This is a genomic window from Kocuria rhizophila DC2201 (genome assembly GCF_000010285.1).
Classification (GTDB): domain Bacteria; phylum Actinomycetota; class Actinomycetes; order Actinomycetales; family Micrococcaceae; genus Kocuria; species Kocuria rhizophila_A.
This window is the reverse complement of the sequence record NC_010617.1, coordinates 1,208,022-1,265,692: the sequence shown is the minus strand read 5'-3', so window position 1 is coordinate 1,265,692 and position 57,671 is coordinate 1,208,022. Positions and strand designations below refer to the sequence as shown.

General features: G+C 72.3%; 47 protein-coding genes, 3 tRNA genes and 1 riboswitch (2 of these 51 cut by a window edge). Of the genes, 11 read left to right on the top strand and 39 right to left on the bottom strand.

All coding sequences use genetic code 11. From position 1 onward, the window contains the following. Positions 1-236: the 3' end of a 4'-phosphopantetheinyl transferase family protein gene (locus KRH_RS05590; RefSeq protein WP_012398215.1), read on the top strand. It extends 541 nt beyond the left edge of the window; only the last 236 of its 777 coding nucleotides appear in the window; its start codon lies off the left edge, out of view; the stop codon is at positions 234-236. A gap of 175 nt (positions 237-411) precedes the next feature. Here KRH_RS05590 and KRH_RS05585 read toward each other — a convergent pair whose 3' ends face one another. From KRH_RS05585 to KRH_RS05575, 3 genes are all read right to left on the bottom strand, one after another. After that, entirely contained in the window at positions 412-1,836 is a 1,425-nt protein-coding gene (locus tag KRH_RS05585) for a DUF418 domain-containing protein (protein ID WP_081431590.1), read from the bottom strand. Then, on the bottom strand, positions 1,833-5,981 hold the full coding sequence (locus KRH_RS05580; protein ID WP_012398213.1) for a Pls/PosA family non-ribosomal peptide synthetase: 4,149 nt from the start codon (positions 5,979-5,981) through the stop codon (positions 1,833-1,835). The genes KRH_RS05585 and KRH_RS05580 overlap by 4 nt, the downstream gene beginning before the upstream one ends. Before the next feature lie 439 nt (positions 5,982-6,420). Then, entirely contained in the window at positions 6,421-7,371 is a 951-nt protein-coding gene (locus KRH_RS05575; RefSeq protein WP_226905886.1) for a hypothetical protein, read from the bottom strand. A gap of 309 nt (positions 7,372-7,680) precedes the next feature. Here KRH_RS05575 and KRH_RS05570 point away from each other — a divergent pair, with 309 nt between their 5' ends. After that, entirely contained in the window at positions 7,681-8,568 is an 888-nt protein-coding gene (locus tag KRH_RS05570) for an EamA family transporter (RefSeq protein WP_012398210.1), read from the top strand. A gap of 111 nt (positions 8,569-8,679) precedes the next feature. Here the strand turns inward: KRH_RS05570 and KRH_RS05565 are convergent, their stop codons facing one another. Beyond that, positions 8,680-8,892 carry a hypothetical protein gene (locus KRH_RS05565; protein ID WP_012398209.1) on the bottom strand — a complete coding sequence of 71 codons (213 nt, stop codon included), beginning with the start codon at positions 8,890-8,892 and terminating at the stop codon, positions 8,680-8,682. Positions 8,893-8,937: 45 nt separating this feature from the next. Further along, on the bottom strand, positions 8,938-9,120 hold the full coding sequence (locus tag KRH_RS05560; protein ID WP_012398208.1) for a hypothetical protein: 183 nt from the start codon (positions 9,118-9,120) through the stop codon (positions 8,938-8,940). Positions 9,121-9,210: 90 nt separating this feature from the next. Between KRH_RS05560 and KRH_RS05555 the strand changes: the two genes are divergently transcribed. Continuing rightward, complete coding sequence (locus tag KRH_RS05555) at positions 9,211-9,927, top strand: hypothetical protein (RefSeq protein WP_231844728.1); 717 nt, start codon at positions 9,211-9,213, stop codon at positions 9,925-9,927. 59 nt (positions 9,928-9,986) lie between these two features. Here KRH_RS05555 and KRH_RS05550 read toward each other — a convergent pair. From KRH_RS05550 to KRH_RS05495, 12 genes are all read right to left on the bottom strand, one after another. Continuing rightward, positions 9,987-10,062 (bottom strand) — tRNA-Ala (locus KRH_RS05550). Positions 10,063-10,224: 162 nt separating this feature from the next. Continuing rightward, on the bottom strand, positions 10,225-10,644 hold the full coding sequence (gene rsfS / locus KRH_RS05545; protein ID WP_012398206.1) for a ribosome silencing factor: 420 nt from the start codon (positions 10,642-10,644) through the stop codon (positions 10,225-10,227). 29 nt (positions 10,645-10,673) lie between these two features. Continuing rightward, positions 10,674-11,555 carry a hypothetical protein gene (locus tag KRH_RS05540; RefSeq protein WP_012398205.1) on the bottom strand — a complete coding sequence of 294 codons (882 nt, stop codon included), beginning with the start codon at positions 11,553-11,555 and terminating at the stop codon, positions 10,674-10,676. Further along, entirely contained in the window at positions 11,552-12,223 is a 672-nt protein-coding gene (gene nadD, locus KRH_RS05535; protein ID WP_041297572.1) for a nicotinate-nucleotide adenylyltransferase, read from the bottom strand. Before nadD ends, KRH_RS05540 begins: the two co-directional genes overlap by 4 nt. 104 nt (positions 12,224-12,327) lie before the next feature. Beyond that, on the bottom strand, positions 12,328-12,585 hold the full coding sequence (locus tag KRH_RS05530) for a hypothetical protein (protein ID WP_012398203.1): 258 nt from the start codon (positions 12,583-12,585) through the stop codon (positions 12,328-12,330). 81 nt (positions 12,586-12,666) lie between these two features. Next, on the bottom strand, positions 12,667-13,974 hold the full coding sequence (locus KRH_RS05525) for a glutamate-5-semialdehyde dehydrogenase (RefSeq protein ID WP_012398202.1): 1,308 nt from the start codon (positions 13,972-13,974) through the stop codon (positions 12,667-12,669). A gap of 95 nt (positions 13,975-14,069) precedes the next feature. Next, positions 14,070-15,332, bottom strand: a complete 1,263-nt coding sequence (gene proB / locus KRH_RS05520) for a glutamate 5-kinase (protein ID WP_172599354.1) — start codon at positions 15,330-15,332, stop codon at positions 14,070-14,072. Further along, positions 15,329-16,924 (bottom strand): GTPase ObgE, encoded by a 1,596-nt coding sequence (obgE, locus tag KRH_RS05515; RefSeq protein ID WP_012398200.1) that lies wholly within the window; start codon positions 16,922-16,924, stop codon positions 15,329-15,331. Before obgE ends, proB begins: the two co-directional genes overlap by 4 nt. A gap of 150 nt (positions 16,925-17,074) precedes the next feature. Beyond that, on the bottom strand, positions 17,075-17,329 hold the full coding sequence (rpmA, locus tag KRH_RS05510; RefSeq protein WP_012398199.1) for a 50S ribosomal protein L27: 255 nt from the start codon (positions 17,327-17,329) through the stop codon (positions 17,075-17,077). Positions 17,330-17,370: 41 nt separating this feature from the next. Next, a complete protein-coding gene (gene rplU, locus KRH_RS05505; protein ID WP_012398198.1) occupies positions 17,371-17,682 on the bottom strand; it encodes a 50S ribosomal protein L21 in 312 nt (103 codons plus the stop codon). Between the two features lie 246 nt (positions 17,683-17,928). Beyond that, positions 17,929-19,479 carry a bifunctional hydroxymethylpyrimidine kinase/phosphomethylpyrimidine kinase gene (locus tag KRH_RS05500; RefSeq protein ID WP_012398197.1) on the bottom strand — a complete coding sequence of 517 codons (1,551 nt, stop codon included), beginning with the start codon at positions 19,477-19,479 and terminating at the stop codon, positions 17,929-17,931. Further along, positions 19,467-19,560, bottom strand: a riboswitch (TPP riboswitch). It overlaps the preceding gene by 13 nt. 91 nt (positions 19,561-19,651) lie before the next feature. Continuing rightward, positions 19,652-23,089, bottom strand: coding sequence for an Rne/Rng family ribonuclease (locus tag KRH_RS05495; RefSeq protein WP_012398196.1), 3,438 nt, complete (start codon positions 23,087-23,089; stop codon positions 19,652-19,654). 440 nt (positions 23,090-23,529) lie between these two features. Between KRH_RS05495 and KRH_RS05490 the strand changes: the two genes are divergently transcribed. Beyond that, entirely contained in the window at positions 23,530-24,198 is a 669-nt protein-coding gene (locus KRH_RS05490) for a vitamin K epoxide reductase family protein (RefSeq protein WP_226905887.1), read from the top strand. Between the two features lie 76 nt (positions 24,199-24,274). Here the strand turns inward: KRH_RS05490 and ndk are convergent, their stop codons facing one another. The 11 genes from ndk to KRH_RS05435 all read right to left on the bottom strand — a co-directional run bounded on the left by ndk (position 24,275) and on the right by KRH_RS05435 (position 38,031). Next, the gene (ndk, locus tag KRH_RS05485; protein ID WP_012398194.1) at positions 24,275-24,688 is read right to left on the bottom strand and encodes a nucleoside-diphosphate kinase; all 414 of its coding nucleotides are present in this window, start codon (positions 24,686-24,688) and stop codon (positions 24,275-24,277) included. 115 nt (positions 24,689-24,803) lie between these two features. Beyond that, positions 24,804-25,247: a DUF4233 domain-containing protein gene (locus KRH_RS05480; protein WP_012398193.1), complete on the bottom strand. Its 444-nt coding sequence runs from the start codon at positions 25,245-25,247 to the stop codon at positions 24,804-24,806. A gap of 45 nt (positions 25,248-25,292) precedes the next feature. Continuing rightward, positions 25,293-26,663, bottom strand: coding sequence for a bifunctional folylpolyglutamate synthase/dihydrofolate synthase (locus KRH_RS05475; RefSeq protein WP_012398192.1), 1,371 nt, complete (start codon positions 26,661-26,663; stop codon positions 25,293-25,295). After that, complete coding sequence (gene ileS, locus KRH_RS05470) at positions 26,660-29,971, bottom strand: isoleucine--tRNA ligase (protein WP_012398191.1); 3,312 nt, start codon at positions 29,969-29,971, stop codon at positions 26,660-26,662. The genes KRH_RS05475 and ileS overlap by 4 nt, the downstream gene beginning before the upstream one ends. A 372-nt stretch (positions 29,972-30,343) precedes the next feature. Then, positions 30,344-31,720, bottom strand: a complete 1,377-nt coding sequence (gene cobA / locus KRH_RS05465; protein WP_012398189.1) for a uroporphyrinogen-III C-methyltransferase — start codon at positions 31,718-31,720, stop codon at positions 30,344-30,346. A gap of 108 nt (positions 31,721-31,828) precedes the next feature. Next, on the bottom strand, positions 31,829-32,863 hold the full coding sequence (locus KRH_RS05460; protein ID WP_012398188.1) for a siderophore-interacting protein: 1,035 nt from the start codon (positions 32,861-32,863) through the stop codon (positions 31,829-31,831). Further along, complete coding sequence (locus KRH_RS05455; protein WP_070105249.1) at positions 32,860-33,906, bottom strand: ABC transporter ATP-binding protein; 1,047 nt, start codon at positions 33,904-33,906, stop codon at positions 32,860-32,862. Before KRH_RS05455 ends, KRH_RS05460 begins: the two co-directional genes overlap by 4 nt. Further along, on the bottom strand, positions 33,903-34,952 hold the full coding sequence (locus KRH_RS05450) for a FecCD family ABC transporter permease (protein WP_012398186.1): 1,050 nt from the start codon (positions 34,950-34,952) through the stop codon (positions 33,903-33,905). Before KRH_RS05450 ends, KRH_RS05455 begins: the two co-directional genes overlap by 4 nt. Then, positions 34,949-35,935, bottom strand: a complete 987-nt coding sequence (locus tag KRH_RS05445; protein ID WP_226905888.1) for a FecCD family ABC transporter permease — start codon at positions 35,933-35,935, stop codon at positions 34,949-34,951. Before KRH_RS05445 ends, KRH_RS05450 begins: the two co-directional genes overlap by 4 nt. 113 nt (positions 35,936-36,048) lie before the next feature. Next, positions 36,049-37,110: an ABC transporter substrate-binding protein gene (locus KRH_RS05440; protein ID WP_012398184.1), complete on the bottom strand. Its 1,062-nt coding sequence runs from the start codon at positions 37,108-37,110 to the stop codon at positions 36,049-36,051. Positions 37,111-37,230: 120 nt separating this feature from the next. Further along, the gene (locus tag KRH_RS05435; protein WP_012398183.1) at positions 37,231-38,031 is read right to left on the bottom strand and encodes an SDR family oxidoreductase; all 801 of its coding nucleotides are present in this window, start codon (positions 38,029-38,031) and stop codon (positions 37,231-37,233) included. 343 nt (positions 38,032-38,374) lie between these two features. Between KRH_RS05435 and valS the strand changes: the two genes are divergently transcribed. The 3 genes from valS (at position 38,375) to KRH_RS05420 (ending at position 43,340) form a co-directional block, all read left to right on the top strand. Next, on the top strand, positions 38,375-41,026 hold the full coding sequence (valS, locus tag KRH_RS05430; RefSeq protein ID WP_041297347.1) for a valine--tRNA ligase: 2,652 nt from the start codon (positions 38,375-38,377) through the stop codon (positions 41,024-41,026). Between the two features lie 145 nt (positions 41,027-41,171). Beyond that, positions 41,172-42,209: a hypothetical protein gene (locus KRH_RS05425; RefSeq protein WP_041297346.1), complete on the top strand. Its 1,038-nt coding sequence runs from the start codon at positions 41,172-41,174 to the stop codon at positions 42,207-42,209. 99 nt (positions 42,210-42,308) lie between these two features. Next, the gene (locus KRH_RS05420; RefSeq protein ID WP_012398180.1) at positions 42,309-43,340 is read left to right on the top strand and encodes an alpha/beta fold hydrolase; all 1,032 of its coding nucleotides are present in this window, start codon (positions 42,309-42,311) and stop codon (positions 43,338-43,340) included. 173 nt (positions 43,341-43,513) lie between these two features. Here KRH_RS05420 and KRH_RS05415 read toward each other — a convergent pair whose 3' ends face one another. The 6 genes from KRH_RS05415 to KRH_RS05390 form a co-directional block, all read right to left on the bottom strand. Then, a complete protein-coding gene (locus KRH_RS05415; protein WP_012398179.1) occupies positions 43,514-44,116 on the bottom strand; it encodes a DsbA family protein in 603 nt (200 codons plus the stop codon). Between the two features lie 30 nt (positions 44,117-44,146). Next, on the bottom strand, positions 44,147-45,442 hold the full coding sequence (clpX, locus tag KRH_RS05410) for an ATP-dependent Clp protease ATP-binding subunit ClpX (RefSeq protein ID WP_012398178.1): 1,296 nt from the start codon (positions 45,440-45,442) through the stop codon (positions 44,147-44,149). 149 nt (positions 45,443-45,591) lie between these two features. After that, positions 45,592-46,254, bottom strand: coding sequence for an ATP-dependent Clp protease proteolytic subunit (locus tag KRH_RS05405; RefSeq protein ID WP_012398177.1), 663 nt, complete (start codon positions 46,252-46,254; stop codon positions 45,592-45,594). Between the two features lie 49 nt (positions 46,255-46,303). Next, positions 46,304-46,957, bottom strand: a complete 654-nt coding sequence (locus KRH_RS05400; RefSeq protein WP_012398176.1) for an ATP-dependent Clp protease proteolytic subunit — start codon at positions 46,955-46,957, stop codon at positions 46,304-46,306. Between the two features lie 227 nt (positions 46,958-47,184). Next, a complete protein-coding gene (gene tig / locus KRH_RS05395) occupies positions 47,185-48,531 on the bottom strand; it encodes a trigger factor (protein WP_012398175.1) in 1,347 nt (448 codons plus the stop codon). 102 nt (positions 48,532-48,633) lie between these two features. Then, positions 48,634-48,706, bottom strand: a tRNA-Pro gene (locus KRH_RS05390). A gap of 187 nt (positions 48,707-48,893) precedes the next feature. Here KRH_RS05390 and KRH_RS05385 point away from each other — a divergent pair. Continuing rightward, a tRNA-Gly gene (locus KRH_RS05385) sits at positions 48,894-48,964 on the top strand. Between the two features lie 282 nt (positions 48,965-49,246). Here the strand turns inward: KRH_RS05385 and KRH_RS05380 are convergent. Together KRH_RS05380 and KRH_RS05375 are read right to left on the bottom strand one after the other, a co-directional pair. Beyond that, positions 49,247-50,167: an Fpg/Nei family DNA glycosylase gene (locus tag KRH_RS05380; protein ID WP_012398174.1), complete on the bottom strand. Its 921-nt coding sequence runs from the start codon at positions 50,165-50,167 to the stop codon at positions 49,247-49,249. Between the two features lie 15 nt (positions 50,168-50,182). Then, positions 50,183-50,695: a ribose-5-phosphate isomerase gene (locus KRH_RS05375; protein WP_012398173.1), complete on the bottom strand. Its 513-nt coding sequence runs from the start codon at positions 50,693-50,695 to the stop codon at positions 50,183-50,185. Positions 50,696-50,952: 257 nt separating this feature from the next. On the opposite strand from KRH_RS05375, the gene pepN reads away from it, so the two are divergent. Both pepN and KRH_RS12625 read left to right on the top strand, forming a co-directional pair. Beyond that, positions 50,953-53,532 carry an aminopeptidase N gene (gene pepN, locus KRH_RS05370; RefSeq protein ID WP_012398172.1) on the top strand — a complete coding sequence of 860 codons (2,580 nt, stop codon included), beginning with the start codon at positions 50,953-50,955 and terminating at the stop codon, positions 53,530-53,532. A 287-nt stretch (positions 53,533-53,819) separates the two neighbouring features. Then, positions 53,820-54,230 (top strand): globin, encoded by a 411-nt coding sequence (locus KRH_RS12625; RefSeq protein ID WP_012398171.1) that lies wholly within the window; start codon positions 53,820-53,822, stop codon positions 54,228-54,230. Between the two features lie 89 nt (positions 54,231-54,319). Here KRH_RS12625 and KRH_RS05360 read toward each other — a convergent pair whose 3' ends face one another. Both KRH_RS05360 and KRH_RS05355 read right to left on the bottom strand, forming a co-directional pair. Further along, entirely contained in the window at positions 54,320-55,030 is a 711-nt protein-coding gene (locus tag KRH_RS05360) for a hypothetical protein (RefSeq protein ID WP_012398170.1), read from the bottom strand. After that, positions 55,027-55,494, bottom strand: a complete 468-nt coding sequence (locus tag KRH_RS05355) for an acyl-CoA thioesterase (protein WP_012398169.1) — start codon at positions 55,492-55,494, stop codon at positions 55,027-55,029. The genes KRH_RS05360 and KRH_RS05355 overlap by 4 nt, the downstream gene beginning before the upstream one ends. 43 nt (positions 55,495-55,537) lie before the next feature. Between KRH_RS05355 and KRH_RS05350 the strand changes: the two genes are divergently transcribed. Further along, complete coding sequence (locus tag KRH_RS05350; RefSeq protein WP_012398168.1) at positions 55,538-56,428, top strand: acyl-CoA thioesterase; 891 nt, start codon at positions 55,538-55,540, stop codon at positions 56,426-56,428. A gap of 262 nt (positions 56,429-56,690) precedes the next feature. Here KRH_RS05350 and KRH_RS05345 read toward each other — a convergent pair whose 3' ends face one another. After that, on the bottom strand, positions 56,691-57,671 hold the 3' portion of the coding sequence (locus KRH_RS05345; protein WP_012398167.1) for an MFS transporter. Its footprint extends 282 nt past the window's final position; 981 of the gene's 1,263 nt are visible here — the last part of the coding sequence; the start codon falls outside the window, past its right edge — the gene reads right to left on this strand; it ends in the stop codon at positions 56,691-56,693.

The window sequence follows — 57,671 nt, the reverse complement described above, 5'->3', positions numbered from 1 at the left end:
CCCGGCTGCGCGGGCGGCGTCGTGCCGTGGCCGTGACCCGGGCGTGGGTGCGCGTCGAGGCGCTCGTCAAGGCGTGGGAGACGGGGCTGGCCCGGGACCCCTCGGGAATCCACGTGGGCCCCCGGACCCGCGCCGAGTACGGGCGGGACTGGGTGGTGACGGACGCCCGCACCACCGCGCGCGAGAACACCCGCCTGGCCGTGGCGTGGCAGGCGGACTCCGACTCTCCACGCTGAGACCCGCCGGATAGCGCACCCCTGCCGGGCCGTGGTCCCGGACCCGCACGACTGAAGCGGGGCCGGGCATGCGCACCACCGGCGAGCCCGGCACTCGCCGGACCCTCGGCATACACCAGGCCCCGGCAGGCACCGAACCCCCGCCCCAGGCGTCCGGCGGGTGCCGGGATCGGGTCTACCGCGGCGGGGTCTCCGCCCGGCGCCGCCCCCGGCGGTCCGGGACCACCGCGGCCGCCGCGCCCTTGGACACCCGGGTGACCAGCCGCTCCAGCGGCCCGTTGCCCACGGCCTGCTGCCACGCGACCGCGAAGAGCGCCGCGACGGCCACCTGCACCAGGAACCAGAACCAGGGCGTGGTGTCCGTCCACACGAAGGCCAGCAGCACCAGGTGGGACACGTAGAGCGTGAGGGTCATGGAGCCCATGGCCCCGAGCCACGTGAGCCACTTGCCGATCACCCGGCACAGCAGCAGGAACGCCCCCAGGGCCACCATGGCCAGCCCGGCGCTCTCGAGCAGCGCGAACGGGGTGTTCGTGTGCGGCCCGCTCAGCAGCAGCCACAGGTAGGAGGTGTCCGGCAGCTGGGGATCCGGCCCGTAGATCTGGATGTTCCACACGTCGTCCGCCGTCATCCACGGGGTCGCGTCCACCAGAGCGTTCTCGAGGTCGAAGCGCAGGAGCATGAGCAGGGACAAGCCCCGGGCGGCCGCGGCCAGCACCGCGCCCACGATCACCAGCAGCACCTGCACCCGGTCCCGGGACAGCGGCAGCCGGCCCAGGGCCATGCCCAGGCAGATGAACGTCATCCACGGCAGCGCGGGGTAGGTGCCGGTGAGGAACAGTTCCGCGAACACCGCGGTGGGATCCGTGAACAGCTCCGCGAACCCCGGATTGCCGTACACGTGCGCGGGCAGCACGGACAGCGACCACTGCATCACGAAGGGCATCACCACGGCGAACAGCGCCGAGCACGTCAGCAGCCACCGCACGCTGAGCACCGTGAAGGGGATCGCCACCAGGAACATCAGACCGTAGTAGATGAGGATGTTGTAGACCGGCAGCTCCAACAGGTTGATGCTCAGTCCGATCACGAACAGCACGAGCGCACGCACGAGGATGGACACCCGCGCCCGGGTGCCGTCCCGGCCCCGGCGCGGGTGGCGCCCGCCGGTCATGAACGCGAGGCTCACCCCGGCCAGCGTGGCGAACAGCGCGGCCGAGTGGCCCGCGAACAGCCGCCACTCCAGGGACGCCTCCCCGGTGGCCTCGGACACCGCCGGGAGCACGTGCACCGCGATCATGCCCACGAGCGCGAACCCGCGGGCGACGTCCACACCCATGATCCGCCGCCGGGTGCGGCGCCCGTCCGCGCTGGTCACGTTGCGCGTCACCGCGCCCTGCCGGGGCGCGGTGGTGGAGCGCGGCGGTGCGGTGACCACGGGGGTGGCTGCGGTCCACAGCTCGCTCTCCGCGGCGGTGCGCCCCTCGTCGCCCCGGTCCCCGAGCCACACCTCGCGCGGTGGGCGGGGTCCTGGCTGGGGCCGCTGCCCCGGTGGCAGGTCCCCCTCGGGCACGGTCTCGTGCAGACTCTGCTGGGTCATTCGGTGACTCCCTCGTGCTGGGCGGGGCGCGCCCCCGTGGTCAGGACTTCCGTGGCCGGGCCCGCCGCGCTGGACCCGGCGGGCTGCACGGCGGCAGGCTCGGCCACGGGCCCGGTGGCGGGCTCGGCTGACGACGACGCCGCGTGGGCGCCCCGGCGCGTGGCCGGTGCCGCGGTGGGCACCAACTGCGCGCTGACCACCTGGTCCCCGGGGGCGAGGTGGCGGATGGGGTTGCCGCCCCAGTTGCCGTCCGAGGGCACGGTCTCCTGGCGCATCACCAGGGACCCCGGGGCCACCGTGGTGCGCTCCTCGATGGTGGCACCCGGCAGCACGAAGCTGTTGGGCCCCAGGGTGGAGCCCCGGCGCATGGTCACGGGCTCCATGCGCATGATGCGGTCGTGGAACAGGTGGGTCTGCAGCACGGTGCCGCGGTTCACGGACACGTTGTCCTCGAGGCGGACCAGGTCGAACTCGGGCAGCCACCAGGTCTCGCACCACACGCCGCGGCCGATGTGCGATCCCATCAGCCGCGCCCAGGCGTTGAACATGGGCGACCCCACGCTGAGCCGGATCATGGAGGGCACGGCCAGGGACTCGGCGAACACGTCCGTGAGCTCGTTGCGCCACACGAACGAGCTGAACAGCGGCCGTTCGCCGGCGCGGAAGCGGCCCATCAGGGCCCACTTCACCAGCACCGGCACGAGGCACGCGAGCGTGCTGGCCGCGGTGAGCACCACGCCGGACCACGCGAACGCGGCCAGCACACCGGACCACCCCATCCCGTGGGACATGTAGATGCCCGTAAGCACGTACACGATCACCAGGTCCAGCCACGCCGAGACCATGGCGGGCAGGAAGCGGAAGGCCTCCACGAACGCGCGCGCCGCCTTGAGCCGGCGCTGCGGCTGGAACGTGGACTCCGCGTCCGCGTCCGTCCTGGCACGGGCGATCGGCTCCGCGGTGCGTCCGAGCCACGAGGAGCCGGTGGGCGCCCGGTGCGGCGCGGAGCTGAGCACCGCCACGAGGGCGTCGGCCGGCAGGTCCCGGTCCGGGCCCACGATCCCGGAGTTGCCCACGAAGGTGCGCTCGCCGATCACGGAGGTGCCCACGTGCAGCCAGCCGAAGCCCGCACGGTGGGACGTCACGAGCGAGTGGTCCGCGAGGAACGAGCCGTCCTTGAGGGTCGTGAGGTGGGGAATGGTCTCGGCCGTGGAGATCTCCACGTTGCGCCCCACCTTGGCGCCGAGCAGCCGCATGAACCACGGGGTGATGCACGAGGCGTAGAGCGGGTAGGTGGAGATCAGGGTGCGCTGCATGAGGGCCTCGGTGAGCCACATGGCCCATCCCACGGGGCCGACCTGCGGGAAGTAGCCGGGCACGATCGCGCCGGCCACCAGCCGCACCAGCGCCACCACCAGCAGCAGCCACACCACCGCGGTGACCACGGTGAACACCGGCACCCAGACCGCCACGATCGGGAACACGATCTCGTACTCCTGGATGGTGACCACCCGGGTCAGCACGATCAGGGCCCCGGGGATCAGCGCCAGGAAGGGCAGCAGACCCACCAGCAGCACACCCGCCGAGTACGCGAGGTGGGACGTGAACCGGCCCCACGTGCGCAGACCCCCCACCTGCTCGGGGGTGTCCGCGGGCCACGTGCGCCCGGCGTGGCCGTGGTGGCGCAGCGGGGAACCGCCCCACAGCTCGCCGTCCGGGATGCTGCGGCTCACGTGCGAGCCCGGCAGCACCTCGGCGCCGCTGCCCACCCGCATGCCGGGGTCCACCAGGGTGCGGGTGCCCACGCGGGCGTGGTCCCCGATCTCGATGGCCCCCACGTGGAAGACGTCACCGTCGAGCCAGTACCCCGAGAGGTCCGCCTCGAACTCGACGGTGGCGTGCTCGCCCACGCTCACCAGCCCCGTGACCGGCGGGGTGTTGTACAGGTGGGCGTCCGCGCCGATCCTGTTGCCGAACAGCCGGTGCAGCCCGCGCGCCATGGGGGTGCCCGTGAGCAGGTCGTACTTGTTGTAGACCACCACGCGCTCGGCCGCCCACACGCGCAGGTGGTTCCAGCCGCCGCGCGGGTAGTGCCCGGGCCGCAGACCGGCCGTGAGCAGCCGCACCACGGCGGCACCCACGAGCACCCGCCCGGGCAGGGAGAACATCACGAGCCAGCCCAGCACGAGCGGCAGCAGCGGCGGCCGCGGCACCCATCCGGCATCGGCCAGCACCGCGAGCAGCCAGACCACGATCAGCGAGCCCAGCACGTAGCGGAACCCGTTGACCACGTTCAGCGCCAGCACGAACAGCCCCTGGAGCCAGCCCGCGGCCGCGGGGGTGGGGCGGGGGTCGCGCTTGACGTCGTGGGACTCCCCGAGGGTGGCCAGGTAGCCGGCCATCCCCTCCAGGGTGGGGTGGGCGTAGATCTTGGCGATCTCGGTGTCCGGGTGGGTCCGGCGCAGGGCCGAGACCAGCCGGGCGAGCGCCACGGAGCTGCCGCCCATGGCGAAGAAGTCGCTGTCCGCCGTGAACGGCAGCGGACCCAGCTGCTCTGCCCACAGTTCCGCGAGCCACGCGAGATCTCCCGCCAGCGGCGCGGAGCCGTCCTCGGTGGTGTTCGGGAGCGGCCACGGCAGGGCCTTGCGGTCCACCTTGCCGGAGGTCTTCATGGGCAGCTCGTCCATGATGCACAGCGCGGGCACCATCTGCCCCGGGAGCCGCTCCACGAGCCAGCGCCGGGCCTCGGAGAGCTCCACCGATCCCTCGAACTCGGGCACCAGGTAGCCGGCGATCACGCTGCCGCCGCCGGGGGTCGAGTGCACGGCGCACGCGCCGAGCTTCACGCCCGGCACCCGGGTCATCTGGGTGTCGATCTCGCCGAGCTCGATGCGTCGGCCAGAGACCTTGACCTGGTCGTCGGCGCGGCCCGCGAACACGATCCCCTCCGGGTCCGCGCGCACCACGTCGCCGGAGCGGTAGGCGCGCTCCCACCCGAGCGACTCCAGGGGCGCGTACTTCTCGGCGTCCTTGGCGGGGTCCAGGTAGCGGCCCAGACCCACGCCGCCGATGATCAGCTCGCCGGTCTCGCCCCAGGCCACGGGCTCACCCTGGGCGTCCACGACGGCGAGCTCCCACCCGGGCACGGCCAGCCCGATCCGCACGGGCGCCTCCCCCGTGAGCAGGGCGCCCGTGGCGATCACGGTGGCCTCGGTGGGGCCGTAGGTGTTCCACACCTCACGCCCGGGCCGCACCAGGTGCCGGGTCAGCTCGAGCGGGCACGCCTCCCCGCCGAAGATCAGCAGCCGCACGCGGTCCAGGGCCTCGCTCGGCCACAGGGACGCCAGCGTGGGCACGGTGGAGACCGCCGTGATCTGCCGGTCCACGATCCACTGGCCCAGGTCCGGCCCGGAGCGCACGATGCTGCGCGGTGCGGGCACCAGGGTGGCCCCGTGGCGCCACGCGAGCCACATCTCCTCGCACGAGGCGTCGAACGCGACCGACAGCCCGGCCATCACACGGTCCCCGGGGCCGAGCGGGCGGCGCTGGAGGTACATCATGGCCTCCGCGTCCACGAGGGCCGCCGCCGAGCGGTGGCTGATCGCCACGCCCTTGGGCTTGCCCGTGGACCCGGAGGTGAAGATGATCCAGGCGTCGTCGCGCGTGCGGGGGGTCTCCGTGCGCTCGCCGGTGCTCACGTCCGGACGTCGGGTCAGTTCGAGGCCCTGTCCGAAGACCGCGGCCACGCCGGCCTCCTCCCACACGGTGTGGGCGCGCTCGTCGGGGTCGTCCCAGTCCACGGGGACGTAGGCGGCGCCGGCGAACAGCGTGGCCAGGATGGCCACGTACAGGTCCACCCCGCCCGAGGGCACGCGCACGCCCACGCGGTCCCCGCGTCCGATGCCCAGGTCCCACAGCCGCTGCACGTGGGTCTCGATGCGGTCCTCGAGCTCCCCGTAGGGCACGGATTCGTGCTCGTCCTCCAGGGCGATCGCGTCCGGGAAGCGGGCCACCGTGTCCAGCACGATGTCCACGAGTGTGCGCGGTGGCGGCGGCTGCTGCACCGGGTACACCGCGCGGTCCGGGGCCGCGGCACCCGGGGCGGGCTCGGGTGCGGGCCCTGCGTTGAGATCATGACGGTCCACTGGTTCTTCGTTCCCCCTCGGCTGAGGACCTGACGCAGGGGGACGCGGACGCGGCCGGCGGAGTGCCCGCACGGCTGTGGCTGATCGGATCGTGTCTGCCGGGTCCCCCGACCCGGTGCGACGGCGCGTCACCCCCGTGCGCGCCCTGGTGCCCAGCGTTGCATCCCCCTGCCGGCCCAGTCTGTGCTCCACAGGATACGGCAGGGCGGAACGGGGGTGCAATGCTTCCCCAGATGCATGGAGATCACGGCGCTCGCGACCCGCGAGTGCGTCGGAACCTGCCCGCCCCGGCGCCGGCCCGTCCGCACCGCGACGTTCCCGTAACGAACGGCGTCAGCTCACCGGTGTCGCACCACCCCGGCGCCGATCGGCGTCGGCCCGTCAGCACCGCACCCCCCGTGCCGAACGTGTCGGCCCACTAGAGCCGCAGTGTCCCGGCTCAGCGCGTGGCCGTGGGAGAGGGCTCCTCCGCGCCGAGCAGCTCGTCGAGGATGGCGGCGTCGGGCATGTCGAAGTGGTCGCGCCCCTGCGCCACGTGCAGCCGGGTGCGCCGGAACCCGCGCTCCTCGTAGAACCGCTGCCCCTCGCGGGCGGCCCGCAGGGCGTCGAAGTCGGCGTTCGGGTCCGTGCCCACGTCGTTCGAGCCCGTGGCCCACCACAGGGGCAGGTCCTTCTTCTGTCGAGCCGTGGCGGGCTGCACCAGCGCGTCGGGCGCGCCGCCGCCACCGATCATCACAGCCCCACCGGTCACGAGGTCGCGGGCGCCACTGAGCACCCCGTAGGTCATCATCTCGGCACCACCGGAGTAGCCCATCCAGGTGACCCGGTCCCGGGCCACGGGAAGGTCGGTGAGCAGCTTCTCCTCCGTGAGCGCGCGCAGCCAGCGCAGGTTGGGCCCGATCTCCTGCCACCACGTGCGGTCCTCCGCGCCGTCCGGGGTCAGGGGCACCGCGAGCAGCGCGTTGTGCGACGCCGCGACCGCCGCGAGGCACGTGGTGCGGCCCCCGGGTTCGTAGAACTCGGCGCCGCCGTCCCCGTGCAGGTCCACCACGAGGCCCACGGGCCGGGAGGGGTCCACCCCGCCGTCCACCACGTGGAAGCTGCTGGTGGTGTCCCCGTGCGTGAAGCTCTGGTCCAGCCGGCCGAGGGCCCCGGCCTGGGTCTGGTCCCCGTCCGTCTCCTGCGTGGCGCGGGTGACGGTGTGGGGGCGGGCCCGGGGGTCGTCCGCGGCCAGTCCGTAGTGGGTGCAGTCGGTGGTGGGCACCGGGTCCGGGGCGCACGCGGTGAGCGCCGTGAGCACGGTGGTGGCCAGCAGCAGTGCCACCGCGACGACCGCCGCACTGCGACGCCTGAGCGGCGCCGCGGCGGACGGCGCGGGTCTTCTGGGCATGGCGGTCATGCTACTCCGCGCCCGGGCCCACCCCGACCGGCCGGCGAGCGTCCCGAGCAGCCCGGCGAGCGTCCCGAGCAGCCCGGCGAGCCCCGACCGTCCCCGCGCGTGCCATGACCGCCGTGCGGTACGCCGGGCGGGCGCGCCGAGGGTCGGCACCCCGGGGTGCCGAGGTCCCCGGACACGGTCGGGCAGCCGGAGCACGGGTGTTCCCCGGGCCGGGTGCTGAGGCGGCGTCGAGCGCGGCGGCGTCCGATACCGTGGCCCGGTGCCCCGTCCCAGTTCCCGCCCCGTCCCCGGAGGAGTCCCGTGACCTCACCGGTGCTCTCCCGCCGGGCGGTGCTCACCGCCACCGGTCTCGTGTTCGTGGGCTCGGCGGCCATCCAGCTGTCCTCGGCGATCTCCTCCACGCTGTTCGCGTCCTACGGCACCGTGGGCACCAGTGCGCTGCGCATGCTGATCGCCGCCGCCCTGCTGCTGGTGCTCGTGCGCCCCCGGGTGCGCCGCCGTTCGCGCTCGGAGTGGCTCGGGATCGTGGGCTACGGTGCCGCGATGGCGGCCATGAACGTGAGTCTCTACGCGGCCGTCGACCGGCTCCCCCTGGGAGTGGCCGTGACGCTCGAGTTCCTGGGCCCGTGCGCGGTGGCCCTCGTGGCGGCCCGCAGGGTCAGGGAGGGTGCGTGCGCGCTGCTGTCCCTGGGCGGCGTCGTGCTGATCTCGGCGGGGCCCTCCGGGTACTTCGACGCGCTCGGCTACGCCGCGGGGCTGCTCGCCGCGGTCTTCTTCGGGCTGTACACGGTGTTCGCCGCGCGGGTCGGCGCGGCAGGGGGCGGTCTGGACGGCGTGGCCCTGTCCGTGGGCGTCGCGGCCCTGTGCACCGCGCCGTTCGCGGTGGCACGGGTCCCCGAGGTCACGGCACCGGACTGGGGGTGGCTCGCGGTCTCCGCCGTGCTCGGGGTGGCCGTCCCGGGCACGGTGGACGCGCTGGCCGGGCGGGTCACCTCCGCGCGGGTGATCGGCGTGCTCTTCGCGTTCGACCCCGCCCTGGGGGCCGTGGTGGGGCTCACCGTGCTGGGTGAGAGCCTGCGGCTCACTGCGCTGCTGGGCATCCTGCTGGTGGTCGCGGCGGGGGCGCTGCTCGTGTGGTTCTCCGGCTCCCCCGACGACGACGCCGCGGGGCCGACTCCGGCGCCCTGACCGGGCGGGCGTCGGGTCCGCTCCGCCCGCCCACGGTGCGCGGAACCGCACCACCCCGGCCGACGGCCCGCCGAGGGCTGCGTGGCGGCAGGCGGCCCTGGCTGCAGGCGGTCACGCCTTCAGGCCGCACACGCCGGCCCTCCGCCGGGGCCGGACTTCGCGCTCGGCGGCGGTCCCGGGCGGGACACGCGGCCCCGCCTGGAGCCCGGGTCCGCCCACGAGCCGGTGGGAGGCCCACGTGCCGCGCATCCGCACGCGCCGCTGGTACCCCTGCTTCTGGAACTGGTCGTGCCGGGAGACGACGAACGCGTCGGAGACGGCCATCTTGTACCAGAACCCGGAGCAGGTCGGGCTGGTGGATGGTGACCCTCATGTGCGCACCTGCCTCACGAGGGCGCACTGCTCCGCGTAGGCCACACCGCGCACCCGGCCGAGGCCCGCCGCGAGGTCCCGGATCGCGTTGATGGGGTGGTTCTCCCCCGGGGTCTCGGACTCGTAGCCCCGCCGACCGGGGACCCTTCTCGGCTCGGGGCCGCACGGATCGATCGGCACGGCTGCGCGGTACGGTGGGCCCGGCGTCGTCATCGGCCGCCCGGGCCCGCCGTCCCGGGCGGGGGCACGCGCCCGTGCAGTCCGCCGACGATGGAGAAGCGCTCGGAGATAGGCGAATGGACCTGGCCGCTCGTGATGGGCCTCGCCGGCGGGACGCTGCTGTCGCTGCCGGTGCTCGTCCCGCTGCTGGTCTGGCAGTACCGGCACTACGGCCGTCTGACCGTGCCTCGGCTGCTGGGTGCGCTGGCCGTCAGTCTCTACGCGGCGGGGCTGTTCGCGTACACCCTGCTCCCGCTGCCCGTGCCCGCCGAGCTGGACTGCACCGCGGCCACCGTGGCGTGGGCGATGCTGGTGCACGTCACGGGCTGGAAGCGGCCCGGCCACACCGCGGAGGTGCTCGTCACGGTGCTGCTGCCGGGTCTGCTGTGGATCGTGGTCCCGGCGCTGTCCGGGACCCGGGCGTCCGCGGGCCAGAAGACCGTGTGGCTGGCACCGGCGCTGCCCGACGCCGACGACGCCGCCCGCGCGGCGTCTCTGCCTCCCCGCACCGTGTCCGCGGGGCAGGCCCTGGCCCGCGCCGCGTCGGTCGGCGGGGTCTACGTGGTGGGCCGGACCGCCGAGGCCCTGCTCCCGGCCACTGCGGCGGGGCTGCTGAGTCTGCTGATGGGCCTGTGGCTGCTGGTGGCGGTGGTCTCCGTAGTGGCCACGCGCAACCACCGGGGTCTGTCCTGCGCGGTCACGGGTCTGGAGCTGGTGGACGCGCGGACCCTCGCCGCGCGTCAACCGCGCGGGCGCGACGCCCGGTAGGAACGGGCGGGCACGAAAAATCCCCTCCACCGTGATCGGTGGAGGGGATTCTTCCTGTGTGGTGGAGCTAAGGGGACTCGAACCCCTGACCCCCTGCATGCCATGCAGGTGCGCTACCAGCTGCGCCATAGCCCCGTGCGTCCCGCGAAACTTTACCACGCCTCCGTCACTGCCCGTTTACCCGGATTCTGTGTCCGAGTTGCCGCGCAACGGCGTCTTCGTTTCCGGTTTCCCGTCAACGACTCGATCATCCTAGACAGGATGCTCCGGCGCGTGCAAATCGCCGGAGGCGGCCCCTCAGACCGCGCGCGCGGCGTCGTCGTCGGCCGGCCCGGCGGCGTCCGGGCGGCCTGGCGCGGGCAGCTGGACGTCGATGGCCGGGCAGTCGCCCCACAGCCGTTCGAGGGCGTAGAACTCGCGGTCCTCGTCGTGCAGCACGTGGATCACGGCGTCCCCGAAGTCGAGCAGCACCCACCGGCCCTCGCCCTTGCCCTCACGGCGCAGGGGGCGGCGGTCGAAGCGCTCGATCAGCGCCTCCTCCACGGCGTCCACCACAGCGGAGACCTGGCGCTCGTTGGGTGCGGAGGCGACCATGAACACGTCCGTGATGGCCAGGCTCTCGGAGACGTCGAACGCGACGACGTTCTCCGCCTTCTTCTGGTCCGCCGCCAGGGCTGCGGCGCGGACGAGGTCGATGGATTCGGTGGTGGCAGTCACGGAGGTGCGCTGTCCTTTCAGGGTGGGACTCAGAGGATGAACATGATCAGGACGACCGCCAGGGCGGCGATCACCACGAGCAGCAGGGCCAGCAGCACGCGCGTGCCGGAGGCCACCCGGGTGTAGGCCCGGGGCTCGAGCAGCTCGAGGCCCTCGGCGTCCACGGCACGCACCGGGGACGCCGGTGCCGGGTCCCAGGTGGTCCCGCGGGACTCCGCGACGGGGTGGGAGGTCTCGGGCGCTGCAGCGGACCGGGGTTCCCCACCGGTGCCGTGCGCCGGGGCGTCCTCGGCGGGCGCGGACGTCCCGGTCGACGACGCCACCCGCGCAGGGTGCGGGGCGAGGACCGGGATCGAGGTGGTCTCGGTGACGGGTCCGTAGTGCACGGCCGAGGCGGGCAGGGACGCGGGGTCCGCCAGGCGCGCGCCGAGCTCCACTCCCCCACCGGCTCCCGCGGCCGCACCCGGGAAGGTGATGGTCACGTACTCGTTCTGTGCCGGCGGCGGGGTGGGCCGGTCGTCGCCCGCGGCACCGTCACCCGGGGCACCCGGGCCGTCCGGCTGGGCGGCCACGGCACGGTCCGCGTCCTTCCGGTCCTGCTCGTTCGCGGCCGCCGCGCGCACCGCGAGCTCGGCGAGCCGACGCTGCGTGGCGAGCAGGGCGTCGTCGACCTCCGCGCCGCCGGTTCGGCGTTCCGCCTCCTGGACCTGCTGGGCGTGCTCGGCCATCTCCCGCTGCAGCCGCGCGAGCCGACGCGGACCCAGCGGCTTGACCGGCTGTCCCTGGGACGGGGTGTCCAGCTCGATCATGGGGGCCGGGGGCGAGATCCGCTCGTGCTCGCCCGTGGCGGGGTGCGTGGTCCAGGGGCAGTCCGGGGTGTTCCCGTGGCCGTTCTCGGGGGGTGTGCTCACGAGGTGCTCCTCTGGTCCGGGCGGGGGTGCCCGGACGGATCCGTGGGGGCGGAAGGGCGCGGCGCGGTGGCGTCCGCGGGGGTGTGGCCGCCCGCGGAGGGCTCTGCCGCGCCGCGGTACAGGCCGTACTTGTTGATGTACTGCACCACGCCGTCCGGCACCAGGTACCAGACCGGTTTGCCCTCGGCCACCCGGGCCCGGCAGTCCGTGGACGAGATGGCCATGGCGGGCACGTTGAGCAGGGACACGCTCTCGGAGCCCACGGGCGCGGAGAGCACGTGGCCGGGGCGGGTGACGCCCACGAAGCAGGCCAGCCGCCACAGCTCCTCGGCACCCTTCCACGTGAGGATCTCCGCCATGGCGTCCGCGCCGGTGATGAAGAACAGCTCGGCCTCGGGTCGCTGGCGGTGCAGGTCGCGCAGGGTGTCGATCGTGTAGGTGGGGCCGTGGCGGTCCACGTCCACCCGGGACACCGTGAATCGCGGGTTGGACGCGGTGGCCACCACGGTCATCAGGTAGCGGTGCTCCGCGTCCGTGACCTGCTGGCCGGCCTTCTGCCACGGCTCACCCGTGGGCACGAAGACCACCTCGTCCAGGTCGAAGACCGCCGCGACCTCCGAGGCCGCCACGAGGTGCCCGTGGTGGATGGGGTCGAACGTACCGCCCATCACCCCCAGCCGGGTCCTGCCCGGGGTGCGCGGGGGGATGTTCAGCTCCGTCTCGGCCGCGACCACCGAGGCATTCGTGGGGTTCACTCCAGCGGGGCCCGGGGTCAGTGGCGGGGCGCGGCGTGCACGCTGTCGAGCATGGCCTGCTCGTCCGCGGGCAGCGCGGCGGGATCGTGGTACTCGCCGATCGCCGGGGCCTTGCCGCGGGACGAGAAGGACATGGCGGCCACGAGTCCCAGCACGAACAGCGCGAACGCCACGGCGCCGAACACCGGGGCCATGGCATGCAGCTGCTCGTTGATGCTGTGGGACTCCTCGGCGGCCACGAGGGTGGCGTTGGACAACAGGGGCAGCGAGCTCATGTGGTTCCCTTCTCGGTCCGGCGGGGCCGGTGTGGTGGTGCGGAGGACGTCTGTGCGGTCACGTCCGTTCCATGGTACGTCTCAGGGGCGCACGTGCCCGTCACCCTGGACCAGCCACTTGGTGGTGGTCAGCTCCTCCAGGCCCATGGGTCCGCGCGCGTGCATCTTCTGGGTGGAGATCCCGATCTCCGCACCGAGGCCCAGCTGGCCGCCGTCCGTGAAGCGCGTGGACGCGTTGACCATCACGGCCGCGGCGTCCACCTCGGCGGAGAAGCGCTCGGCATTCGCGAGGTCGTTGGTGATGATGGCCTCCGTGTGCCCGGTGGAGTGGCGGCGGATGTGCTCCATGGCCTCGTCCAGCCCGTCCACGACCTTCACGGCCATGTCCATGTCGAGGTACTCGGTGTCCCAGTCCTCGTCCGTGGCCTTGAGGTGGTCGGATCCCGGGGGCAGCAGGGCCGCGGCGCGGTCGTCCACGTGCAGGGCCACCCCGGCCTTGTCGAGGGCCGCTAGCACCTCGCGGGAGGCCTCCTCGGCCGCGCCGTGCAGCAGCAGCGTCTCCGCGGAGTTGCACGTGGAGGTGCGGTGGGTCTTGGAGTTCACCACCAGCCGGGTGGCCATCTCCACGGGGGCGGAGGCGTCCACGAACACATGCACGTTGCCCTCGCCCGTCTCAATCACCGGCACCGTGGCGTTGGTGACCACGGACTGGATGAGACCGTGGCCGCCGCGCGGGATGAGCACGTCCACCTTGCCGCGGGCACCCATCAGGGCGTTCGCGCCCTCCCGGCCGTAGTCGTCCACGGTCTGCACGCAGTCCACGGGCAGCTTGGCGTCCGCGAGGGCGTCCCGCAGGACGCCCACCAGCGCGCGGTTGGAGTCGAACGCGGCCGATCCGCCGCGCAGCAGCACGGCGTTGCCGGACTTCACGGCGATCCCGGCGATGTCCACGGTCACATTGGGCCGCGCCTCGTAGATCACGCCCACTACGCCCATGGGCACGCGCACCTGGCGCATCCGCAGGCCGTTCGCCAGGGTCTGGCCCCGCACCACGGAGCCCACGGGATCGGGCAGGGTCGCCAGCTCGCGCAGGGCGTCGGCCAGGCCGGTGATGCGCGCGGCGTCGAGCTTGAGCCGGTCCAGCAGCGCGGCGGACGTCCCCGCCTCGCGGCCACGCTCGAGGTCCCGGGCGTTCGCCTCGAGGATGGTCTCGCGACGGGCCTCGATGCGATCCGCCATGAGGTTCAGGGCGCGGTCCTTCCAGGCGCGCGGGGCCTTGGCGAGCGTGCGCGCGGCAACCCGGGCGTCGTCGGCCATGAGACCGACGCCGGTCACGGGGTCGTCGCCAAAGGTCTCCTGCGCGGTCAGTACGGACGTGTTCTCTGCCATGGTTCCTCCTGCGGGTCGGTCGTGGGTGGTCTGCGGCGGTCCCGACGGCGCACCGCGCCGTGGCTGCCGAGCGCTGCGGCCTCAGCCGCCGCGGGTCACTTCAGGGTGGTGCGGGCCGAGCGCGGGCGCAGGTTCACGAGGTTGTCCACGTGCACGAGCTCGCGGGCGTAGTCCTCCCCGAACTCCTCCCCGAGCTCGTACGTGCGCTTGCCGAGCATCCCCGGGATCTCGTCCGAGCCGTAGTTCACGAGCCCGTGGCCCACCTCGGTGCCGGCGGCGTCCACCATGGACACGGGGTCCCCGGCGCTGAACGTCCCGTCCACCGCGGTCACACCCGCCGCGAGCAGCGAGCGCCGCCCCCGGATGGCCTCCACGGCGCCGTCGTCCAGGGTCAGGGTGCCCTTGATGTCCGCGAGGTGCGCGAGCCACAGCAGGCGCACGTTGCGCCGCCCGCCGGTCGTGGCGAACCACGTGCCCACGTCGTCGCCAGCCAGGGCGCTCTCGATGTTCGCCGCGGAGGTCACGAGCGCCGGGATGCCTGATGCCGCCGCGATGCGCGCCGCCTGCACCTTGGTCACCATGCCACCGGAGCCCACGCCGGCGCGGCCCACGGTGCCGATCTCGACGCCCTCGAGGTCCGCGATGGGGTCCGTGACGGTGGCGATCCGCTCCCCGCCGTCCTTGGGCGGGCGGGTGTAGAGCGCGTCCACGTCCGAGAGCAGCAGCAGCGCGTCCGCCTTGATCAGGTGGGCCACCAGAGCCGCGATCCGGTCGTTGTCGCCGAACCTGATCTCGTGGGTAGCCACGGCGTCGTTCTCGTTGACGATCGGCAGGATCCCCAGGTCCAGCAGCCGTTCGATCTGGCGGTGCGCGTTCTTGTACTGCGAGTGGCGCATGAGGTCCTCGGCGGTCACGAGCACCTGCCCCACCGTGACGTCGTAGCGCGCGAAGTGCTCGGTGTAGCGGGAGATCAGCAGACCCTGGCCCACCGACGCCGCGGCCTGCTTGGTCGCGAGGTCCTTGGGGCGCTTGGACAGCCCCAACGGCTGCAGCCCCGCGGTGATCGCACCCGAGGACACGAACACCACCTCCACACCCTGGGCCTTGATGCGTCCGAGGGCGTCCACGATCGAGCGCAGGGCGTTCTCGTCGATGGAGTTCTCGATGGAGGTCAGGGACGAGGAGCCCACCTTCACGACCACGCGGCGGGCCTTGGGCAGCTCCTCCCGGCTCTCGACGGCCGAGCGCCGGTTCTTGCCGCGGCTCTCGGTGCTGAGCTGGATCGCGGACTTCGAGGCCTGCTGCTCCACGGCGGAGACGTCGATGGTCTCGGTGGGGGTCTTCTCGTGGTGGGTCACTTCTCGTTCGTCTCCTTCGTCTCGGACGTGCGGCGGCGATCTCGTGCGTCCACGGACTCGGTCCAGACCCCGGCGCGGCGCTCCTGCTCGAGCTCCGCGCGGGCCTCGGACTTCGCGTCCATGCGGTCGTAGAACTGTTCCCGCTTCTCGCGGCGGGTGGGGCGGGAGGTCTCCTCGAGGCGCAGGTCCGAGCCGCGGGGCCCGCCCAGCAGCTCGGCGCCGCCCACCATGGTGGGCTCCCAGTCGAAGACCACCCCGTTCTCCTCGGGCCCGATCAGCACGGCGTTGCCCGGCTTGGCCCCGATCCGGAACAGCTCGTCCTCGATGCCGAGCTTGGCGAAGCGGTCCGCGAGGTAGCCCACGGCCTCGTCGTTGTTGAAGTCCGTCTGCAGCACCCAGCGCTCGGGCTTCTCCCCGCGCACGTGGTACAGCGGCTCCTCGGCGCGGTCCTCGCGCGTGATCACGAACTCCCTGCGGTCCCGGCCACGACGACGCCGCACGGGCTCGGGCTGCAGCACGGGCACCGTCTGTCGTTGCTGCTCCCGCTGCTCCTCCTGGGCCCTGGCCTCGGAGACCAGTGCCGCCATCGCGAAGCTCAGCTCCCGCAGCCCCTCGTGGGAGGCCGTGGAGATCTCGAAGACCGGGTAGCCGCGCTGCTCCAGCTCCACCCGCACGAAGTCCGCGAGCTCCCGGGCCTCGGGGACGTCCACCTTGTTGAGGACCACCAGGCGGGGCCGCTGCGTGAGCGGGATCGAGGAGGGGTCCTCGTCCGCGATGTCCTGCGCGTAGTGGGCCAGCTCCTCCTCCAGTGCGTCAAGGTCCGTGAGGGGGTCCCGGCCGGGCTCCAGGGTGGCGCAGTCGATCACGTGCACCAGGGCGGCGCAGCGCTCCACGTGGCGCAGGAACTCGAGGCCCAGCCCCTTGCCCTCGGAGGCTCCCGGGATCAGCCCGGGCACGTCCGCCACGGTGAAGCGGGTGTCCCCGGCCTGGACCACGCCCAGGTTGGGGACGAGCGTGGTGAAGGGGTAGTCGGCGATCTTGGGCCGGGCCGCGCTCATGGCGGCGATCAGGCTGGACTTGCCGGCGGAGGGGAAGCCCACGAGCGCGATGTCCGCGATGGACTTCAACTCGAGCTCCACCTCCTGCTCCTCGCCCGGGGTGCCGAGCAGCGCGAAGCCGGGGGCCTTGCGCTTGGGGGACGCGAGAGCCGCGTTGCCGCGCCCGCCCTGACCGCCCGCGGCCAGCACGTACTCGCTGCCCTCGCCGAGCAGGTCCGCGAGCACGTTGCCCTCGCGGTCCTTGACCACGGTGCCGTCCGGCACGGACAGCACGAGGTCCTGACCCTTGAAGCCGTGGCGCATGTCCCCCTTGCCGGGCTCCCCGTTGGGGGCCTTCTGGTGGGGCGCGTGGTGGAAGCCGAGCAGCGTGGTGGACTGCCCGTCCACGCGCAGGATCACGGAACCGCCGTCCCCGCCGTTGCCGCCGTCCGGCCCGCCCAGGGGCTTGAACTTCTCACGCTTGACGGACACGCAGCCGTGGCCGCCGTTGCCGCCCGTGGCGTGGACGATGACGCGATCAACAAAACTGGCCACGTGGCTCCTCGAGGTCGTGGTCGTCCGCGGCGCGGGCGGACCGGTGCTGTGCTCAAAAGACTAGAGGGTGAGCGCGTGACGCGCCCACCCTCCAGTGGTCGTCGCCACGTGGACGTGGCGGCGGGTGGACCCAGGGGTCCGAAGAATCTGCTACTCGGCGGTCTGGATGTTGACCACGCGGCGGCCACGACGGGTGCCGAACTCGACGACACCGGCGGCCAGGGCGAACAGGGTGTCGTCCTTGCCGCGGCCCATGTTCAGGCCCGGGTGGAAGTGGGTCCCGCGCTGGCGGACAATGATCTCGCCGGCGTTGACGGACTGGCCGCCGAAGCGCTTGACACCCAGGTACTGGGCGTTGGAGTCACGGCCGTTGCGAGTGGAGCTCGCACCCTTCTTGTGTGCCATGGTGTGTGCCTACCTTCGTTGGAAATGTACGGGGGACCGGATCAGGCGTCGATGCCGGTGATCTTGACCGTGGTCAGCTCGGCGCGGAAACCCTGACGCTTCTTGTAGCCGGTCTTGTTCTTGTACTTCATGATCGAGATCTTGGGACCACGCAGGTCCTCGATGATCTCGGCCGTGACCTTGACGTCGGCCAGGGTCTTGGAGTCGGAGGTGACCTTGTCCCCATCGACCAGCAGCAGCGCAGGAAGCTCTACGGTGCTGCCTGCCTCGCCGGCGACGCGGTCAAGGGTCACGAGGTCTCCTACGGAAACCTTCTCCTGGCGGCCGCCTGCGCGGACAATCGCGTACACCACTTGGGAACTCACTTCTCTCGACATCTATGGACTGCGTGTATTGGTCGGGTGCGCTCCTGGAGGACTGCGAATGTCGAGACATCACGCCGCAGTGGTTCATGACCGACCGCATTCCGCGTGGCTATCGCATCAAAACAGGATGTTCACCCGAGTGTGCCGCTTTCCGTGCGCGTGGGAATGACTACGACGCACACCGGTGTCCGGCACCGACAGCCCAGAGTACCTGATCCCCGGAAGTCACGCCACTCACGCGCCCTGCCCGCCACGCTGCGCGGACTGGTCGAAGAACGCGAGTTCGAGCCGGCAGGCCCGCAGGTAGGCGCGTCGCATGGCCTCGCGGGTGGCGGGGTCCGCGCACGACGCCGCCCGGTCCACGATCTCGCGCACGGCCTCCGTGGCGGCCTGGAAGGCGGGGTCCTCGTAGGTCTGCAGCCAGTCCGCGTACGGGTGCCCGTCCAGCCCCGCGGCCCGGGCCCGCGCCGAGAGCTCCGAGCCCACGTGGGCGTAGAGCCAGTAGCACGGCAGCACCGCAGCGGCCCCCACCGCGAAGCCGTCCTGTCCCGTGCGCGCGAGCAGGAAGTCCGCGTACGCGCTCGTGGTCTCCGAGGGCGGCAGCGGCTGCCGGTCCCCGAGCCGCGCCCGGTGCAGGGCGGACTCCCCCGTGACCACGGCGGCGGACGCGCTCGCGAACAGCTCACGGGAGTCCTCGTCCGGTGCGGAGGCGGCCAGCAGCGCCAGGGCCCGGGAGTAGAACTCGAGGTACTGCATGTCCTGGTCCAGGTAGAACTCGAACGCCTCCCGGTCCAGGGTGCCGTCCCCCAGGGCCACCACGAAGGGCAGCGCCGCGATCCGCTCCCGTACCGGAGCGCTCTCGTCCCACAGCTCGTCCGTGAACGGCCGCCCCTGCCCGGAGCCCAGCCCGGCGGCGTCGTCCGCGCACGCCCCGGCTAAGAAGGTGGGGTCCGTGACGAGGTCCTGGACGTGGTGGAAGTGGTGGACCGGGCCGTTGCCGTGGCCCACGTGCAGGGTGTCCGCCGCGCGCAGCGCCCCGCGCAGCCACTGGCGGGCGGTGTCGATGCCCTGCGCCCAGTCCCCCGTGCGGGCCACCACCGTGGCCACCGCGGAGGACAGCGAGCAGCCCGTGCCGTGCGTGTTGCGGGTGACCACGCGCGCTCCCGCGTACTGCGCGGCGGGTTCGGCCCGGCCGGGAACCACGAGGGCGTCCGGCGTGGTGTCCCCCGCGAGGTGCCCGCCCTTGACGAGCACGCGCGTGCCGAAGGTCTCCGCCACGGCACGACCCTGCGCGAGGGCCTCGTCCCACGTGGTGGCCACGGGCCGTTCCGCGAGCACGGCCAGCTCGGGAAGGTTGGGGGTGATGAGGTCCGCGTGGTGCAGGATCCCGCGCAGGGCGTCCTCGGCGTCGGGCTCCAGCAGCCGGCCCCCGGCGGTGGCCACCATCACCGGGTCGATCACAACCACCGGGGCACGTCCGGCCGCCAGCCAGCGGCCCACGGTCTCGATGGTCTCCACCGAGCCGAGCATGCCCACCTTCACGGCGTCCAGCTCCACGTCCTGCGCCACGGCGTCCAGCTGCGCCTGGAGCACGGACACGGGCGGGGTGTGCACGTCCACCACGCCCCGGGTGTTCTGCGCGACCACCGCCGTGATCACGCTCAGCCCGTAGCCGCCCATCGCGGCGATCGACTTCAGGTCCGCGGCGTGGCCCGCGCCGCCGGTGGGATCCGTTCCGGCGATCGACAGGACGCGCGGGGCGGGGGCAGGAGACGTGGCGATCACGACATTCCCTTCGCTAGTTCGAGCTAGATCAGGTTCGACGGGTGTGTTCTCAGCCGCTGGGCGGCACCCCGTGTCCGTGCCCGATCATGCCACAGGAGCGCCCGGATTCCTCCGAGCGCTCCTGTGGGCGGGCCGTGCACGACGCCACACGGTGGCGGTCGTCGCGCAGGTCTCAGTCCGCCTTGGGGGTCATGGTGATGTCCTGGGCCTTCACGCCCACCCCCACGATGGTCGGCTGCCCGTCCGAGGGCGCCGTGCGCACCGCGGTGGCCTCGGCGGTGAAACGGCTCGCGGCCCCCGCCGACGCCTCGTACTCGCGCGTCTCCACGCTCGCGGTGCCCGGTGCGGCGGCGGGTGCCACCGCACGGCGTGAACCACGACGCCGCCTGGCCGGGGTGCTCGGGGCGGCCTGCCCCGCGGCACCCGGTGCGTTCTGACCGGCCGCGCTGGGCGCGGTCCCGGCACCACCGGAGCGGCTGCTGCCGGACTGGTCGCGCCCGGACTGGTCTCGTCCGGTCTTGTCGTCCTCGGACCAACCGCTCCCGGACTGGCGGTTGCCCGCCCCGCCGTTCCTGGACCGGCCGCCTCCGGACTGGTCCCGCTGGGTGTCGCTGTCCTGCCCCGCCCCTGACTTTCCGCCCTGGGAGTCCGAGGAGCGGTCGGCGTCCTCGGCGGAGCCGCGCGCGCCCGTGGCGGTGCCGGGGGCCGTGGCCACCCGGCGGCCGCGGCGCTGACGGCCCGCACCACCCGAACGGGACCCGGATCCGGAACGGTCGCCGCCGGAGGTCTCCTCGCCCGAAGTGTCCTCACCAGAGAACGCCGCGGAGAGCGAGTCAAGGGTTAGGGACTCCTGTGCCGTGCCACGGTCCTGGTGGCCCTGCGGGAGCTCGACGACCTCGCCGCCGATGGTCAGCTGCGAGGCGGCGCCGCCGTCCTGGCCCTGGGTGTGGTCCTCGCGGGAGGTCTCCTGCGACGAACCGCCATCCTCACCCTGCTGGGTGCGGCCACGGCTGCGCTTGCCCCGGCGCTTCTTGCGACGGCGTCCGCCCTCGGACTCGCCGTGGCTCTCGTCCCCGGGGCCTCCCGCCGCCTGGTGGTCTCGCGCGGAGTCCGCGGCACCGGACGCGCTGCCCGAGGACGCGGCCGCGTCCCGGGAACCGTGCTGGGCGGCGTCGTCCTCGTGCGAGGAAGCCGCGGCGATGGTGGCGAACGCGGTGCGCGCGGCCTCGTCCCGGGCCTGCTGCTCGTCCGGGCTCTTGGAGCGCGCGGGCGAGGGCTGCTTTTCCTGCGGCTGGTGCTGCTGCTTCTGGCGCGAGCGCTTGCGGTCGTTGCGGTTGCCGCGGTGGTCCGGGGCGGACGCGGTGGAGCGGCCCTTGAGCGGGTGGTCGTGGACCAGCACGCCGCGCCCGGCGCACTCCTCGCACGGCTCGGAGAACACCTCCAGCAGCCCCGTGCCCATGCGCTTGCGCGTCATCTGCACGAGACCCAGGGAGGTCACCTCCGCCACCTGGTGCTTGGTGCGGTCGCGGCCCAGGCACTCCACGAGCCGGCGCAGCACGAGGTCCCGGTTGGACTCCAGGACCATGTCGATGAAGTCCACCACGATGATCCCGCCGATGTCCCGCAGCCGCAGCTGGCGCACGATCTCCTCGGCGGCCTCGAGGTTGTTCTTGGTGACGGTCTCCTCGAGGTTGCCGCCGGAACCGGTGAACTTGCCCGTGTTGACGTCCACCACGGTCATGGCCTCGGTGCGGTCGATCACGAGCGAGCCGCCGGAGGGCAGGAACACCTTGCGCTCCAGCGCCTTCTGGATCTGCTCCTCCACGCGCATGTGCTCGAAGAGGTCCTCGTCCTCGGTCCAGCGCTGCAGCCGGTCCAGCAGGTCCGGGGCCACGTAGGTCACGTAGGCCTCGATGTTGTCCCACGCCTGCTCGCCCTGGACCACCATGGCGGTGAAGTCCTCGTTGAACACGTCCCGGACGGTCTTGATGGTGAGGTCCGGCTCGGCGTAGAGCAGCTCCGGGGCGAGGGTCTTGGTGGAGCCGGCCTTCTCCTGGATCTGCTCCCACTGCGAGCGCAGCCGGTTGATGTCGTTGGTCAGCTCGGTCTCGGACGCCCCCTCGGCGGCGGTGCGCACGATCACGCCCGCGCCCTCGGGCAGCCGGTCCTTGAGGATCTTCTTGAGCCGCTGGCGCTCGACGTCCGGGAGCTTGCGGGAGATCCCGGTCATGGAGCCGCCGGGCACGTACACGAGGTAGCGCCCGGGCAGGGAGACCTGGCTGGTGAGCCGGGCGCCCTTGTGGCCCACGGGGTCCTTGGTGACCTGCACGAGCACGGTGTCCCCGGACTTCAGGGCGTTCTCGATCTTGCGGGGCTTGTGCCCCATCTCGGCGGCGTCCCAGTCCACCTCGCCGGCGTAGAGCACGGCGTTGCGCCCGCGGCCGATGTCCACGAACGCGGCCTCCATGGACGGCAGCACGTTCTGCACCTTGCCCACGTAGACGTTGCCGATCAGTGAGTCCTGCGTGGTGTGGGAGACGAAGTGCTCCGCGAGGATGCCGTCCTCGAGCACGCCGATCTGGATCCGGTCCTCTTTCTGGCGGACCAGCATGGTGCGCTCCACGGACTCGCGGCGCGCCAGGAACTCGGCCTCGGTGATCACGTGGCGGCGGCGGCCGAACTGGCGGGACTCGCGGCGGCGCTGGCGCTTGGCCTCGAGGCGCGTGGAGCCCTTGACCCCGGTGACCTCGTCGCTGCTGGTGCCCTCGGACGCACCGCGCGGGGCGCGCACCCGGGTCACGGAGCCGTCGGAGTCGTCCACGAGCTCCATGTCCTCGTCACCACGACGACGCCGTCGGCGCCGCTTGCTCGACACGCTCGCGTCGTCGTCCTCGTCGCGGTCCCCGCGGGCGGCCTCCCGCTCCTGGGCGGCCTCGCGCAGCCGGGCCTTCTGGGCCTCGGCGGCACGGCGGATCTCGTCCGGGTCCGGCGCCCGGAACAGCAGGGACGCGCCCGGGCCGAAGGCCCCGAAGTCCTGCTGCGTGGGGGGCTCGGTGCCCTCCGCCGCCGGGGCGTCCTCGGCGGCGGGTGAGTCGGTGCTGTCGGCGGCGGCGCCGTCCTCGGACGCGGCGTTCTGCGGCTCGGGGGCCGACGAGGCGGCGGCCTCGTCCGAGCTGCTGCCCGCTGACTGCGCGGCGGCCGCGGCCGCGGTGTCCGGTGCCGTGGTGGACTCCTCCGGCGGCGTGACGGGCGCCGTGGGGAGCTCTCCGGCGTCGATGGCGGCCGCGATGGCGATGGCGTCGCTCGTGCCGTCGACCGGGGCCGCGGTGGCCTCCTCCTCGGAGGTGGCGTGCGGTGCCTCGGCGTCCGTGGCCGCCGCCTCGCCGCTCGTGGCGGCCGGGTCCGACGCGGGGGCCGTGTCGGCCGGTGCGTCCCCGTCCGTGGTCGGCGAGGTGCGGGTGCCCTGCGGGTCCTGCACGTCCTGGGCGGCGGGCTCGGTGCCCTGTGCGGCGGCGGGCTGCGCGGCGGCGTCGTCCTGCGGCGACGCGGTGGGGGTCTCACCCGTGGCGGACCCGGGGGTCAGTGCGGAGGTGTCCTGTTCAGGTTCCATGTGAAGTTGTGCTCCTGCTCGGGGCACCGTCCGCACCCGGGCCCGAGGTGTGCTCGGTCGGTCGAGCCGGTGTTCTCCACACGGCCGCCGGAAGTCGGTGTCGTACCCACGGGCGCGGCATGTGTCACGCGCGCCGTCCGCGGGCCGGCGGATGCCCGAGTCGCTGGGTCCGTGGGACCGCGAACTTGAACCGGTGCGGACGCGCTCGATCCTGTGAGAGCCGCGGGTCCGCTCCGATGGTGGTCGGTGCTCCTGCCGGGCCGGTGTCCTCGCGTGCGGGCGAGGGCCGACCACTGGCAGTATCTCACAGTCGTCGCCTGTCACCGCACATCCGGGTGGTCCACGCCACAGCCCGGCCGGTCGCGTCCCGGCCCACCTCGGGGTGCCCGCGATCCGCCCTGCACCGCGCCCGCCCATGCCCGTGGTCTACGATCGGGCGCGTGAGCTCTGCATCCCGACCCTCCCCCGCCGCCCCCTCCGACAGCCACGCCACGGCCCCCGACCGCCCCGCGGCCGACGCCGCCGTGGCACCCGTGACGCGCCCCGACCGCACGTGGGCCGTGCTGACGGTGGTCCTCTCGCTCGTGGGCTTCGCGGCATCGGCCACGCTCGTGGCGGAGCGGCTGGCCATCTTCCAGGACGCCGGGCACCGCGCGAGCTGCGACCTCAACGCGTGGCTGTCGTGCGGGACCGTGATGCGCACTCCCCAGGCGGAGGTGTTCGGCTTCCCCAACCCGCTGATCGGCATCGTGGCCTACGCCGTGGTGCTCGCCGTGGCCGTGGGCGTGCTCGCGGGGGCGCGCTACGCCCGCTGGTTCTGGTGGCTGCTGTGGGCGGGAATCGCGGCGGGGTCCGTGTTCACCCTGTGGCTGTGGTGGCAGACCACGTTCCGGATCAACGCCCTGTGCCTCTACTGCATGGTCGTGTGGTGCGCGCAGACCTACCTGCTCGCCCACACGAGCGCCCGGATGCGCCGCGCGGGAATGCTCGGCGGTGCCGCCCGGGAGAGCGCAGGCTCCACGGCCTGGGCCTGGCTGCTCGGCACGGGGGTGCTCGTGGTCGTCTTCGGCGTGATCGCGGTGCGCTTCTCCACCGTGATCTTCGCCTGACACCCGCCCTGCCGGACCACGAGAACGGCGCGTGCCGAGCCCGGGAGCTCGGCACGCGCCGTGGTCGTGCGGTGGCTCAGGCAAACCAGATGCCGATCTCGCGCTCGGCGGACTCCGGAGAGTCCGAGCCGTGCACGAGGTTCTTCTGGACCTTCTCGCCCCAGTCCCGGCCCAGGTCCCCGCGGATGGTGCCCGGGGCGGCCGTGGTGGGCTCGGTGGCCCCGGCGAGGCTGCGGAAGCCCTCGATCACACGGTCGCCCTCGACCACCGCGGCGACCACCGGGCCCGAGAGCATGAACTGCACGAGCGGCTCGAAGAACGGCTTGCCCTGGTGCTCCGCGTAGTGCTGCTCCAGGATCTCCCGGGTGGCGTGCACCAGCTTGAGCTCGGCCAGGGTGTAGCCCTTGGCCTCGATGCGGGCGAGGATCTGGCCGGTCAGGCCGCGCTCGACGCCGTCCGGCTTGACGAGGACGAGAGTGCGCTGCGACATGGGGTCTCCTTGCGGTAGAGGTGGGGGTGGACGGGCCGTACGAGGGCCGGTCACCGGGTTCCGGGTCGAGCCTAGCGAACGCGGCGGGCGCGTGCGGACCGCGCGCCGCGCCCGCTCACGGCAGGGGGTGCTCCGCCTCCCAGCGGCGCTGCTCCTCCGCGCGCTGCACGTTGTCGCGGTCCATACGTGCGCCCTTGACCACGGCGTACCACCACGCCAGCGCGCACAGCGCCCCGATCACGAACATGGCGGGCACCAGGAAACCGGTGGCGATCAGCACGAGCTGCAGCACCCACCCGGCGGCATAGCCCCACGGGCGGCGGAGCATCCCGCACAGCAGGATGAACAGCAGCGCGAGCACCGCCGCGCCGCCCATGAGCCACAGCTTGTGCGCGGTGCTCCAGTCCCGGGCCAGCAGCCCGAAGGCGGTGAGGGCCGCGAAGAACACGATGAACGCCTCGATGCTCAGCACGCTCGAGGCGAACATGGTCTTGACGGACCGCGGCTTCTTGGTCTGCCCGGGGCGCCACTCGCGCTGGGCCTTGGTCATGCGGGCCATGCGGCTCCTTCCAGGGGTGCGGACAGCAGGGGTGCGGTCGAGGGGTCACAGGCCGAGCAGCGCACGGGCCTCACCCACCACGGTGATGGAGCCGGTGACGAGCACCGCGCCGTCGAACTGCTCACGGGCGGCGGCGTCCTGGATGGCGGCGGAGCACGCGTCGTCGAGATGTTCGGCCACGTGCACGGCGTCCTCGTCGAAGCCCATGTCCACGGCGATCTCCGCGAGCTCCGCCGGGGGCACCGCCCGCGGGGAGTGGGACGCGGTGCACCACAGCTCCAGATCGAACTCGTGGTACTCGTCCGCGAGCACCCGCATCATGGTCTCCACGTCCTTGTCCCCCAGCACCCCGACCACGAGGTTGAGCTTGCTGAACGTGAACCCCTCGCGCACGGCCGCGGCGGAGGCCACGAGCCCGTGCGGGTTGTGGGCGGCGTCGAGGACCACGGGCGGAGCCTTGCGCGCGAGCTCGAGGCGACCGGGCGAGGACACCGCGCCCAGACCCTCGCTCACGAGCTCGGGGTTCAGCGGCTTCTCGCCACCGCCGAGCAGCGCCTCCACCGCGGCAATCGCGACCGCCGCGTTCTGCGCCTGGTGCGCGCCGAACAGCGGGAGCATCACGTCCGGGTACTCGCCCGCGAGGCCCTGGACGGTGATGACCTGCCCGCCCACGGCGGTGGTGCGCGCGGTCACGGAAAACTCCACGCCCTCGAAGCGGAAGGGGACTCCCAGCTCCTGCGCGCGCTCGAGCAGCACCTGGGCCGCACCCGGCTGCTGGGCGGAGCTCACGAGGAACCCGCCCGGCTTGACGATCCCGGCCTTCTCGCGGGCGATGTCCTCCACGGTGTCGCCGAGGATGTCCGTGTGGTCCAGGTCGATGGGCGTGACCACGGAGACCGCGGCGTCCGCCACGGTGGTGGCGTCCCACGAGCCGCCGATCCCGACCTCCAGGACCATCACGTCCACGGGCTCGTCCGCGAACACCGCGAACGCCAGCACCGTGAGGGTCTCGAAGTACGTCAGGCGCGGGGCCCCCTCGCCCTCCAGGTGACGGTCCACGAGGTCCAGGTACGGGGCGATCTCCGTGTAGATCCGCACGAAGGTCTCGTCGGAGACGGGCTCGCCGTCGATGCTGATCCGCTCGGTCACGCGCTCCAGGTGCGGGCTCGTGTAGCGGCCCACCCGCAGGTCGTGGGCGAGCAGCAGGGACTCGACCATGCGCGCCGTCGACGTCTTGCCGTTGGTCCCGGTCACCTGCACCACGGGGGCGCTGCGGTGCGGGTCCCCCAGCGCGGAGACCGCGAGCTGCATGGCGTCCAGGCGCGGCGCCATCCTGTGCTCCGGCGCCCGGGCCAGCAGCCCCTGGTAGATCTCCTCGACGGACGCGAAGTTCTCGTGCTCGGTGGCGCCGCTCATGCGTCCACCACCGCCACGGTGACGTCCAGGTTCGTGGCCTCCACCAGCTCCAGCTCCCGGGTGAGGGTCTCCCCCTGCACGAGCTCGCGGTGCGCGTCCACCGCGGCCAGCGTCGCGGCGTCGGCGTGGAGCGTGGTGCGGATCCGGTCCGAGACCACCAGCCCGGCGTCCTTGCGGGCCTGCTGGATCGCACGGACCATGTCCCGAGCCACGCCCTCGGCGCGCAGCTCGTCGGTCAGCTCGGTGTCCAGCACCAGGAAACCGCCGCCGGGCAGCACGGTGACGGCGCGCGCGGAGGACGCCGCGGCGTCGTCGACCACCGTGACCAGCTCGTACTCGCCCTCCTCCAGCGCCACCGAGCCGGCGACCACGCCGCCGTCCTCGGCCACGGACCAGTCGCCCGCCTTGGTGGCCCTGATGACCTGCTGCACCTGCTTGCCGAGCCGGGGACCGGCGGCGCGCGCGTTGACCTTGAGCTCCTGGGAGATGCCGTAGTCGGCGGCCGAGACCTCGTCCGCGTCCACCAGCGTGACGGACTTGAGGTTCAGCTCGTCCGCGACGATCTCCTGGAACGTGCCCGCGAGCGCCTGCGCCCCGGGCACGGCCACGGTCATGCCGGCGAGCGGCTGGCGCACGCGCAGGCTGCTGGCCTTGCGGAGTGCGGAGCCCGCGGAGCAGATGGCGCGCGTGCGCTCCATGGCGGTGAGCAGGGCCTCGTCCCGCGGGAACAGGGAGGCGTCGGGCCAGTCGGTCAGGTGCACCGAGCGCCCGCCGGTGAGCCCGCGCCAGATCTCCTCGGTGACCAGCGGCAGCAGCGGGGCGGCCACGCGGCACACGGTCTCGAGGCACGTGTAGAGCACGTCGAACGCCTCGGTGTCCTCCTCGAAGAAGCGCTCGCGGGACCGGCGCACGTACCAGTTGGTGAGCGTGTCCATGTAGGCGCGCAGGCGTTCGGCGGCGGCCCAGATGTCGTACTCGTCGAAGAGCCGCTTGGCGTCCGTGACCAGGGCGCCGGTCTCGGCCAGGATGTAGCGGTCCATCACGTGCTCGGCCTCGTACCGCGCCTGGGCGTCGTAGCCCTCTCCCCCGCGGGCGGCGTTCGTGTAGAGCCCGAAGAAGTGGTAGACGTTCCACAGCGGCAGGATCATCTGCCGCACGCCGTCACGGATGCCCTGCTCGGTGACCACCAGGTTCCCGCCGCGCAGGATGGGCGAGGACATCAGGAACCAGCGCATGGCGTCCGACCCGTCCCGGTCCAGGACCTCGTTGACGTCCGGGTAGTTGCGCAGGGACTTGGACATCTTCTGTCCGTCCGAGCCCAGCACGATGCCGTGGGAGATCACGTTGCGGAACGCCGGGCGGTCGAAGAGCGCGGTGGCCAGGATGTGCAGCGTGTAGAACCAGCCGCGGGTCTGGCCGATGTACTCCACGATGAAGTCACCGGGGTTGTGGGTCTCGAACCACTCGCGGTTCTCCATGGGGTAGTGCACCTGCGCGTAGGGCATGGACCCGGAGTCGAACCACACGTCCAGCACCTCGGGAACGCGGCGCATCACGGACGTCCCCGTGGGGTCGTCCGGGTTGGGGCGGATCAGCTCGTCGATCCACGGCCGGTGCAGATCCACCTCGCCGGCGGCATTGCGGGGCAGGCGACCGAAGTCCGCCTCAAGCTCCGCGAGGGATCCGTAGACGTCGCGGCGCGGGTGGTTGGGGTCGCTGGACTCCCACACGGGGATCGGCGATCCCCAGTAGCGGTTGCGGGAGATGGACCAGTCCCGGGCGTTCTCCAGCCACTTGCCGAACTGGCCGTCCTTGACGTTGCCGGGGATCCAGTTGATCTGCTGGTTCAGCTCCAGCATGCGGTCCTTGATGGCCGTGACGCTCACGAACCACGAGGACACCGCGCGGTAGATCAGGGGGTTCCGGCAGCGCCAGCAGTGCGGGTAGGAGTGCTCGTAGGAGGCCTCGCGCAGCAGCGCGCCGCGGGCCCGCAGGTCCCGGATCACGGTGCGCGCCACCTCCTTGTCGAACACGTTGTGCCCGGCGAGCTCCGCGAGCGGCGCCCCGGCGGCCAGGGACTCGTCCGTGAAGAGGTCGTAGAAGCGCCCGCCCTCGTCCACGGAGAGCACCACGGGGATCTCGTGCTCGGCGCACACCAGCTGGTCGTCCTCGCCGTAGGCCGGAGCCTGGTGCACGATGCCCGTGCCGTCCGTGGTGGTCACGTAGTCCGCCACGAGGATCTGCCAGGCCTTGGCGGTGCCGAAGCGCTCGTCGTCGGTGAAGTAGTCCCACAGCGGGGCGTAGCGGATGCCCGCGAGCTGCTCGCCCGTGTAGTGGGCGGTCACGGCCTCGGCCACGGCGGCGGCCGGGTCCTCGGCATCCCCGTAGCCGAGGTCCTTGGCGTAGCTGCCCGCGAGCTCCGCGGCCACGAGGAAGCGGCGTCCGGCCAGCTCCCCGGCTCCGGGCACCAGCACGTAGTCGATGGCGGGGCCCACCGCGAGCGCCTCGTTGGTGGGCAGGGTCCAGGGCGTGGTGGTCCACGCGATGGCCTCCGCGCCCGCGAGCTCCGCGGCGACCTCCGGGTGCGCGGCCCACGAGGTGTCCTCGGAGAGCCGGAACGCCACGGTCACGGAGGTGTCCTGGCGCATCTGGTAGACGTCGTCGTCCATGCGCAGCTCGTGGTTGGACAGCGGCGTCTCGTCCTTCCAGCAGTACGGCAGCACGCGGTAGCCGGAGTAGACCAGGCCCTTGTCGTCGAGGGCCTTGAACGCGCCGATCACGGACTCCATGTACTCCGGGTTCAGCGTCTTGTAGTCGTTGTCGAAGTCCACCCAGCGGGCCTGGCGGGTCACGTAGTCCTGCCACTCGGAGGCGTACTTCATCACGGAGGCGCGGCAGGCGTCGTTGAACGTGTCGATGCCCATGGCCTCGATGTCCTGCTTGTCCGTCATCCCGAGCTGCTTCATGGCCTCGAGCTCCGCGGGCAGCCCGTGGGTGTCCCAGCCGAAGCGTCGCTCCACGCGGCGACCCTGCTGGGTCTGGTAGCGGGCCACGAGGTCCTTGACGTAGCCGGTGAGCAGGTGCCCGTAGTGGGGCAGGCCGTTGGCAAAGGGAGGGCCGTCGTAGAAGACGAACTCGTTGGAGCCGTCCGTGCCGCTGTCGCGCTGGTCGATGCTCGCCTGGAAGGTGTCGTCACGCTTCCAGTAGTCGAGGACGCGCTCCTCGACCGCGGGCAGGCGCGGGGCCGCGGGGACGCCCTGGGCGTCGGGGTCGGTGCTCGCCTTGGGGTACACGAATGAGTCGGTCACGGTGCTCCATCCTGAGGTGCCGGTGGTTCAGGATGCGAGGACGCCCTGGCGCACGGGGCGCCGGTGGCGCGGTACCACCTCGCTTGTCCGCCGCGTTGCCGGGGATGCCGACGACGCCGCGAGCCGCTCATTGGGGGCTGTCACGGGCCCGAGTCGTCCGGTTCTACTGAGGCCCGCACGGGCCGGTTCTTCCGGAAGGGCTCCCCGGTGATGGCCGGATCCGCGCCCGCGCGCACGAAGCGCACGGGACCATGGTAGCGCGCCGGGCGGCGTCGTCCCCACCGGTGCCGGGAGATGCCCCTCAGCGTGGGCCCGGGCACCACGAACCCGGGGCCGCTCGCGGCAGGTGTCCGCGGCTGCCCCTGGGCGCGGTCAGGTTTTCGGGTCGGTGCGTCCGAGTTCCGCGACCCGCCCCACGAGGATCACCGCGGGCGCCCGCACCCCGCGCTCCTCCGCCGTGCGGGCGATGTCCTCCAGCGGCGCCAGCGTGGTGCGCTGGGTGGGGGTCCAGCCCCGTTCCACCACGGCCACGGGCAGGTCCCGGGGGTAGCCCGCGGCGAGCAGGGTCTGCGCCGTGCGCGCGAGTCCGCGCACGCCCATCATGAGGATCAGCGTGTGGCCCTCGCGGTACGGGACCTGGCGCAGCTCCTCGTGGGCGGTGATGACCGTGAAGCCGTGGGCCATGTCCCGGTGCGTCACGGGGATCCCGGCGGCCGCGGGCACGGAGATCGCGGAGGTGACCCCGGGGACCACTTCGGTGGCGATGCCGTGGGCGTGGCAGAACTCCACCTCCTCGCCGCCGCGGCCGAACACGTAAGGGTCCCCACCCTTGAGCCGCACCACCCGGCGCCCCGCCCGCGCCTGGTCCACGAGCGTCTGGTTGATCCGGTCCTGCGTGACCTTGTGGTAGCCGGCGCGCTTGCCCACGTCGATGATCTCCGCGTGCTCCGCGAGCGCCGGGAGCAGGTCCGTGGGGCCCAGCCGGTCGGCGACCACCACGTCCGCACCGGCCAGAAGGTGGCGGCCCCGTACCGTGAGGAGCCCGGGGTCACCCGGTCCACCTCCCACGAGGGCCACGGTTCCCGGCTGCTGGGCGTCCGGTTCGAGGTGGTCGCTGGACCGGGAACCGAGCTGCGCAGGGGCGTCGCCGATGCGTGACTCGTCAGCCGGGTCAGGGCGGGGGCCCGGCGCCACCGGGCCGCCGTGGTGCGGGGAGGGGCCCGCGGAGCTGGGGGGCGCGGGCCCGTCGGTCCCTCCTGGCAACGATGCGCCCTCCCGCGAGCGCCGCGCCCTGACCGGGATCTCCCCGGTCTCCAGGCGTGCCGCGATCCACGCGGCAACGCCCTTGGCACGCCGTGGGTCCCCGCCCGCGTTGACCGCCACGGTGACGCCGTGGGCGCGCGTCACGGCAGGGACCCACGCGCTGGACGCCGCGGCGTCGCCACCCGTGACGCAGAAGACCCGGTGCTGCTCGGCGGTGCGGGTCACGAGGTCCTGGACGGCGGGCGAGTCCGTGTGGGCGAGCACGAGCCACGCCCGGGCCACGTCCTCGGGGCGGAAGCCCCGGCGGTGCCACGTGAGCTCCCCGTCCTCCGCGAGCGCCCGCAGGTCCTCGTGCGCGTCCGGCGCCACGAGCTCGACCGCAGCGCCCTCAGCGAGCAGCGCGGGGACACGGCGCGCGGCCACCGGCCCGGCACCCACCACGAGCACCCGGCGGCCGGAGAGGTTCAGACCCAGGGGGTAGGTCATGGGCGGGGCACTCCTGAGGCGACGGCGGAACGGAAACCGCCATGCTACGTGCGGGTCCGTGGCCCCGTACCCGGGCCGTCACGGGGCGTCACACTCCCGCGGGAGCCCTCACTCGGTGGCAGCACCCTGCTTCCAGTAGCCCATGAACGAGATGTCCGCCTTGGGCACCCCGCCGCTCACACACATCCGGCGCATTGACTTCACGGCGGAGGACTCCGCCGCGAGGAACCAGTACGTGCCGCGGCCCTCGGGACGCGCCGTGGCCCACACGAACTCGGACTCGTCCTGCCAGGACGCCAGTTCCGTGTGGCCCACCGCCCAGTACCGGCGGGCGTGCTCCGCGAGCCGCTCCCACAGCCACAGCTCCAGGGCCAGGTTGCGCTCGCGGGTGCCGCGCGGCAGCCAGGTCCAGACCAGCTCGGTGCCGCCGTCCAGGACCACACGGTGGGCGCCGGGCTCGTCGCACGACGCCGCCCGGGCCAGAGCGCGCGGACCCGCACCGGGGACGGCGTCGGCCTCCGCGGGGACCTCCACGGCCACGGTGATGGAGCTCGGGGGTTCGTACGCGCCGTCCACCGGGCGGTTGACCCGGACCCGCTGCTCCACGCCGTCCACGATCGCGGAGATCGCGGGCAGTGCCGTCTCGTCCCCTGCGACCACCACGTCCTGACCGGCCGCGCGACCGCCGTCCCACGCGGCCCACCAGGCAGAGTCCTCTGAGGGCACGAGCAGCCGCGCGGAGTCCCCGGCGCGGACCGAGTCCCCCCACGCGGCGCCCGGGCCCATGCCGTGCTCGGGGTCCCCGTGCAGCACCACGTCGATCGCGAGCTCCGGCACCCGCTGCCCCGCGAGCTCCACCGTGGTGGCGTCCCGCACGGTGTAGGTACGCATCCACCCGGCTTTCTCGCGCGGCGCGGCCATGAACTCGCGGCGCCACCGGGCCATGTCGGCGACGTCCACGTCCACCGCTCCGCCGGCGGGCGGGATGAGCAGCTTGACGTAGGAGTCCGCCCGGGGGCCGGGGCCCTGCTCGCCCCACGGCATGGTCCTCAGCTGCTCCCCCGCGACGTGCACCCGCACGAGGTGCTCGCTGAGCTCCTCGCGCCGGGTGACCGTGGCGTCCACGCACGCCAGCTGGGTCATGCGGGCACCTCCCCGTTCTCCTCGTTCTCGTCCCGTGCGGCCGGGTGCGGCCGGGCCGTCCCGGTCCGTGACCCGGACGTGGGTCCGGTCGTCGTCCGACCCGCCGTTCTTGCCGTGGCATCCGCCGGGGTCTCGGCCCCCGCCATCCCCGTGGCTCGCGACCGGTCCGAGGACAGCGGGATCACCACGCGGGCGTCGGTCACGGGATCGTGCAGCACGCGGGCGGCCATGTCGAACACGCGACCGACCACCTCGTCGGTCATGACCTCCTCCGCCCCGCCGCGGGCCACCACCTCGCCGGCCTTCATGGCCACGAGCACGTCCGCGTAGCGCGCGGCCAGGGACAGCTCGTGCAGCACCATCACCAGGGTGATCCCCCGGGCACGCTGCAGCTCGCACAGGATGTCCAGGATCTCCACCTGCCGGGCGATGTCCAGATAGGTGGTGGGCTCGTCCAGCAGCAGCACGTCGGTCTGCTGAGCCAGGGCCAGGGCGATCCACACGCGCTGGCGCTGCCCCCCGGAGAGGTCCGTCACGTGGCGGTCCATGAGATCGCACAGACCGGTGAGCTCGAGCGCCTCGGCCACGGCGGCGTCGTCCTCCGCGCGCCAGCGCCCGAAGGCACCGCGGTGCGGGTGGCGACCGCGCGAGACCAGCTCCCGCACGCTCACCCCCTCCGGCGCCACGGGGTCCTGCGGCAGGAAGCCCACCGTCTGCGCAAAACGGGTGCGGCGCCAGCCGCGGACGTCCTCCCCGCCCACGAGCACCTCGCCGGCGGTGGGTGTCAGCTGGCGCGCGCACGTGCGGAGCAGCGTGGACTTGCCGCAGCCGTTGGCGCCCACGAGCGCCGTGACGCGCCCCGCGGGGAACGTGACGTCCACGTCCGTGAGCACGGGCGCGCCCCCGTAGCCGGCCCGCAGTCCGCGCACGGCCACCTCGGACGACGCCGCCCGGTCGGTCCGCGCGGCACTCGCCGCCGCTGCGGGCCGGGCATCGTGCCGCGGGCCCGTCATGGTCTCCCTGACCTCGTTCTCGGGGCTCATGCCTCCGCCTTTCCACGTCCGATGAGCAGCCACAGCAGCACGGGGGCACCGGCGGCCGCGGTGACGACACCCACGGGCAGTGCCAGATTGGGCAGCGCCTCGGCGGCCACGTAGTCCGAGACGACCATGAGCACCGCACCCACGAGGGCCGCGTGGTGCGCGTGCCCGGCCCCGCCGCCGATGCCGCGCGCAATGGGCGCGGCCATGAAGGACACGAACGCCACGGGCCCCACGGTGGCGGCGGCCACCGCCACCAGGGTCACCGCGAGGGCGAGCGCCGTGAGCCGCACACCCTGCACCCGCACGCCCAGGCCCGCCGCGAGCGCATCCCCGGTGCCGAGGGTGTCCACGGCGGGTATGAGCACCGCGCACACGGGCAGTAGCACGAGCAGGCAGAGCCCCACCTGCGCAATGTCCTGCCACGAGGCGGCGTTGAGCGAACCGGTGAGCCACTGCATCGCGTCCTGCGCGGCGTAGATGTCTGCACGGGTGAGCACGCCGTTGATGGCCGCCCCGGTGAGGGCGCCCCCGGCCACGCCGGTGAGCACGAGCTTGGCGATGCTGGCGTGCGTGCCCCCAGCGGCGAGGATGACTGCGAGCATGAGACCGAAGCCACCCGCGAGCGCGCTGACCGTCACCGCGGCTCCAGAGAGACCCGCGGTGATCGCGACCACCGCGCCGAGCCCCGCACCGGAGGAGACGCCCATGATGTCCGGGGAGGCCAGCGGGTTGCGCAGCACGCGCTGGAACAGGTGGCCCGCGAGTCCGAAGGCGGTGCCCGTGAGGATTCCCAGGACCGTGCGGGGCAGGGTGATCTGCCACACGATGTAGTCCGCCGGCCCGTCGTAGTCGTGGGCCAGCACCGCGAGCAGGTCCGGGACCGCCACCACGTACTTGCCGAGCGCGATCCGGGCGAAGGACGCCACGGTCAGGACGAGCAGCAGCAGGAGTGTGACCCGCCGGGTGCGGCGACGCGTGCGAGCGCGGCCCGCGCGGACGGCGTCTACCGTCTGCGCACGGGACGGCAGCTGCAGTGCCGCGCTCATGCCGCCACCGTCTTCCCGCGCAGCACGGCCACGAGGGCCGGGGCGCCGATCACGACGAGGGCGATTCCCACCTGGATCTCCCGGTCCGGGACCAGCACGCGGGCCACGACGTCCGCGAGCAGCACGATGGTCGGTCCCGCGAGCAGGCACGCCGGGATCACCTGCCGGTAGGAGACACCCACGACCACGCGCACGGCGTGGGGCACGAGCAGCCCGCAGAACACGAGCGGGCCCACCAGCGCGGTGGACGTGCCCGCGAGCAGCACCACGGCCACACCGACCAGTCCGCGGGTCAGGGCCGGGTGGGTTCCGAGCCCCCGGCCCAGGGCGTCCCCGAGCGTGAGGGTGTCCAGGGACCGGGCCAGGCACCACCCGAGCACGAGACCCGCGACAACCACCGGGGCGGCCACCACCAGGAACGTGCCGTCCGGGCGGGTGAGCTCCCCCACCTGCCAGCGTCGGAAGGTGTCGAACGTGGCCTGGTGGCTCAGCAGGATCGCGCTCGTGAGCGCGGTGAGCCCCGCAGACACGGCCGCACCCGTGAGGGCCAGGGTCACGGGACGCGCCCCGCCGCGAGCGGCAGTGGCCAGCCCGTACACCGCGACCATGGCCACGGCCGAGCCCAGCGCGGCCAGCCACAGCTGGTTCGCCACACCCGACAGCCCGAACAGCGCACCCCCGGTCACCACCGCGAACGCTGCACCGGCCGTCAGCCCCAGAATTCCCGGGTCGCCGAGCGGGTTGCGGGTGGCGCCCTGCAGCACAGCACCCGCCACGGACAGGGCCGCTCCGGTGAGCACCCCGGCGGCGGTGCGCCACACGCGGGACTCCACCACGGCGCCGTCGAGCGGGGGCACACCCGGCACGGCGCCGGGATCACCGCCGAAGACCTGCGGCACCACACGCCACGTGCTCGCGAGGTCGATCGGGCGGGAGCCGCACGAGGCCGACAGGACCACCGCCACGAGGAGGACGACCGCCATGACGAGCCAGGGCAGGACCCTGCGCCCCGGGCGCCCCGCACGGGAGATGCGCGGGGCGTGGGTACCGGTGGTGGCGCCGGGGCCTGTGAGGGAGGTGCTGGCGGGCACGGAGGCTAGGCCCCCAGGGCGTTCTTGATCGCCGGGACGTGGGTGTCCAGGGCGTGGGGCATGGACAGCGGCGAGGACGAGTAGCCCGAGAGCACGTCCTGCTTGGTGGTCAGGAACAGCCCGTGGCCGGCGGCAATCGCCGGGATGGTCTTGAGCACGGGGTCCGTGCGGAACTTCTCCGCCTGGGCGTCGTCCTCGGCGGCGGCCACGAAGAGATCGCTCGTGAGCTCGTCCGCGCGCTCCTTGGGCCACTCGCGCCAGAACTCCTTGTCCGAGACGTTCTTGGTGACCACGGGCGCCAGGGCCAGGCCCAGCTCGGTGAAGAAGCGGGGGCGCCCGTCCGAGGGGCCGTAGAAGCCGAGGGCCTGGGAGACGTCCCCGTAGATGAAGCTCTTGCCCTGGGCGTCCCCGAGCTCCGCCGAGCGGTCCCGGATGAGCTTCTCCGTCTGCGCCACGAGGTCCTCGCCGGCCTGCGTGCGCCCCAGCGCCTTGGCGGTGAGCCGCTGCATGTCCTGCCACGAGTTCACCCACGGGCCCGTGGGGTAGGCCACCGTGGGGGCGATCTTGGTCAGGCGCCCGTACTCCTCCTGGGTCACCCCGGAGTTCACAGCGATGATGAGGTCGGGGCTCAGCTGGGCGATCTCGGTGAAGTTCACGCCGTCGGACTCGTCCATGGTCTTCGGCGCCGTCCCGCCCAGCTCGGAGACCTTGGCGTCGAACCAGTCGGTGGCGCCCTTGTCGTTGCCGCCCCACGCCACCGTGGTCATGCCCACGGGGACCACGCCGAGCGCGGCGACGAAGTCCTGGGTGTTGCTTGCACCCACGCACACCACGCGCTCGGGGGCCTTCTCCACGCTGGTGGAGCCCAGAGCGTGCTTCACGGTCACGGGGAACGTGTCGGTGGGCGTGGAGGACGCCGAGGCACCCGGTGCGGCGTCCGAGCCACCGCCGTCCCGGGAGCCGGTGGAGCACGCCGCGAGCCCCATCAGGGAGGCCACGGCCAGGCCGGATCCGAGCAGGGAGCGGCGGCTGAGCTGACGACGGGTCTGGGAGGGATCGCTGGACATGGCTCTCCTCGAGCGGTGAATTTGATAAGGCTTGCCTAACCTATTTCACCCGCTCGAAGGCCCGCAAGTGGGCTGTCCGCACCGCCGCGCACGTGCCACGCATCGGCGCGGAACCACCGGTCAGGAGGTGGCGCGGATCACCTTGTGCGGTGCCGCCTGGGCCACGGGCTTGAGGGTCAGCGTGTCGATGTTCACGTGGTGCGGCAGCTCCACCGCGAACGCGCAGACCTCCGCGACGTCCTCCCCCGTGAGCGGCTCGGCCACGCCCGCGTAGACCTTCTCCGCGGCGGCCCGGTCCCCACCCAGGCGGTTGAGGGAGAACTCGGGGGTGTGCACGAGCCCGGGCGCGATCTCCACCACCCGCACGTTGTGCTCGGCCTCCTCGAGCCGCAGCGCCTCGGTCATCGCGCGCTCGGCGTACTTGGCGGCGTTGTACCCGGCACCGCCCTCGTACGCCCGGATCGCGGCCAGGGAGGTGAGGTTCAGCACCGTGCCCCGCCCGTTGGCGCGCAGCGCGGGCAGGAACGCCCGGGTCACCCGCAGGGTGCCCAGCACGTTGACCTCGTACATCCACTGCCAGCCCTCGGGGTCCGCGTCCGCCACGGAGTCCGTGCCGCGCGCCCCGCCGGAGATGTTGAGCACCGCGTCCACCGTGCCCTGCTCGGCGAGCACGCGGTCCCGCAGCGCGTCCACCTGATTCTGATCGGTCACGTCCGTGGGCGCGGCGATCGCCCCGGTCTGCTCCGCCAGCTCGGCGAGCCGCTCCTCGCGCCGGGCCACGGCGTACACCGTCCACCCGCTCGCGCGCAGCCGCCGCACCGTGGCCTCGCCGATCCCGGTGCTCGCTCCCGAGACCACCGCGACCTTGCCCGCCCCCGCCGTGCCGGGGGTGCCGTATGCCGATTCCCTGTTCTGCGTCATGACCCGCAGTCTACGGAGCACGACGCCGCACGGCCTGGTCCGTGGGCCAGCGAGCGTTCCCGGGTCGGAGACCGGGGCAACGACCCGGCAGCGTGTGCCGCACCGCCCGAGCTCGCTCGCCCCGGACCCGGACACGGTGACGGGGACCGGACGGCGTCCGGCGGGCAGCGCCCCGGGCGGTGTCGCGCCCCCGGTGGCGACCGTCCGGCGTCGTGCGGGCAGCACCCCGGGGCGGCGACGTGACCGGCAGCGGCGGCCGGGCGGCGTCGTGCTCCGCACGGGGCGGGCGGCGTCGTCCCCCGGGGATTCGAAGCGGAGAAAAACCCCGTGAGAGACTGGGCGCATGGCACATGAGACGACGGGTACAGACACGCCCGAGACCCCTGACCACGCAGCGACCACCGCCGCGGTGACCGTTCCCGAGAAGCCGGCCCTGGAGGGCCTGGAGGAGAAGTACGCCGCGCAGTGGCGCGAGAACGGGACCTACGCGTTCCGCGAGGACACGGACCGGGAGTCCGTGTACTCGATCGACACTCCCCCGCCCACGGCGTCCGGCTCCCTGCACGTGGGACACATGTTCTCCTACACGCAGACGGACGTGATCGCGCGGTTCCAGCGCATGAGCGGCAAGAACGTGTTCTACCCGCTGGGCTGGGACGACAACGGCCTGCCCACCGAGCGCCGTGTGCAGAACTACTACGGCGTGCGCTGCGAGCCCGGCCGCCCGTACGTGGAGGGGTACCGTCCGCCCGAGAAGCCCGCCAAGAACCAGCGGGACTGGGACGTGGTCTCCCGCCAGAACTTCATCGAGCTGTGCGAAGAGCTCGCCGTGGAGGACGAGAAGGTCTTCGAGCACCTGTTCTCCACGCTGGGCCTGTCCGTGGACTGGAACCGCACCTACCGCACGATCGACGCGCACTCCCGCAAGGTCTCGCAGCTCGCGTTCCTCAAGGACTACGAGGCCGGCAACGCCTACATGGCCGAGGCGCCCACCATGTGGGACGTGACCTTCCGCACCGCCGTGGCCCAGGCCGAGCTGGAGGACCGGGAGCGCGAGAGCGCCTACCACCGCGTCTCGTTCCACCGCCCGGACGGCGAGAAGGTGTTCATCGAGACCACCCGCCCCGAGCTGCTGCCCGCCTGCGTGGCCCTGGTGGCCCACCCGGACGACGAGCGCTACCAGCACCTGTTCGGCACCACCGTGCGCTCCGCCCTGTTCGACGTGGAGGTGGAGGTCAAGGCGCACCCGCTGGCCAAGCCGGACAAGGGCTCGGGCATCGCGATGATCTGCACGTTCGGCGACCTCACGGACGTGACGTGGTGGCGCGAGCTGGACCTGCCCACGCGGGCCCTGATCGGACGTGACGGCCGTTTCCAGGCCGAGCAGCCCGAGTGGATCGCGGACGGCGCCCCCGCCGAGCGCTACGCGGAGGTGGCCGGCAAGACCGTGTTCTCCGCGCAGAAGGCCGTGGTGGACATGCTCCGCGAGTCCGGGGACCTGGACGGCGAACCGAAGAAGATCATGCACCCGGTGAATTTCTACGAGAAGGGCGACAAGCCCCTCGAGGTGGTCACCTCCCGCCAGTGGTACATCCGCAACGGCGGCCGGGACGCCGAGCGCCGCTACGTGCTGATCCAGCGCGGCCGGGAAATGGCCTGGCACCCCTCCTTCATGCGCTCGCGCTACGAGAACTGGATCGAGGGCCTCAACGGGGACTGGCTGATCTCCCGCCAGCGCTTCTTCGGCGTGCCCTTCCCGGTCTGGTACCCGCTGGACGCCTCCGGCGAGCCGGACTACGAGCACCCCGTGCTGCCCTCCCCCGAGCAGCTGCCGGTGGACCCCGCCGCGGACACCGGCCCGGGCTACACCGAGGAGCAGCGGGACCAGCCCGGCGGGTTCATGGCGGACCCGGACGTGCTGGACACCTGGGCCACCTCCTCCCTGACCCCGCAGATCGCCACGGGCTGGGGTGTCGACGAGGAGCTGCACGACAAGACCTTCCCCATGGACCTGCGCCCGCAGGGCCACGACATCATCCGCACGTGGCTGTTCTCCACCGTGGTGCGCGCCGAGACGCTCGCCGGGACCGTGCCGTGGACCAACACGGCGCTGTCCGGGTGGATCCTGGACCCGGACCGCAAGAAGATGTCCAAGTCCAAGGGCAACGTGGTGGTCCCCACGGACGTGCTCGAGAAGTACGGCGCGGACGCCGTGCGCTACTGGGCGGCCTCCGCGCGCCTGGGCGCGGACACCGCGTACGACGAGGGGCAGATGAAGATCGGGCGCCGCCTGGCCATCAAGCTGCTCAACGCGTCCAAGTTCGTGCTGGCCCAGGGCGTCACCGAGGCCTCCGTGCTGGGCTCCGGCACGGACGCCTCCGTGGTGACCAACGGTCTGGACCGCTCCCTGCTGGCCCAGCTGGCCACGGTGGTGGAGCGCGCCACCGCCGCGTTCCGCGAGTACGAGTACGCCCGGGCGCTGCAGCTGATCGAGTCCTTCTTCTGGACGTTCACGGACGACTACGTGGAGCTCGTGAAGGACCGCGCCTACGGTTCCCGCGGGGCCGAGGCGCAGGCGTCCGTGCACGCCGCCCTGGCCACCACCCTGGACACCGTGCTGCGGCTCTTCGCGCCGTTCATCCCGTTCGCCACCGAAGAGGTCTGGTCCTGGTGGCGCACCGGATCGGTGCACCGAGCATCCTGGCCCGTGACGGACGGCTACGCCGGTCTCGCGGCCGAGGGCGACCCCGAGGTACTCACCGTGGTGGGCGAGGCCCTGTCCGGGCTGCGCAAGTCCAAGTCCGAGGCCAAGGTCAAGCAGCGCACCGCGGTGCTCTCCGCCACGGTCTCCGCCCCCGCCGCACAGCTGGAGCAGCTGCGGGCCGGACTGGACGACCTCAAGGCAGCGGGCAACGCTGCGGACCTCACGCTCTCCCCCGCCGAGGGTGAGCTCAGCGTGAGCGACGTGGCGCTGGAGCAGACCGAGCAGGCCTGACCCCCGGCGAACGACGTCCGTGTCGACCGACGACGCGTCGGAGAGCGACCCGGTGACCTCGACAGGCCACCGGGTCGCTCTCCGCATGAACCACCGACTCCTCCCCGCGTGGGGAGCCCCCCCTTACACCAGAAAGCTCGGTCCAATGAAGAAGTCCCTCTCCCTCGCTGCCGTGGTCCTCCTCGCGCTCACCGGTTGCTCTGCCGGTCAGAACGGGACCGGCTCCTCGCAGGAGGCCTCCGACCACGGCACGTACGAGGGCGTGACGAACTGGGAGGGCTCCGGAGACGACGGCGTGGCGTTCAGGGCCACAGCGGACGTGGCAGCCCCGGCCGGGGTCGAGGAAGCACGCACGCTCATGAAGAAGTCGGAGACGCCCCTGCACTTCCTCGCCGTGACAGTGGACAACATCCACGGCACGCAACCGGTCAGTGCCAGCAGCGCCTCCTTCACCACTCCCGAGGGCGAGCTCGTCGAATACACGATGGTCGGCGACTACCTCAACGACTACGACGCCGCCGAGAGCGAGAGCGGTGACGCCGAGAACCGGGTCATCGAAGTGCACAACGCGTTCTCCAGCGACGAGTACGAGGTGGTCGCGGGACAAAAGAAGACGGTGGTGCTCGCCTCGGACCACGACTACCCGCACGACGTCACGCACGCCACCGTCAACGGGACGACGTCGCTCGCGCCGTCCGAGACCTCTGCCGAGACCGACAAGGCCACGGGAGCCCCCGAGCCCAGCGAGGCCGTGGGCAGCAACGACAAACTGGCCGACCTCAACGGGACCACGTTGAAGGGCAATGACATCAACTTCCGGATCTTCAGCCCCAACGCGCAGAAGGACCTCAACGCCGCAATGCCTGCGCAGCTGAAGGGTGCCTGGGGCGCGCTGTGCTCCGACGCCGCCGCCGAGGAGCAGCTGAAAGAGACGGGAGCCACCGCGAACGGGCACCATTGGCGACCGTTCCAGTACGCGGTGTCGGAGAGTGGCGTGGGAGCCCTCAGCGGCAACGCCGACTACAAGGAGTACGAAGCCGCGTCTCTGGCAGAGATGTCCCACGGCGGGGTCTGCGCCGTGATCCAGTCACCCGACGAGTCCGCCGCCGCGGAAACCCACTTGGCGACCGTCGGCCACTACCTGGGCAACTCGACGCTGGAGAGCACTGTCGAGGTGAAGTGATTCCCGCACCACTGGACGTGGAAGAACTGCCGGTGCTCAGCAGGGCCAAGTAGCGCCGCCGCAGTACGTTTTCCAGCCCCCGTGGGTGATGATGAACGGGTGACTCTGCCCTCCGCGCCTCCCCGTTCCGGCGACTGCCGGTTCCTGCGACGGACCGGCCGCATCCTGCGCCGCGCGGTGCAGGTCGGCGTCGTCGGTCTCGTGCTGCTCACGGTTGCCAGCGTGGTGGGCAACGCCGTAACCACCCCGCCCGACGCCCTGGAACCCGACGCCGGGGCGTACACGGACGTGGGCGACGTCGCCGTGCACTACGAGCACTGGGCACCCACCGGACCGCGCCCGTCCGACGACGCCGCTCCCGTGGTCCTGCTCCCGGGTTTCGCCGAGTCCACGGTCGCCTTCCGGGCCGCGGCACCGCTGATCGCCGCGCAGGGCCGGGACGTCTACGCGTTCGACCTCCCCGGATTCGGCTACACCCGCGGCGGGGACACCGAGGACCTGCGGTCCCAGGCCGATCTCGTGGTGGGAACCATCCGTACCCTGGGGATCGAGCGGCCCGTTCTCGTGGGCCACTCCCTCGGTGCTGCCGTGGCGGGCGGCACCGCGCTGTGGTACCCCGGGGCGGTGGGCGGCGTCGTCTTCGCGGACGGTGACGCCCAGGACCTCGACCTCGGGAACGGTGCGTGGCGGGAGCAGATCGCCCGCCTGCCGTACACCACGAGCCTCTACCGGATCGGCACACGCTGGACGTGGCTCAGCAGGGCAGGTCTGGCCGGTTCCTGTGGCTCGGCATGCACCGCGTTCGACGGCGCGGACGGCGCGAACCTGGCCCGGCAGTGGATGCGCCCGCTGACCCAGGGGGACGTGGAGCACCCGCTGCTGGGCAGCGCGGGGCGCAGCGGCATCCTGCACCTTGAGGAGCGCCAGATGCGCTCGATCACCGTGCCACGCGCCATCATCTGGGGCGCCGAGGACACCCGCTCCGGCGGTTCCCTGCAGGACACCCGGGGGCGTCTCGGCCACCCGCCCGAGCGCATCCTCGACGGCGCCGCCCACAACGTCATGAACGCCCGGCCCCGGGGCTTCGCCGACGCCGTGAGTGAGCTCGCGGACGGCATGGCCGGGCGCTGACGGGACGGCCCACAGGGAGGTCCCGGACGCACCCGCCTCGCGCGGTGGGGCCTGCGAGGAACTCTGTCGGCCGGGGCCGTCGGATGCCCGGGCTGGCAACGCCAAGGGCCCCGCCCCGGAGGCCGTTGCCGGCCGCCGGGGCGGGGTCCTTCACACGCGGTGCAGAGGTGGACTCAGCTGAAGTCCGGGCCCTTCTCGCGCCCACGCTTGAGCTCGTAGAAGCCGGGGTAGGACGCCAGCGCCAGGGCGCCGTCCCAGACCTTGCCGGCCTCCTCGCCCTTGGGCGCCGGGGTGAACACGGGACCGAAGAAGCCCACGCCGTTCACGGCGATGCACGGGGTGCCGATGTCCTGACCCGCCACGGCACGGGCCTCGTCCGTGGACGCCCGGATGGCGTCGTCGTACTCGGTGGAGTTCTTGGCCGCGGCGAGGTCTGCCGGCAGACCGACCTCCGCGAGGGACTCGGTGATGATCGCCTCGAGGTCCTGCATGCCACCGGGGTGACGACGGGAGCCCATGGCGTCGTAGAGCTTCTTGTAGTACTCGCCGCCGTGCTGCTCGGCCGCAGCCTGGATCACGCGCACGAGCCACATGGACTCGTCGTGGCCGTGGTGGTGGTTATCGGGGTTGTCCTCGTTGAGGATGCCCAGCGAGATGATCTTCCAGTCCACGTCCACGTCCCGGATGCGCACGACCTCCTCCATCCAGCGGGAGGTCATCCACGCCCACGGGCACAGGGGATCGAACCAGAAATCGACGTGCTGCTTCTCAGACATACTGAATCCTTTCGTGCGTTCTCCGCGTTCTCACGCGGACTTGTGACGTCGCCGCTCGGCCTCGATCATCTCGTGCGTGAAGATCTCGGGGTCCGCCAGCTTGGCCACGGCGTCCTCGGTGACGAGTACGGCCGCGACGTCCTCGCGCCCGGGCAGGTCGAACATCACCGGCATGAGGATGTCCTCCAAGATCGCGCGCAGCCCGCGGGCCCCCGTGCCGCGTTCCAGCGCGAGCTCGGCAATGGCCTCGAGTGCTTGGGGGTCGAACGTGAGCTCCACGCCGTCCAGCTGGAACAGCTTGCGGTACTGCTTGACCAGGGCGTTGCGGGGCTCGGTGAGGATCCGGACCATGTCCGCCACCGAGAGCTTGGACAGCGTGGCCACCACCGGCAGCCGCCCGATGAACTCCGGGATCAACCCGAACTTCAGCAGGTCCTCGGGCTGGACCTGCCCGGCGATGTCCACGTCCGCGGTGTCCCTGATGGGTGCCCCGAAGCCGATGCCCTTCTTGCCCGTGCGCTGCTGCACGATCTCCTCGAGCCCGGCGAACGCGCCGGCCACGATGAACAGCACGTTGGTGGTGTCGATGTGCAGGAACTCCTGCTGGGGGTGCTTGCGGCCGCCCTGCGGGGGCACCGAGGCCACCGTGCCCTCGAGGATCTTCAGGAGCGCCTGCTGGACCCCTTCGCCCGAAACATCACGCGTGATCGAGGGGTTCTCCGATTTACGAGAAATCTTGTCGATCTCGTCGATGTAAATAATCCCCTGCTCCGCCTTCTTGAGATCGAAATCAGCGGCCTGGATGAGTTTGAGAAGAATGTTCTCCACGTCTTCACCGACGTACCCCGCTTCCGTGAGGGAGGTGGCATCCGCGACCGCGAAGGGCACGTCCAACTTCTTGGCCAGGGACTGCGCCAGGTAGGTCTTGCCCGAACCGGTGGGGCCCACCAGAAGGATGTTGGACTTGGCCACCTCGATGGCTTCCTCGTCGCCCTCCGCGCCGGCCAGTGACAGCGTGTGCCCCGAGACCCCGGCGCGGATGCGCTTGTAGTGGTTGTACACCGCCACGGCCAGCGAGCGCTTGGCCGGCTCCTGCCCGATCACGTACTCCTGGAGGTGGTCGTAGACCTGCTTCGGGCGGGGAAGCTCCGTCTGGTCTGCCTCGGTGACCTCGGTGAGCTCCTCCTCGATGATCTCGTTGCACAGCTCGATGCACTCGTCGCAGATGTAGACGCGTGGGCCCGCGATGAGCTTGCGCACCTGCTTCTGGCTCTTGCCGCAGAAGGAGCATTTGAGCAGGTCAACGCTCTCTCCGATGCGCGCCATGTTCAGCCTCACAGTTCGTCGTGGCGGATGCTGGGACCACTCTAGGCGAGCCGCTCTCGGCTCGCCCAATCATGCCGTGACGCGACGCGGCCACGGTGCGCACCGCGGGGTGCGCACCGTGGCCGCGGTCGAGTCGACCGGCGCCCGGCTCAGGCCTGGGTGACCGTGGAGGGCTTGTTGATCTTGCGGGAGTCCAGGACCTGGTCGATGATCCCGTACTCCTGCGCCTCCTTGGCGGTGAGGATCTTGTCGCGCTCGATGTCGCGGTTGATGTCCTCCACGTTCTTGTTGGTGTGCAGTGCCATGGTCTCCTCGAGCCACGTGCGCATGCGCATGATCTCGTTGGCCTGGATCTCGATGTCCGAGGCCTGACCGCCGCCCTGGCCCTCCATGGCCGGCTGGTGGATCAGCACGCGCGCGTTGGGCAGCGCGAGGCGCTTGCCGGGGGTGCCGCCGGCCAGCAGCACGGAGGCCGCCGAGGCTGCCTGGCCCAGGCACACGGTCTGGATCTCCGGGCGGATGTACTGCATGGTGTCGTAGATGGCCGTCATGGCCGTGAACGAGCCACCCGGGGAGTTGATGTACATGGTGATGTCCCGGTCCGGGTCCTGGGACTCGAGCACCAGCAGCTGCGCCATGATGTCGTCAGCGGAGGTGTCGTCCACCTGGACACCCAGGAAGATGATGCGGTCCTCGAACAGCTTGGTGTAGGGGTTCTGGCGGCGGTAGCCGTACGGGGTGCGTTCCTCGAAGTCGGGGATCACGTAGCGGCTGGTGGGCAGCTGCGGTGCAGTGGCGTGAGGGAGGTTCATTGATCCGTCCTGAGAAGTCTGTGGGTGTGGGGTGGTGGGGCGCACGCCGCTACTGGGCGTCCTTCATGGTGCCGCCGCCACCGGTCACGTTGCTCGCGGACTGCGCGATGTGGTCGAAGAAGCCGTACTCCAGGGCGCGCTGGGCGTCGAACCAGTTGTCGCGGTCGTTGTCGCGCAGGATGGTCTCGAGCGTCTGCCCGGTCTGCTCCGCGGTGAGCTCCGCGAGGCGCTGTTTCATGGAGAGGATCAGCTCGGCCTGCACGCGGATGTCCGAGGCCGTGCCGCCCATCCCGCCCGAGGGCTGGTGCATCAGGATCCGGGCGTTGGGGGTCGCGTAGCGCTTGCCCTTGGCCCCGGAGGAGAGCAGGAACTGACCCATGGACGCGGCCAGGCCGGTGGCCACGGTCACCACGTCGTTGGGAATCAGCTGCATGGTGTCGTAGATGGCCATGCCCGCGGTCACGGAGCCGCCCGGGGAGTTGATGTACAGGAAGATGTCCGCCTCGGGGTCCTCGGCGGAGAGCAGCAGCATCTGCGAGCAGATGAGGTTGGCGTTGGTGTCGCGCACCTCGGAGCCCAGCCAGATGATGCGCTCCTTGAGCAGTCGGTTGTAGACGTAGTCGTCCTGACCACCCGGCGCCATGTCCTCCATACGCGGAGTGGCCGGTGCGGCACCGTACGGCTGAATGGGAGTGGAGGTCATGAATGCCCTCTTTCTGCTGGACGGGTTCCGGTGGCGCACCGGCAACCCATGAACACTTGCTGTCTCAGAAGCGTAGTGGCCGACCCCCGCGCACGCGTCCGGTGGTGCGCCCTGTTCGCTCGCGGCGCATGGTGGCACGCGGACAGCGAAACGCCGCGACCACCGCCCCGTGAGGGGTGTGGTCGCGGCGTCGGCGACGGCGTCCGCACGGGGTGCGGCGCCGGGGCTCACTCGGTCGCGGAGGCCTCGGTCTCGACCTCGTCGGTCTCGGCGTCGTCGCCGGTGCCCACGAAGCTGGACAGGTCCACGGTCTCGCCGTTGGAGTCGGTGACCGTGGCGGTCTCCAGGACCTTGGCCAGGGCCTTGCGGCGGCGGACCTCGCCCACCATCATCCCGGCCTGGCCGGAACCGTCGAGCATCTGCGCGAACTGGTTTGGGTCCATGCCGTACTGCTGGGACATGTTGATGATGTAGTCGATCAGCTCGGACTGCTCCACGCCGACCTCTTCGGCCTCGGCCACGGCGTCCAGGATGATCTCGTTGCGGAAAGCGTTCTCCGCGTTCTGGCGGACCTCGGCGCGGTGCTCCTCGGTGTCGTGGCCCGGCTCCGCGGAGGCCTGGGCCTGCTCGGAGTCGAAGTGCTGGGCGAGCTGGTCCTCGATGACCTTCTCGGGCACGGGGACCTCGATGAGCTCCACGAGCTTGTCGAGGACCTTGTCCCGGGCCTCGATGCCCTGCTCCACCACGGCGGACTCGGCGGCCTGCTTCTTGAGGTCCTCCTTGAGCTCGGCAATGGTGTCGAACTCGGAGGCCAGCTGGGCGAACTCGTCGTCGGCCTCGGGCAGCTCGCGCTCCTTGACCGCGGTGACCTTGACCTTGACGGTGGCCTCGGCACCGGAGTGCTCGCCGCCGGCCAGGGTGGTCTCGAACGTGGCGTCCTCGCCCGCGGAGAGACCGGTCACGGCCTCGTCGATGCCCTCGAGCATGGTGCCGGAGCCCACCTCGTAGGAGAGGTCGTTGGCGGCGTCGACCTCCTCGCCGTCCACCAGGGCCTGCAGGTCCAGGGTCACGTGGTCACCCTCGGCGGCGGGGCGGTCCACGGTCTTGAGGGTGCCGAAGCGGGCGCGCAGCTCGTCCAGTGCCTTCTGCTCGTCCTCGGCGGTGGCCTCACGGGCCTCCACCTGGATCTCCAGGCCCTTGTAGTCGGGCAGCTCGATCTCGGGGCGGATGGCCACGGAGATCTCCACCTTGGTGTCGGCCTCGCGGTCGTTCTCCTCGGGCTTGGAGAGCACCTCCACCTGGGGCTGGGACAGCGGGGTCAGCTCGTTCTCGGTGAGCGCCTGCTGGTAGAAGGCGTTGAGCCCCTCGTTGAGGGCGTTCTCCACCACGAAGTCGAAGCCCACGCGCTGGTCGATGAGCTTGGAGGGAACCTTGCCCTTGCGGAAGCCGGGGATCTGGATCTGGTTGGCCAGCTCCTTGTAGGTCTCCTGCACGAAGGGCTTCAGATCCGTGTACGCGATGTCAATCGTGATCTTCGCCTCGGTGGGATTGAGTTTCTCGACGGCGCTCTTCACTTCCGCTGTACTCCTGGGGTCGTTGGGTGCTTACGGCAACGGACCGGGGTCGGTCCGGTGGGTCGACGGGCACTGCGGCACGGGTGCCGCAGTGCCCAGACGTCGGGGTGACAGGACTCGAACCTGCGATCTCCTGCTCCCAAAGCAGGCGCGCTAGCCACTGCGCTACACCCCGTGCTCGCGTGCTCGCCGGGCGGGCCGCGGGTCCCGCGCGAGCGCGGGAGGAAAGGGCGTCGGACCGCACCGGGCAGGCCGACAACGCTCCACTCTATCGTGTCGCGGGCCCGCGCCCGGAATTCGGGGCCCGGGACGCCGCGCGAGTGGAAGGCACCGGGGGCCTCGTGTACTCTTTTCACGTCCCCGGGGGCGTAGCTCAATGGTAGAGCCCCAGTCTTCCAAACTGGCTACGCGGGTTCGATTCCCGTCGCCCCCTCGAGAACACGCAAGAACCCCGCAGCATGCAGTGCTGCGGGGTTCTTGCGTTCCGGGGCCACATCCACTGGACGGCAGGTCGCTCCACGCCCCGGGTCCCGGCTGCGCCCTGCGGAACCGTCCAGGTGGCCCCGGGCTCCGCCCCGGTCGGCTCCCCCGGTCGCCTCCCGCGGACCTCCCATCCCACGACCGACCGGCGGCCTCCGCACCTCGCGGACAACGACGCCGCACGGTCACCGCGCGGAGCCCGCCGACCTTCACAGACCCGCGGTCTTTCCCGCACTCACGCCTGGCAGCTCGGGCACCAGTACAGCCCGCGGCCGTTGAGGTCCGTCTTCAGCACGGTGGCCCCGCACCGCAGGCACGGCTGCCCGTGGCGGTGGTAGACGTAGTTGGCGTGCTCGGGCCACGCCTCGGTGTCCGGGACGCCCGGACGGTCCTCAGGATCCGTGGTGATGATCCTGCCCACCCGGACGCCCACGGCCATGAGCGCCACGTTCTCCTCCCACAGCTCCAGCAGGTCCTCGCGCGTGAGCGAGGTTCCGGGGGCCATGGGGTCCACTCCGCGGCGGAAGAGGGACTCGGCGCGGAAGATGTTGCCGATCCCCGCCACCACGTGCTGCTCCATAAGCAGCACGCCGATGGGCCGCCGGGACTTCCCCGCCGCCGCCAGGAACGGCTCGGGGTCGGCCTGCGGGTCCAGCGGGTCCGGACCGAGCTTCGCCGCCGCCGCGGCGGCCTCCTCGGGGCTCTCGGCCACGCACAGTGTGGGGCCGCGCAGGTCCGCCCACCCGTGCTCGCCCGCGAGCCGGACCCGCACGGCACCCACGGGCGCCTCGGGGACCACCCGCCCGGCGTCGTCGTAGGCCACAGCCGCCGCGGCGGAACCGGACTCGCGCTCCCCCAACCGCCGCGGGGCACCGATCGACGACGCCGCCGCGAACGTCTCGTCCCCCGCGAAGCTCCACGCGCCGTAGATCCCCAGGTGCGACCGCAGCACGAGCACGTCCGAGGAGTCCCCCGGGGCGGTGAAGTCCAGGTAGAGGTGCTTGCCGTGGGCCCGCGAGCGCGTCAGCACGCGCCCGTCCAGCAGCGCGGCACCGGCGGCGAAGCGGCCCTGCGGGCTGGAGACGCCCAGCTGCTGGCCCTCGAAGAGGTCCGCGAGCTGGCGCGCGAGACGGTGGACGGAGTGGCCCTCGGGCACGGGTGCGGGCCCCGCTCAGTTCGCCGTGAAGGGGCGGGGCGTGATCGCGGACAACCTGCCCGCGACATCCCCGGTGCGCTCGTACTCGCCCAGCTGGGCGATGCGGCGCACGTGGCGCTCGTCCCCGGAGAACGGCTCGGCCAGGAAGGTCAGGGCGAGCTGCAGGGCCTCGTCCGTCTCGTGCTGCCGCCCGCCGATGGCCATGACCTGGGCGTCGTTGTGCTCGCGCGCGAGCTTGGCGGTGTCCTGGTTCCACACGAGGGCGGCACGAATGCCCTCCACCTTGTTGGCGGCCATCTGCTCGCCGTTGCCGGAGCCGCCCAGCACGATGCCCAGCGAGTCGAGGCCGTTCGCGCGGTCCTCCCGCACGCCCAGGGCGGCGCTGATGCAGAACGCAGGGTAGTCGTCCGCCGGGTCGTACTCCTGCGGTCCGTGGTCGATCATCTCGTACCCGTGCTCGGTGAGCTTCTGCATGAGGTGGTGGGAGAGGTCGAGGCCGGCGTGGTCAGTGGCGATGTGCACGCGCATGGTGTCAGCAGCTCCTGGTCGGGGTTGCGGCCGTACGCGGCCGCGGGGTCGAGGTACGAGAGCCCACTGTATCGCCGGGCCGGGTGCGCGGGGCACCCGCGGGCCGGGACGACACGCCCGCACGGTGATCTCCCGCCACACAGACGGCCGTGCGGGGACGCACGGCGGTGTGGTCCCCGCGCGGAGTGTGGCGACTGCAATAATGGCCGAATGCGCCGCGCGCGCATGGACTTGTCGTCGAGGAGAGGAACGCCGTCGTGCCCGGAACCAACCTGACCCGTGCGGAGGCCGCAGAACGCGCGCAGACCCTGGCGGTCGAGTCCTATCGGGTGGCACTGGAGCTCACCGGGGATCCGGAGACCTTCCGCGTGCACACCACGGTGGACTTCACCGCCACCCCGGGCAGCAGCTCGTTCATCGACGCCATCACGGCCTCGGTGGAGTCCGTGACCCTCAACGGCGCGTCCCTGGACCCCGCCGAGGTCAGCGACGGTGAGCGGATCCAGCTGCCGGGCCTCGCGCAGCGCAACGAGCTGGTGGTCGAGTCCACCATGCGCTACATGAACACGGGCGAGGGCCTGCACCGCTTCGTGGACCCCGCGGACGGGCAGGTGTACCTCTACTCGCAGTTCGAGGTCGCGGACACCCGGCGGATGTTCCCGGTGTTCGAGCAGCCGGACCTGAAGGCCACGTTCCAGTTCTCCGTGACCGCCCCCGCCGACTGGGCGGTGGTGTCCAACCAGCCGAGCCCCGAGCCGGTGGCCGTGTCCGACGGCGTGGCCCGCTGGGACTTCTCCCCCACCCCGGTGATGTCCTGCTACGTGACCGCGCTGATCGCGGGCCCGTACGTGAGCACCCACGACAGCCTGGTCTCCTCGGACGGGCGCACCATCGAGCTGGGCCTGTTCGCCCGCCGCTCCCTGTTCGAGTACGTGGACGCCGAGGAGATGTTCGAGGTCACCAAGCAGGGCTTCGAGTTCTTCGAGTCCCAGTTCGGGGTGCCCTACCCCTTCGAGAAGTACGACCAGCTCTTCGTGCCGCAGTTCAACGCCGGCGCCATGGAGAACGCGGGCGCGGTGACGTTCGTGGAGTCCTACATCTTCCGCTCCAAGCCGGCGCAGGCCCGCGTGGAGCGCCGCGCGATCACCGTGCTGCACGAGCTGGCGCACATGTGGTTCGGGGACCTCGTGACCATGCGCTGGTGGAACGACCTGTGGCTCAACGAGTCCTTCGCCGAGTACATGTCCACCCTGGCGTGCGCGCAGAACACCCGGTACACCAACGCGTGGACCACGTTCGCGGCCGGGGAGAAGTCCTGGGGCTACGAGCAGGACCAGCTGCCCACCACCCACCCCATCAAGGCCGAGATCCCGGACCTCGAGGCGGTGCTCGTGAACTTCGACGGCATCACCTACGCCAAGGGCGCCTCGGTGCTCAAGCAGCTCGTGGCCTGGGTGGGCCAGGATGAGTTCATGGCGGGGCTCAACCGCTACTTCGGCAAGCACGCGTGGTCCAACACGGAGCTCTCGGACCTCATGGTCGAGCTCGAGGCGGCCAGCGGGCGCGACCTCACCGACTGGTCCGCACGCTGGCTCGAGACCGCGGGCGTGAACACCCTGGTGCCGCGGGTCGAGGCCGACGACGACGGCGTCATCACGTCCTTCCGCATCGAGCAGCTGGGCCAGGAGGGCCACCCCACCCTGCGGCCCCACCGCGTGGCCGTGGGCTTCTACGACCACCGCGAGGACACCGGGCTGCTGAGCCGCACGTTCCGCGTGGAGCTGGACGTGGACGGCGAGTTCACCGACGTCCCGCAGCTCGTGGGCCGCGAACGCCCGGACCTGGTGCTGCTCAACGACGACGACCTCGCCTACGCCAAGATCCGCCTGGACGAGTGCTCCCTGGCCACGGCCACCACCCACCTCGGGGACTTCGAGGAGTCCCTGCCCCGCTCGCTCGTGTGGGCCGCGGCGTGGGACTCCGTGCACGACGGCGTGAGCCCCGCGAGCGACTACGTGGACCTCGTGCTCTCCAACGTGGGCCACGAGACGGACTCCACGGCCGTGCAGGTGCAGCTGCGCCAGCTGGACGTGGCCCTGGACCGCTACCTCGCGCCCGAGCATGCGGACGAGGTGCGCGCGCGGGCCGCGGCGCAGCTGTGGGACCTCACGGCCGCCGCGGAGGCCGGCTCCGACCACCAGTGGCAGTTCTTCCGGGCGTTCCTGCGCCGGGCCTGCACGCAGGAGCAGTTCGACCGCGTGGCCGGCTTCGCCCGGGGCGAGGGCGTCCCGCAGGGCGTGGAGCTGGACACCGACACCCGCTGGTCCGTGCTCACCGCACTCGTGGCCGCGGGCCGTGCGGGCACCGAGGAGATCGAGGCGGCTCTGCGCGAAGACAACACCGAGACGGGTGCGATCGCCGCGGCCACCGCCCGCGCCGCGGTGCCCACCCCCGAGGCCAAGGCGCAGACCTGGCAGCTCGTGGTCGAGCAGGGCGCCCTGCCCAACTCCCAGCAGCAGGCCGCCATCGCGGGGTTCTTCCGGGTCCACGACGACGCCCTGCTCGCCCCCTACGCCGCCCGCTACTTCGCGGAAGTCACGGGGGTGTGGCGGGAACGCACCCACGAGCTCGCCCAGCAGGTGGCCGTGGGGCTCTTCCCGCGCCACGCCACGCAGCAGACCGTGGACGACGCCCAGCGCTTCCTGGACTCCCTCGACCCGGCCCTGAGCGGGCTGCGGCGCATCGTGCTGGAGCGCCAGGACGCCGCGCGCCGGGCCGTGCGCGCCCAGCAGGTCGACGCCGCGGCCACCGGCACGACCGGCGGCTCCGGCCGATGACGGCCGATCCCACCGGCGGCGGAGACCACCGGGACCCCCGCGGGCCGGTCGCCGCGGAGCACGGCTCCGAGTCCGGTGCGGCCCCCGCACCGGACTCCCCGCTCCCCGGTGCCGCGCCCTCCGCACCCCGCGGGGACGCGGGCGCGGCACATGGCCGGGAGCAGGAGCCCGTCAGTCCCGGAGCGTTCTCGGACGCCGCCGCCGCCCCGGCGGGGCGGCGCGCGTTCACCCTCGGCGCAGTGGGCTCGCGCTCCGCGGGCCCGCCCGTGACCCAGCCGCCCCAGCAGGTGGGCGATGCGCGCGAGGCGGCCGAGGCGGCGTCGTCGGACTCTTTCTACGCCCAGGTGGGCGGGCACGCGACGTTCGAGAAACTCACCCGGGAGTTCTACGCGCGCGTGGCCGAGGACCCGGACTTCAAGGCCCTGTACCCGGAGCAGGACCTCGGCCCGGCCGAGGAGCGGCTGCGGATGTTCCTGGAGCAGTACTGGGGCGGGCCCACCACGTACTCGGAGCAGCGGGGTCACCCGCGGCTGCGGATGCGCCACGCCCCCTTCCCCGTGGACACGTGGGCGCGCGAGACCTGGCTGGCGCACATGCGCGCGGCCATGGACACCCTCGAGCTGTCCCCGCTGCACGACGGGATCATGTGGGACTACTTCGACCGCGCGGCCCACGCCATGGTGAACCGTCCGGGCTGAGATGCCCTGGGCAGCGCTCTCGGGCTGGCACCGCGGCCGCCCCGACGCAGGAGCGGCAGAACCACGGCGTCCGGGGGACCGGCGGCGGCTCAGCGGGGCAGTTTGACGAGCACGTGGCCCGCGCCCGTGCTCAGCCGGGCCCACTGCCCGGTCTGCTCCACGGCCACCCGCACGGTCGGCTCCGCGGACGGGATGAAGCCCAGCACGTCGAGGGCGAAGGCGGCGCCGTCCGGGATCTCGGGACCGTCCAGCGGCCCCCAGTCCGAGGACGCGCCCCACACCCGCGACCGCACCTTCTGCACCACGGGGGCTCCTGCGTCCGGGGGCACGGTGTCCGCGACCGCCTGGACGCCCCGGCGGGCGACCTCGTGCACGCGGTGGGAGGCCACCGTGCCCGCGGCACTCCACCCGGTGCGCGGCGCCACGATCCCCGCCCACGCGGCCGAGACCTGCTGCGGGGGTGCGCTCAGGAACACGGGCGAGGGCTGCGCGGGCTCGGGCTCCGCCGCGACGCGCGCGAGCCGGTCGGTGATCGCGGAGGCCGCCACCGTGAGGTCCAGGTCGCAGGACTGCGCGAGCCCCATGGTGCGCAGCCCCAGCACCACGGGGGCGGTGTCCAGCAGGCCCGCGGGGTGGATCACGGAGACCCACGCGGCGAGCACGCGGTCCAGGCCCTGCAGCCGCACCGCGGCCTGGGGGTCCACGGAACGGGCGCGGCTCACGTAGGTGGCCAGGTCCGCAGCGTCCTGGCGGTCGAGCAGGGTGAAGCCCGCGGCGGCGGGATCTTGAGGGGTGCTCACTGCGCGTGGGAGTACTTGACGTCGTCCTCCAGGGAACCCAGCAGCGCGCGGTGGTCCTCCGAGAGCTTGACGCTGCGGCCGGTGTCCGGGTCCATCACCACAATCACGGACTCCCCCTCCGCGTACACGTGGGAGCCATCCTCCTCCTGCAGGCGGTAGGAGATGGTGAACGAGGAGCCCCCGATGCGCGAGATCCACGTGCGCACGAACACCGGGTCCATGCGGAAGAACAGCTGCTCCTTGTAGTCGACGCTCTGGTGGGCCACCACGGTGCGCAGCTCCCCCACGGACTCGCGGAACGTGGTGTCCTCCGGGACACCGTGGTCCGGGTCCTTCGCGATGGGCGAGGCGGTGAGCCGCACACGGGCGTCCTCGAAGTAGCGCAGCATGGTCACGTTGTTGATGTGCCCGTACTGGTCCTGGTCGAAGAATCGCATCTGCACGGGGACGTTGAGGGAAGTCATGGTTCCATCACACCACATCCACCCGCCGGTTTAGAGTGGGTCCATGACTCTGGACCCGACGCAAGACCCCGTGGACGCCCTCATCCGGATGCTCGATCTGGCCGACGGCGGCGGCGCACGCACCACGGAGGACATCTTCGTGGGCCGCACCATCACCACCCCCCGCGCCCGCGTCTACGGCGGGCAGGTGCTCGCACAGGCCTCGATGGCCGCGATGCGCACCGTGGACCCGGACCGCGCGATCCACTCGCTGCACGCCTACTTCCTGCGCGGCGGGGACATCGAGCTGCCCATCACGTTCGGGGTGGAGCGCGTGCGCGACGGCCGGTCCTTCTCCGCGCGCCGGATCCACGCCTACCAGGAGGGCAAGACCATCCTGTCGATGATCGCGTCCTTCCAGGAGCCCGCCCAGGGGCTCGAGCACCAGGACGAGATGCCGCAGGACGTGCCGGACCCCGAGTCCCTGCCCTCCCTGCGGGAGACCTTCGGCGCCCTGAACATCCCCGAGGCGCGTGCCCAGGCCTTCGAGCGCCCGTTCGACATGCGCTACATCACCGAGCCGCTGTTCCTGCCGTGGCAGGGCCCGCACGACTCCTACAACGCGGTGTGGGTCAAAGCGCTCGCACCGCTGCCGGACGACCCTGCGATCCACCGCGCGGCCCTCGCGTACGTGTCCGACTACACGATGATGGAGCCCATCCTGCGCCGTCACGGCCGGTCCTGGGGCGAGCGCGGCATGAACGTGGCCTCCCTGGACCATGCGATGTGGTGGCACCGCTACGCCCGCGCGGACGAGTGGATCCTCTACACCCAGACCTCCCCGAGCGCGTCCTCGGCGCGCGGGCTGTCGATCGGCAAGATGTTCACCCGGGACGGCACCATGATCGCCACCACGGTGCAGGAGGGCATGATGCGCCTGCCCGAGTTCCACTGAGCGGTTCCGCTCGGAGGACGACGACGCCGCGGGGCCGCCCCTGCGGCGTCGTCGTCCTGTGTGCCACCCGACCCGGGCGACGTGTGACAGCGCGTGCCGCCGGCTCGCGGGGGGAGCATTGGTGCGGCCGCTCCCGGGGCGGTCCCGTGACCTGGCGGCCCAGCGGTCCCCCGCGCGAGGGCGCGTCGCCCGGGGACGCCCGCGAGCGGCGTCGTGACCGCGTGCAGCACTGCCCGCGGCGTCGACGCCGGAACGCAACCGGTCAGTGCGCGCGGGCGAGCAGCGGGTGCGAGCGGCACACGAGCACGCCGGCGGCCGCGGCGAGCAGACCCGCTACGAGGGCCGTGCCGTAGCCGGCCGCACCCGCGACCGAGAGTCCCGCCGAGGCGCCGATCGTGCCGCCCAGCATGGCGATGGAGCTCAGCAGCGTGAAGTCCGCGCCGGCGTGGCCGGGCCGCGCCAGGTCCAGGTTCACGGCGTACATGCCCGTGTTCATGATCGTGTAGCCCGCGAGCACGCAGCACGCGCCGAAGATCCCCAGCAGCACCTCCGCGCCGTGGGGCAGCGCGATCCCGTCCCACATCACGGGCACGAAGCACAGCGCCCCCGCGAGCTGGACCGCTCCGCCGAGCAGCAGCGTGACGCCGCGGCCGTGGCGGCTGCAGAGCCGCCCGCCCAGCAGCGCCGCCGCGAGGGCCGGGGCCGCAGCGATTACGGAGGTCACGGTGCCGATGAAGGCCAGGGACCAGCCCGCGTCCACGAGGGCGGGGGTCACGAGCGACCACACCGCCGCGGAGCCCAGGGTCACGAGCGGCACACCCACCAGGGCCCACCGCTTGGCGCCGGGCACCGAGAGCACGCCGAACATGGCCGAGAGCCTGCCGATCGCGGGCTCGGCGGCCGTGCGCTCGGCCTCCCGGTGGCGCAGCACCGGCACCATGGCCACGGCCGTGCACAGGGCGAGCAGCAGCACGGCGGCGCGCCAGCCCCACGCGTCGTAGACCAGCAGCGCCAGACCGCCCCCGACCACGGTGCCGATGTAGCTCGCGCCCACCTGCACGCCCGCGCCGAGGTCGTGCTCGTGGGACTGCAGCCCGCGCACGGACAGCGCGTCCGCGGCGATGTCCTGCGTCGCGGAGAACATCACGAACGCCGCGGCCAGCAGGATCACGGCCCACAGCCCGTCCTGCGGGTCCGAGATCAGGGCCATGGCCAGCAGGGACAGCACCATCAGGGGCTGCAG

What these genes read in the sequence shown, in the direction of transcription:
- KRH_RS05585 (WP_081431590.1), bottom strand. Translation starts at nt 1,836, where the DNA reads ATGACCCAGCAGAGTCTGCACGAGACCGTGCCCGAGGGGGACCTGCCA.
- KRH_RS05575 (WP_226905886.1), bottom strand. Translation starts at nt 7,371, where the DNA reads ATGCCCAGAAGACCCGCGCCGTCCGCCGCGGCGCCGCTCAGGCGTCGC.
- KRH_RS05565 (WP_012398209.1), bottom strand. Translation starts at nt 8,892, where the DNA reads ATGGCCGTCTCCGACGCGTTCGTCGTCTCCCGGCACGACCAGTTCCAG.
- KRH_RS05555 (WP_231844728.1), top strand. Translation starts at nt 9,211, where the DNA reads ATGGAGAAGCGCTCGGAGATAGGCGAATGGACCTGGCCGCTCGTGATG.
- nadD (WP_041297572.1), bottom strand. Translation starts at nt 12,223, where the DNA reads ATGGGCGGTACGTTCGACCCCATCCACCACGGGCACCTCGTGGCGGCC.
- KRH_RS05530 (WP_012398203.1), bottom strand. Translation starts at nt 12,585, where the DNA reads ATGAGCTCGCTGCCCCTGTTGTCCAACGCCACCCTCGTGGCCGCCGAG.
- KRH_RS05525 (WP_012398202.1), bottom strand. Translation starts at nt 13,974, where the DNA reads ATGGCAGAGAACACGTCCGTACTGACCGCGCAGGAGACCTTTGGCGAC.
- rpmA (WP_012398199.1), bottom strand. Translation starts at nt 17,329, where the DNA reads ATGGCACACAAGAAGGGTGCGAGCTCCACTCGCAACGGCCGTGACTCC.
- KRH_RS05495 (WP_012398196.1), bottom strand. Translation starts at nt 23,089, where the DNA reads ATGGAACCTGAACAGGACACCTCCGCACTGACCCCCGGGTCCGCCACG.
- ndk (WP_012398194.1), bottom strand. Translation starts at nt 24,688, where the DNA reads ATGTCGCAGCGCACTCTCGTCCTCGTCAAGCCGGACGGCGTCGAGCGC.
- KRH_RS05480 (WP_012398193.1), bottom strand. Translation starts at nt 25,247, where the DNA reads ATGGCCCGCATGACCAAGGCCCAGCGCGAGTGGCGCCCCGGGCAGACC.
- KRH_RS05475 (WP_012398192.1), bottom strand. Translation starts at nt 26,663, where the DNA reads ATGAGCGGCGCCACCGAGCACGAGAACTTCGCGTCCGTCGAGGAGATC.
- cobA (WP_012398189.1), bottom strand. Translation starts at nt 31,720, where the DNA reads ATGACCTACCCCCTGGGTCTGAACCTCTCCGGCCGCCGGGTGCTCGTG.
- KRH_RS05460 (WP_012398188.1), bottom strand. Translation starts at nt 32,863, where the DNA reads ATGACCCAGCTGGCGTGCGTGGACGCCACGGTCACCCGGCGCGAGGAG.
- KRH_RS05455 (WP_070105249.1), bottom strand. Translation starts at nt 33,906, where the DNA reads ATGAGCCCCGAGAACGAGGTCAGGGAGACCATGACGGGCCCGCGGCAC.
- KRH_RS05450 (WP_012398186.1), bottom strand. Translation starts at nt 34,952, where the DNA reads ATGAGCGCGGCACTGCAGCTGCCGTCCCGTGCGCAGACGGTAGACGCC.
- KRH_RS05445 (WP_226905888.1), bottom strand. Translation starts at nt 35,935, where the DNA reads ATGGCGGTCGTCCTCCTCGTGGCGGTGGTCCTGTCGGCCTCGTGCGGC.
- KRH_RS05440 (WP_012398184.1), bottom strand. Translation starts at nt 37,110, where the DNA reads ATGTCCAGCGATCCCTCCCAGACCCGTCGTCAGCTCAGCCGCCGCTCC.
- KRH_RS05435 (WP_012398183.1), bottom strand. Translation starts at nt 38,031, where the DNA reads ATGACGCAGAACAGGGAATCGGCATACGGCACCCCCGGCACGGCGGGG.
- valS (WP_041297347.1), top strand. Translation starts at nt 38,375, where the DNA reads ATGGCACATGAGACGACGGGTACAGACACGCCCGAGACCCCTGACCAC.
- KRH_RS05425 (WP_041297346.1), top strand. Translation starts at nt 41,172, where the DNA reads ATGAAGAAGTCCCTCTCCCTCGCTGCCGTGGTCCTCCTCGCGCTCACC.
- KRH_RS05415 (WP_012398179.1), bottom strand. Translation starts at nt 44,116, where the DNA reads ATGTCTGAGAAGCAGCACGTCGATTTCTGGTTCGATCCCCTGTGCCCG.
- clpX (WP_012398178.1), bottom strand. Translation starts at nt 45,442, where the DNA reads ATGGCGCGCATCGGAGAGAGCGTTGACCTGCTCAAATGCTCCTTCTGC.
- KRH_RS05405 (WP_012398177.1), bottom strand. Translation starts at nt 46,254, where the DNA reads ATGAACCTCCCTCACGCCACTGCACCGCAGCTGCCCACCAGCCGCTAC.
- KRH_RS05400 (WP_012398176.1), bottom strand. Translation starts at nt 46,957, where the DNA reads ATGACCTCCACTCCCATTCAGCCGTACGGTGCCGCACCGGCCACTCCG.
- KRH_RS05375 (WP_012398173.1), bottom strand. Translation starts at nt 50,695, where the DNA reads ATGCGCGTGCACATCGCCACTGACCACGCCGGCCTCGACCTCTCCCAC.
- KRH_RS05355 (WP_012398169.1), bottom strand. Translation starts at nt 55,494, where the DNA reads ATGACTTCCCTCAACGTCCCCGTGCAGATGCGATTCTTCGACCAGGAC.
- KRH_RS05350 (WP_012398168.1), top strand. Translation starts at nt 55,538, where the DNA reads ATGACTCTGGACCCGACGCAAGACCCCGTGGACGCCCTCATCCGGATG.